Origin of the sequence: Luteimonas sp. gir (assembly GCF_037198055.1) — a bacterium.
GTDB classification, from domain to species: Bacteria; Pseudomonadota; Gammaproteobacteria; order Xanthomonadales; family Xanthomonadaceae; genus Luteimonas; species Luteimonas citri_A.
Genome location: NZ_JBBAXQ010000001.1, coordinates 54,113 through 111,027 on the forward strand (window position 1 = coordinate 54,113; position 56,915 = coordinate 111,027).

Sequence of the window (56,915 nt, forward strand, 5' to 3'; positions counted from 1 at the left end):
GAACGACCTGATGGGCGACGTCCTGGAGTTCACCAAGGAAGCACTGTGGCTGGTGCTGCTGCTGTCCGGACCACCGGTCGCGGCTGCGGCGCTGATCGGCCTGGTGGTCGCGTTCCTGCAGGCGGCCACGCAGTTGCAGGAGCAGACGTTCCCCTACGCGCTGAAATTCCTGACCGTGGTCATCATGCTGTTTGTGACCGGATCGCTGATCGGCGGCACGCTGTATGTGTTCGCCGACCGCATCTTCCTCGACTTCCCCGGCCTCGTCCGGCGCTGATGTTCGACTTCGCGCAGAACCCGCTGCTGGCGCTCGCGCTGACGCTGCCGCGCGTGGCGGGGGCGTTTTTGATGCTGCCGCTGCTGACCACCGAAACGGTGCCGGCGATGGTGCGCAACAGCTTCATGGTCAGTCTGGCGATCGTGGCAATCCCGATCGCGCTGGCTGGGGCGCCGCCGATCGAGGCCGCCGGCACCGCGCACTGGTCGGCGATCGTGCTCAAGGAAACCTTCATCGGCATCTCGATCGGGTTCTGCTACGGCATCGTGTTCTGGGCGATCAGCTCGGCCGGCGTGATCATCGACACCCAGGTGGGCATGTCGATGGCGCAGATCTTCGATCCGATCCAGGGCCACCAGACCTCGCTGCATGGCGAGTTCCTGTCGCAGCTCTCGTCGTGGCTGTTCATGGCCAGCGGCGCATTCCTGGTGTTCCTGGACCTGCTGATGACCAGCTACACGGTGTGGCCGGTCATGAGTTTCTTCCCCGACATCCGGCTCAGCGGCATGGCCTTGTTCGTCGGGCAGTTCAGTTATCTGATGACCGCGATGCTGCTGCTCGCAGCCCCGGCGATGGTGATCCTGCTGGTCATCGACCTGTCGTTCGGCCTGGTCAACCGCTACGCGCCGCAGCTCAACGTGTTCGCGCTGACGATGCCGATCAAGGCCTGGCTGGCGACGGCGATCATCCTGCTGATGCTCGGCGTGTTCGTCGAGATCGTGATGCGCCGGCTGGTCGACAACAGCGGACTGGTGAACGCCTTGAAGAGCGCATTCGGCGGCTAGCCGTTCGCCTTCATGGCGCATCGCGCCACGTAGGCGTCGGCTGTGTCTCCGCCGCCGTTCCGCGCGAGCGCTTGAAGCCGCATTGATTTGCGCGTGTGTTGATTCTTTCGTTGGGTCTTTTGGGAGCTCTGGGATTGGCTGAGGCCGCGACGATTGGCTTCAGCTGTGGCTGTGGCTATGGCTGTGGCTGTGGCTTCCAGCCTTTGACGTTCGAGCCGTAAAGCGAGCCGAGCACCGGAGCCTGACGTGGCCGAAGAGCAGCCCATGTCTGAGCGCAGCGAGTTTGGGCTGCGTGCCGCGTCAGGCGAGGAGCGCAGGGGACCGATGCGGCTTCATCGCATCGGATCGCGTCCGGCGAAGGGACTTTTTGGTTCCTTTTTGGTCCTTCAAAAAGGAACTCGCACGCGTAGCGGGCGAAAGCCGTGCACTTGCGTTGTTCGCTTTCCCTCGGCAACAGAATCGAATGCGAAGAACAGAGCTTCCGCGCCGTTCGCGCGGCTTACTTTTGTCTTGTCAAAAGTAAGCAAAACCGCCGTCGCCGGACGCGATCTGCCGCATAAAGCTGCGGCAGGCCCCTGCGCTTCTCGGACGACGGGGCACGCAGCCCAAACTCGCTGCGCTCAGACATGGGCTGCTCGTCGGCCCCGCCGCCCTGCGATGCTCGGCTCGCTTTACGGCTCGAACATCAAATGCGCAAAGCAACGGCAACGGCAACGGCAACGGCAACGGCAACGGCAACGGCAACGAGCGTAGCCCTTTCGCGCCACTCCGAACCCCGCCAGACACGATATCCCTATCCGATCCGCAATTTTGCAGCAGTCACGCCGCGCGCACGCCACAACGCTCGAAATCAGATCCCGTCAGCGCATCGGATCGCGCGGATCCTCGAACCGCTGAAGGATCGAGGGGTCGTCGGCCAGCGGCGGTGCGGGCGCCGGCTCGGCCGCCAGGCCGATCTCCTCGCGCATGTCCTCGGGCGGCACGAACTCGGGCGGCTCGGGGCGCGCTTCGCCCGCGCGCATGCCCTCGGCCCAGTACAGCACCTGGGCGACGGCCTCGAAGAATTCGTTGCCGATGTAGTCGTCAATCTCCACACGCGCATTGAGGCCGCGTGCCAAGGGCACGTTCTGCAGGATCGGCACGCCCGATTCCTCGGCCACACGCCGGATCTCCTCGGCCATGTGCCCCTCGCCCTTGGCCACGACCAGCGGCAGGTCGTCGGTGCCCTGTTCGTACTGCAGGGCGACGGCGATGTGGGTGGGATTGGTCACGACAACGCTCGATCCACGGACAGCATTGAGCATGTTCTGCTGCGACCATTCCTGGTGCAACTGCTTGCGCCGCTGCTTGACGTACGGGTCGCCCTCGTTCTCCTTGACCTCCTGCTTGATGTCGCGCCGGCTCATGCGCAGCTTCTTGATGTAGGAGAACTTCTGGTACGAGGCATCGACCGCGGAGACGAAGAAGAACACGAAGATCGTCCAGATGCCGATCCACTTGAGCGCATGCCAGATCGCGCTGCCGATCGCGGCGGGTTGAGCGAACGGCAGGTTCAGCAGGCTGGGGATCATGCCCCAGAGCACGAAACCGCCGATGGCGATCAGCGCCACGCTCTTGAATATCGACTTGATCAGCTCGATGAGATTGTCCATCGAGAACATCTTCTTGATGCCGCTGACCGGGTTCATCTTCGACAGATCGGGCGTGACCTTCTTCATCGAGGCCACCGGCCCGACCTGCAGGAACTCCACCAGCAGCCCCAGCAGCACGGCCATCAACAGCAGCGGCAGAGTCATCGACAGGAACACCTGCGCAGCCAACGGCACGACGGTGCGCAGCGCGATGTCGAAGGGCTGATTCAAGACCTCGAGCGCTTGCTCGAACAGTCCGCGCACGCGACGGAACATGAAGCCCATCAACAGCCAGCCGCCGACCAGCCAGCCCATCACCAGCACGGTGCTGGTCAGTTCCCGGCTTTTGCTGACATTGCCTTCCTTGCGGGCGTCCTTGAGCTTCTTGCTGGTAGGCTGTTCGGTCTTGTCGGCGCCTTCGTTCTGCTCTGCCATGCGGGCCTGCACCGGCGCATCACGGGGATCTGGAGGCTAGCACGCAGCGCGCAGGCATCGCGCGGTGCGCGGAGAACAAGAACGCCGGGGGCCGGCCATCATGCATTCATGTTGAGATGGCCAGCCGCCGGCCAGGGCGCGCCCCCCTAGGGCCAGCCCGAGATAGCCCGCATGTGGCACCGGCGTTACAGTCGCGCCATCGTCGCCACGAGCGGCCTCCACGGATCCCAGCGGACACGGCATGAGCGGTATCTCCTCCAACACCGGCTTCACCGCCGCCAGCCTCGAACGGCTGGGCAGCCAGGTCGCATTCGACGACCTGCGCCAGCCCGATGGCAGCGGGCTCGTCGGTCTGGGCGAGGCCGACGGCGCGCTGGCCGCCCGCGGTCCGCAGGCCGATCCGGGTGAGGACATGCTCAATGCGGTCGCATGGGACGATGTCCCGGCCGGATCGCGGCTGTTCGCCGGCGACCGCGCGTTCGAAGGCCGACTCGCCGGCCTGGACCTGGCCGCTGCCGCCGATCACGGCACCGACGCGATCCTCGACGCCCTCGGCTAGGGCGACGCACGCACGACGCGCTAGAGTGCCGTCGTCCTTGTTGGCTGTCCTTCGATGAACGCCGTGCCCTCCGCGCAATCCCTGCGTGCCGCCGCCGACCGCCTGGTGTCGGCACTGGCTGCGCATTCCGATCCCGAGTACCGATTGACCGTCCTCAAGCGACTGGCACGGCGCCTGGGCGAGGACCGCTATCCGCTGTTCCTGCGCCTGCTGCAGGTGGTCGCCGAGAGCGACGACGCCCACGCGCAACGCCTGGTCGCCGACACCTTCGGCACCGCGCTGCGTCGCATGGACCTGCCCGGCGGCGCGCTGAGTTCGTGGGGCGCGACCCGCCTGCCCGACGCCAGCGGTCCGGTCGCGGCCAGCGCGTTCTCCGGCCAGTTCTTCGGCGGTACACCGCGCCGCCTGCTCGGGCCGGTGGAGTACCTGACGGTCTGGCATCTGCAGCGGACCCAGCGCACCGCATTGTCGGCGCAGACCTTCCGCAAGAGCCTGGCGCGGATGATCGCGCTGCTCAACCGCAGCGAGGATGCCCGCACGCTGTATCCGCAGAAGCTTGCCGCCGATGCCCAGAACGAACTGGAAGGCGCCTACACCCGCGCCACGCGCGAGCGGCTGGCCGCGATCGCCGCGGCCTGGCGCGCCGGGCGCACGCCCGACGAGATCGCCCAGGCCGCGCTCGATGCCGCGGCCGCTGACACCCCGCGCGGCTGGGTCACGCACGATCTGTGAGCGCGGCCCGGGCGGCTCACTTGTCGTGAGCGACCCGGCCATTGCAGGATGGTCGGCCAGAGGGGGCCGAGGAGAATCGCCGGATGCACGCGCACGCGCCGACCCGCCGCCGGCCCCGCCGGCGCCCGCATCGTGCCTGCACGGCGCTGTTGCCGCTGCTGCTGTGGCTGGGCGGCTGCGACCGGCCCGCGCCCGAGACCGCAGCGACGCCGACCGGCGGCGCGACCCCGGTCGAGGCGGTCACGGTCCTGACCACACACCTGCGCGGCGGGGATCTGGCCGCGTTTGCGCGCGATGCGCTGCCGGCCGATCTGGCGCCGGCGCTGGAGCAAGCCTGGCGCGAGGACCGCACCCGATGGCCACTGTCGGAGCTGCCGCTGTCGGGTCAGATTCCTGCGGCGCTGGCCGCGCTGCACGCGGCGGACGCCGAACGCGCGCTGCTGGCGACCTTCGATCGGCAGTTCGCCGGCGCCGACGGCGAGCTGCGCTCGACGGCGCGGGCCCTGGCCGTGTTCGCGACCCAGTATCTGACCCAGTCGCCAGGGTTCAGCGACGACGAACGCCAGCACTACACCCAACTCGTGGCTGCCACCGGCGAGTGGGCGGCCCGCGCGCCATTGGCCGACCGCGCCCTCGCCCAGCAGACCGTCGAGGCACTGACCGCGGCGGTCCGGCGCAGCGCCCTCGACGGCGACGCTGCCCTCGGCCGGGCCGGCATGGCGGCCGGGCTGCGCCGCCTGTCGCCGGTGTTCGAGGTCGCCAAGCAGCAATTGCGCGCCTATGGCCTGGATCTGGATGCGAGCTTCGACAGCGTCACGCCAACGCTGGCCTCGCAGACCGGCGACCAGGCGCGGGTGCGGCTGCGCTACCTGCTCGATGGCCGTTCGATCGATGCCGAGATCGGCGTCGAACGCGTGGCCGGGCGCTGGTACGTGTCCGACTTCCTGCGCCACGCCCGCACCGCGGCCACGCCCCCGCCGGGCCCCTGACGCCCGCCGCGCGGAGCCGCTTGGGCATAATGCCGCCGATGCCCGACCAACCGACCTTCCCCTTTCCCGACGACGCGCGCCCCCGGCGCGACGGCGATGACGCCGCCCCGGTACCCGCCGCCGCGCTGCCGGAACCCACCGCGGCACCGGCCGATGCAGGCGCTCGCGCCGCGCACGAGGCTCCGCAGGCGGATGCTGCGAGCCCGGCGCCGGCCGCCGATGCGCCCCCTGCCGCCGACGCGCGTACGCCCCTGGTGGCGCGCCCTGCGGCCACGCCCCGCCGCGCCGCACGCCGGCCATGGTGGGCCGGTCTGCTCGACCGGCTCCTGCGCCCCTGGATCGGGCTGAAGGTCGAACCCCAGGCCCCGGAGACGCTGGTCGACCACCGCCCGGTCTGTTACGTGCTCGAGGACTACGGCCTGTCGAACGCGCTGATCCTCGAGCGCGCCTGCCGCGACGCCGGCCTGCCGTCGCCGCTGCAGCCGCTACCCGGCGATCCGCTGGGGCGCAAGCGCGCCTACGTCGCGCTGTCGCGGCGCAACGCCGGCAGTGCGCTGGCGCTGGCGGCCGGCAAGCCGCCATCGAAATCGACGCATTCCGAATCGCTCTCGCGCCTGCTCGAGGCGCACCGGCTCGATCCCACGCTCGACGTGCAGGTGGTGCCGGTCTCGATTTTCGTCGGTCGCTCGCCCGACAAGGCCAACGGCTGGTTCTCGGTGCTGTTCTCGGAGAACTGGACGATCGTCGGGCGTTTCCGTCGCTTGCTGTCGATCCTGCTCAACGGCCGCGACACGCTGGTGCGCTTCGCCGAGCCGGTCGCAGTGCGGCCGCTGCTCGACGAGGACCTGGGCGCCGAACGCACGGTGCGCAAGCTCTCGCGCGTGCTGCGCACGCACTTCAACCGCATGCGCGAGGCCATCATCGGCCCCGATCTGTCGACCCGCCGGCTGCTGGTCGACAAGGTGCTCGCCGCGCCGTCGGTCAAGGACGCGATCGCCGACCAGGCGCGACGCGACAACAGCCGGCCGGAGGATGCCTGGAAGAAGGCGCACGCCTACGCCTACGAGATCGCCGCCGACTACTCGCACCCGCTGGTGCGTTCGGCCAGCTTCCTGCTGACTACGGTGTGGAACCGGATCTTCCGCGGCGTGCTGGTCCACCACCTGGACCGCTTCAAGGAAGCCGCGCCCGGGCACGAGATCGTCTACGTGCCCAGCCACCGCAGCCACATGGACTACCTGCTGCTGTCGTACCTGCTCTACGGCCGCGGCATCGTGCCGCCGCACATCTTCGCCGGCGTCAATCTCAACCTGCCGGTGATCGGCACACTGCTGCGCAAGGGCGGCGCGTTCTTCGCCCGGCGCAGCTTCCGCGGCAATGCGCTGTATTCGGCGGTGTTCTCCGAGTACATGGCGCAGCTGGTCGGCGGCGGCTATTCGATCGAGTACTTCATCGAGGGCGGTCGCTCGCGCACCGGCCGGCTGCTGCCGCCCAAGGGCGGCGCGCTGGCGATGACCCTGCGCGCCTATCTGCGCGAGCCGCGCAAGCCGGTGCTGTTCCAGCCGGTGTACATCGGCTACGAAAAGCTGATGGAGGGCAGCAGCTACCTCGACGAGCTGTCGGGCAAGGCCAAGAAGAAGGAATCGATCTGGCGCTTGCTGTGGGGCATTCCGCAGGTGCTGCGCAGCAACTACGGCCAGGTGGTGGTGAACTTCGGCGAGCCGATCCACCTCAATGCGGTGCTCGCCGAACTGGCGCCCGACTGGGACGGCCGCGCCGTGCCCGAGGACGCCAAGCCGGCGTGGCTTGCGAGCACGATCGACGTGCTGGCCCAGCGCATCCACGTCAACATCAACCGCGCCGCCGACGTCAATCCGATCAATCTGCTCTCGCTCGCGCTGCTGTCCACGCCCAAGCATGCGATGGGCGAAGCCGACCTGCTGGCGCAGATCGCGCTGTCCAAGCAGCTGCTCGACGACGTGCCGTATTCGGACCGGGTCACGCTGACGCCGCACACCCCGGCGGAGATCGTCGCCCACGGCGAGGAGATCGGCGTGCTCGAACGCGTCGCCCACCCGCTGGGCGATGTGCTGCGGGTCGGCGACGACGAGCAGGCGGTGCTGCTGACCTACTTCCGCAACAACGTGCTGCACCTGTACACCGCCTCGGCATGGATCGCCTGCTGCTTCCTGCACAACCGCCGCATGAGCCGGCATACGCTGCTGCGCCTGGGGCGCACGATGTATCCGTTCCTGCAGGCCGAGCTGTTCCTGCCCTGGACCGAGGATGCCTTCGCCGACCGGATCGAGCGCACCTTGGCCACCTTCGTGCGCGAAGGACTGCTCGAACCGCTCGCCGACGACCATGACGGCGATCCGGTCTACGCCCGCAACGCCGGACAGAGCGACGAGGTGTTCCGGCTGCGTGCGCTCAGCCACCCGCTGCAGCAGGCATTCGAGCGCTACTACATCGCGATCTCGGTGCTGGCCAAGAACGGTCCGGGCACGCTGGGCGCCGGCGAACTCGAGGGCCTGTGCCAGTTGGCCGCGCAGCGCCTGTCGCTGCTCTACGCGCCGGCCGCACCGGAGTTCTTCGACAAATCGCTGTTCCGCGGCTTCATCCAGAAGCTGCGCGAACTGGGCCTCGTCCGGCTCGACGGCAACAGCAAGCTGGTGTTCGACGAGCGTCTGACCGCACTGGCCAAGGACGCGAAGGTGATCCTGGGCCGCGAGCTGCGGCATTCGATCGAGAAAGTCAGCCCCGAAGCCGTGCGCGCCGAACCGGCACCGCCGGCCGCCGCAGTCGATTAAGGCGATCGCGCCGCGGTCCGGTCGACGGGCGCGGCGTCGCTGCGGTGTGCGGCCCGTACGGCGTCGATCATCGCATCGCTATCGGCGATCAAGCCCGGCTTGTCCAACTTGATCGCGATCGCGCGGCTGCGCTGCGCAGCATCCAGCGCCTCGTTGGGGCGCTGCCGCTTCAGCAGCCAACGTGCCTGCATTGCCAGCACGCTGTGCAACACGCCATCGGCGAACATCGTGCCGGTTGCGGCCGCATCGCGTTCCAGGCCGGTCAATGCCGCGAGCGTGTCCGTATCGTTCTCGCCATAGCGCACCAGAAATCCGCATTCGGCCAAGCGGACCATCATCGCGTCCTGGCTGTCGGGCCCGAACTGGCGCGCGGCGTCGCGCTTGCCCAGCACCAGCTGACGCGCCGCCTCGGCCTTGCGACCCGTGGTGGCGAGCAGCATCGCATAGCCACCACGGTGATGCGCCGAGACATCGCCGTGCGCCGCGACACTGCTTGCGATCGCAGCCCCGAGCGTATCGCGCGCCCGGATCAGGTCGGGATCGTCGGCGCCGTCACCGGCCCGCGCCCAAAGGTGGCTGGCCATCAGGAAGCGCGCCTCGAGCGTGAACTCCTGATCCGGCCCATAGTGCCGCTGGTAGATACGCAGCGCGCGTCCGGTCCGCTCGAACGCGCGGGGCATGTCGCGCGCATACGCGGCCAGATGCCCTTGGGCCATGTACGCGCGCGCGACAGCGGGATGGTCCGCCCCCAGCGCCTCGGCCAGAATGCGCTCGGCCTGGTCCGCGGTCTCGCTTGCGCCGGCCAGATCGGCGTTGAGGATCTGGATGAAGGCGAGTTCGGCCAAGGCCATTCCGGTCTGCGGATGGCGCTCGCCCAGGGTCGCGCGCCGCCGCTCGATCAGTTGGTTCGCCAGCGCCAGCGCGCGTTGCTCGCGCCCAGGCTGGCGCGACGCGCGCACGGTGCGGATCAAGGATTCGCGGGCGTCATCGGCCAGGATAGGGGCCGTGTCGTCGGTCAGTGCGATCGCACGCAGCAGGTCGGCCTCCGATTCCTGCATCCGCATGCGCCAACGCAGCCAGATTCCGCGCTGGGTCAGCAACTGCGCAGTGATGTTGTCGGCCACCGCCGGCGGCAGGCGCCCCGCTTCGCCGATCGCCTGATCGAGCGTCGCGAACGCGGCCTGCGAGCGACCCTGTCCCGACTCGGCCACCGCGCGCTGCGCGAGCAGCCGCAGGTGGGCGAGCCGGTGCTGATCGGTCAGCCGGACCGGCAACCGCGCCAGGCCCACCGCGACGGTCGCTTCGGCTTGGGCATGCTGCGCCTGGAGATTCTGGAGATGGGCCAGCGTCGCAAGGTTGAAGGCAGCGGCAAGAGGATTCCCCGAATCGATCAGCGATTCGGCTTCGCGCGCCAACCGCTCCGCCCGCCGGTAATCGCCGGCCACGGCCCAACTGCGCGCAAGCACCGACAATCCCCGCGCCCGCATGCCGGCTGCATCGGCGCCTCCGGTCTGGCGGCGTAACCCCGACTCGAGAGAGGCCAACAATGTCGACCGGGCTGGTGGCAAATCTCCCAGTTCGGACGTCGCGGCCGTGCCCAGCATGGACTCGAAGAACCGGTCGGCCTGGCTGGCAATCGCCGCCTCCCGACTTGCGCGCCACAGATGTCCGCCAAGCAGGCCGACGATCACCATCGCCATGGCGGCGCCTGCCGGCACCAGAACCCGTTTCAGGCGCGACGCAGGGACTGGTGCAACGCGCCGCAACCAGGCCGTCAGCGCGTCGGTCAGCGCCTCGACACTTGCAAATCGCTGCTCAGGGCGGGTGGCGACAGCGCGCAGCACGATGGTATCGAGGGAGCCACGCAACTGCCTGACCAGCGCGGCAGCCGATGAGGCGCCGCGCGCGCGGACGGCCGACGCATCGAGTGCGGCCGCCCATGACGACGGCGCCTGCGGGGTCCCCGATGCCAGCGGCGTGGCGCAGGGGCCGTCGCCCGCCAGCAGTCGGCACAGCAGCACACCGAGTGCATAGACGTCCACGCGCACATCCCTCGACCCATTCGCCAGTACCTCGGGAGCGGTGTAGCCACTGGTCATCGCCAGCCGCTGCGTCGGCGCGAGCGCGTCGGACGCCATCAGTACCGACAGCCCGAAGTCCAGCAGCCGTGGACGGCCTTGGTGGGTCACCAACAGGTTCGACGGCTTGATGTCCTGGTGGACGATGCCGCGCTGATGGGCATAGGCGACCTGGTCACAGGCTTCGACGAACAATGTGACCCGCTCGCGGATCGACAATGCCCTGGCATCGCACCATTGGTCGATCGCGAGCCCGTCGATCAGTTGCATGGCATACCAGGGGCGACCGGCTTCGTCCACGCCGCCGTCCAGCAACGGCACGATGTCGGGATGGGTCAGACCCGCCAACACGTTGCGTTCGGCGAGAAAGGCGTCCACCAGGTCCGCCGAGAGCAGATCGTCGCGGATGCACTTGAGCGCAGCGACCTGCCGCAGTTGCGCATCCCAGCGCTGCGCACGATAGACCGTGCCCATGCCCCCCCGCCCCAAGACGCCGGTGATCTCCCACGCGCCGATTCTGGTCCCGATACGCGGATCGCTTTCGGGTCGCGGACCCTGGATGTCCAACAGCGCCGATATCTCGGGAAACGGGGCGTCAACGATGACGTGCTCACTGCGATCAGCCTCGAGCAGGGCCAACAGCGCGGCATGCAACGCGGGGTCGGACACCGCCAGTCGGGCAAGCTTTCTCGCCCGCCACCAACGCGGCAACCGCACATAGACGTCGAACAGATCGAGCGCCCGCCGTTGGGTCCCAGGCTCGCAAGGCAACGGTGTCTCGATGGCGGATCTCCTTGATGCGTCCCCCCCGATGGCGGGATCGACTAGCATGCATCGCCCGTGATCGGCAGTCAGGATGGAAAGCGAATCCGACCTCATAGACGCGACAATGCCCCGCTCCCCGGCACGCCCGGAGACGGCCGCGATGCGCAACGATGATGCGCTCGATCCGGCGATCGCCCGCCTGCTTGCCGACGCCAGCCACGGAGACGCCACCGCCTGGGACGGGATCTACCGCCTGCTTTACGATGATCTGCATCGTATCGCCAGATCGGAGATCCGTCGGCTGGCAATCGCCACCCATTCGCCGACCTCGCTGATCAGCGAGTCCTGGCTCAAGTTCGCACGCACGCGTATTCCGGCCGCGTCGCGTGGGCACCTGGTCGCATTGCTCGCACGGGCGATGCGATTTGTGCTGGTCGACCAGGCACGGCGGGGCACAGCGGCCAAGCGTGGACGCGACGTGCTGGTCAGCGCCCCCGCCGACGCACACCAGACGCCGCACGATGCGCTGAAACTCGAGCAGTTGTTGAGCATCCACAACGCCCTGCAGTCGCTCGAGGCGCTCGACCCACGTCTGGCTCGGGTGGTGGAACTGCGCTACTTCGGCGGGCTGGGCGAGGCGGAGATCGCGTCGCTGTCCGGGCTGACCGTGCGTACCGTCCGACGCGACTGGCGCAAAGCGCGTGCCTTTCTGCAGGCGCAACTCAATCCGGACGAGGCCGCGTCCCCGCACGCCAGCCCACCGCGCGACCGTACGTAAGACGCGAAATGCACTGTTCGGCGACGGCATGTCCTGTTTCGTCGGCTTTCCACGAGGTGTTTGACAGAGGACGGCGTGCGCGGCCTGGCGCGCGCATGTCCCGCAATCCGATGTCCGACTCCTCCAGCAAGCAGGCATGCCCACCCAACCACCACACCACACGCTGGCCCGGGGCACCCCGGCCGCCCAGGACGACGCGCCCACCTGGCGCGTCATCGCTGCCCGGATCGGTCCCGATGCGGCCGGGCGCTTCGAGCGCGTCGGCGACGGACTGCGTCTGCATTTCGACGACGGCAGCGTTCTGACGATTCGACACATGTTCCCCATGGATGCAGCTTTGCCGAGCGATCCTGCGCCGCCACCCGACCGTCCGGTCCGCCCGGACGCAGCGCGTCGGTCCACGGGCGACGCCGGCCCGGCGCCCCGTCATGCGCAGCCGGGTTCGCACACATCGTCGGCGGCCGGCTGCAATACCGGTACCTGGCGACTCGATGGGCATGGCTGGCAGCTCGTCTCGCCCAGCGGACGCACCGTCGACCTCACGCTCGCCGAACGGCGATTTCTGGCTCGCCTGGCCGAGTGCGCCGGACAGCCGGTGGCGCGAGCACTCCTGATCCATTGTCTGGTCGATGATGCCGACACGTTCGACTCGCATCGCCTGGATGTGCTGGTCTATCGATTGCGGCGCAAATGCAGCCGGGATGCCGGCGCCGAGCTGCCACTGCGCACGGTGCGCGGATTGGGCTACATGCTGACCTGGTGAGTCGCCCGCCCGCCGCGCGCCGCCGATGGACGCCTGCGGCCTGCCCTGTGGCAAGTCAGGCCGGTTCGTCGGGGATCAGCGACGATTCGAGCTGTGCGATCGCATCGCGCAGCGCCAGTTTTCGCTTCTTCAGCCGCTTGAGCATGACCTCGTCATGCAGCGGATCGTGCTGCAGCCGGTCGATCAACGCGTCGAGTTCGCGATGCTCGCCGCGCAACGCGACAAGGCGCTGGGCGGGGGACTCGTCGGCACGCTCGAAAGCCATGGCGGTGAGCTTACCCGAGCGGTCGCGGCTCCGCTTGGCGCCTGCGCCCGGCCCTGCAAGAATGCGGGTCGCGCCAGTCGGGGGGTGGCGCGTCGCCCATCGTCGATCCGCGGCGCCTCCGGCCGCGTCCGCTTTGGGAAAGACACGATGCGAATCCAAGCAAGCTCTCTGTCGATCGCCTGCGCCGCGCTGCTCGCCGCCTGCGCCACCTCCGCCAGCGCCGAGTCCAAGTACGACGGCTACCTGTGCTGCAACCTGCGCAGCGACGGCAGTTGGATCAGCGACAGCAACTATGCCGAGAACGGCAAACGTGTGATCCCGGCCGGCACCCCGGCCAGTGTCACCGGCCACGGCCGCTACCGCGTCAACGTCCGGATCGACGGCCAACGCCAGTCGATCGGCAACGACTACAGCCGCGACCTGGATCTGGACACCTTTGCACGCCGCTACGTCGTGACCGAGGACCCGGCGGCGAAGATCGCGAGCTGGCCGGCCAAGGTGCAGGAGGCGGTGCGCCGCGCCAAGATCACCCCGGGCATGACCCGTGAGCAGGTCATCACCTCGCTCGGCTACCCGATCAGCAGCGAGAACCCCGACCTCGAGGCGCCGCTGTGGCGCTACTGGCTCAGCAGCTTCGCCGAGTTCCAGGTGCTGTTCGACGGCTCGGGCCGCGTGCGCGACATCAGCACCGACGCCAACACCCGCAACCTGGTCTGGGTGCCCTGACGCTGCGGCCGGCGCCCGTCGCACACGGGCGCCCGCCTCACAGCGGATGCAGGCGCAGCCCGTCCGCATCCAGCCGCAGGCCGATGTCGAGCCCGATCGCCTCGAGCAGGTCGGCATCGTGGGAGACGACGAGCAGCGCACCGGGCCAGGCGCGCAGCAGCGCGACCAGCGCATCGACGCTGGCCGGATCGAGGTGACTGGCCGGCTCGTCGAGCAGCAACAACGGTGCGGCCGGCCCGACCCACGCCGCCGCGGCAATCGCCACGCGCATCCGCTCGCCGCCCGAAAGCGTGCGCATCGGCCGCTCCACGTGGTCGCGGCCCAGCCCCAGCAATGCGAGCCGGGTCGCGATCGTCGCACGCGTCTCGTCGGGCATCGCCGCCTGCAGCCAGTCCAGTGCCCCGGTCTCGTCCGGCAGGCCGTCGAGGTGCTGGTCGAGTGTCTGCGCCGGCACCAGCGCCCGGGCCGAGCCGCTGGCCAGCCCAGCCTGGCCGAGCAGCGCGCGCAGCAGGGTGGTCTTGCCGCTGCCGTTGCGACCGGTGAGCCCGATCCGGACCGGCCCGCTCGCCTGCCAGTCGAGTGCGGCGACCGGCTGGACGCAAGTCGGATGCGCCTGCGCGAAGGCCAGCACCTGCCGGCCCGGCGGCAAGGTGACGGCCGTCTGCACGAACTGCGGCGCAGCCGGAGCATCGAACGCATCGAAGGCCGCGCGCACCGCCTGATCTCCCGCATCGAGGCGCTGCGCGAGCGCGATCCGGCGACGGCCCTGCCCGCGCTCGGCACTGTCGGCGAGGCGATCGAGCAGCAGCGGCGACTGGTTGGCGTCGCGGCCGGCGCGGCGGCCGCGGGCCTGTTGTCGTTCCAGGCGCTGGCGCTCGCGCGCGACCGCCTGCTGGGTCCGCGTGCGCTCAAGCCGCGCCTGCTGCAACGCCGCCTCGCCCTGGCGCAGGCGCTCTGCCCGCACTGCGCGCCAGCTCGCCAGGCCGCCATCGACCCGATAGAGCGCGCCGGCACGCAGCTCGAACAGCCGCGGCATCGCATGCAGCCAGGCCGGATCGTGACTTGCCACCAGCACTGCGCCGCCGCGACGCGCGAACACGTCATGCCAATACCTCGAGGCCTCGGTATCGAGGAAGGTGCTCGGCTCGTCCAGCAGCAGGATCGGCGCGGGCGAATGCGCGATCGCCAGCAGGCGCAGTTGCTGGCGCTCGCCGCCCGACAGCCGCGCCGGATCCCCGTCCAGGCCGACGCCGACCAGTCCCAGGGCATCCAGGCGCGCACGCCAGGTCGTCTCCAGCGTCCAGTCCTCGCCGACCAGGACCACATCCTCGGCGCTGCCGGCGCCGGCCAGCAGCCGGCGCAGCGCATCCAGGCGCGGGCCGTCGCCGAGCAGGTCGATCACCCGCGCCGGCCACCTCGCCGGCACCTGCGGCAGCCAGGCCAGGTCCGCGGTGCGGTGCACCCGGCCGCCCTCGGTGGAGCGGTCGCCGGCGAGTTGCCGCAGCAGGGTGGACTTGCCGCTGCCGTTGTCGCCGACCAGCGCGCTCGGCCCGGCGGGCAGGCGCAGGTCGAGACCGGCGTAGAGCACCCGCCCGTCGGCGAGCGTCGCCGTCAGGTTGCGGGCATGCAGAAGATCGGAAGGGGCGGCGTCCGACGGGACACCACCGGCCGGGGCGAGGCCCGGGGACGGAACGAAGGACATGACGTGACCTGTGCGCAGACTCGAATGGCGTCCTCGTGCGGAGGACGGCGGCTCGGATGTCGGCTCAGTGCTTCACGTCTGCGGGTCTCCAAGGGCGGCGCAACGGGCGCCGGCGGTCGGCCGCAGTATAAGGCGCGCCTGCCCGCAGCACGCGGCACGCGCGCTGAACGCAGGTCGCAGCCGCGCAGGCCGGCGCCGTTAGACTATGGGCGATGAGCACCGTCCTGCCCCTGCCAGACCCCCTGCCCCGCACGCTCGACCCGCGCCGCGCCGCGCACGAGACCCAGAAGCTGGCCAAGCGCCTGCGTCACCAGGTGGGGCGCGCGATCGCCGACTTCGGCATGATCGAGGACGGCGACAAGGTGATGGTCTGCCTGTCGGGCGGCAAGGACAGCTACACGCTGCTCAACATCCTGCTGCAGTTGCAGGCCAAGGCGCCGGTGTCGTTCTCAATCACCGCGGTCAACTTGGACCAGAAGCAGCCCGGTTTTCCCGAGCACATCCTGCCCGACTACCTGCGCACGCTCGGCGTGGATTACCACATCATCGAGCAGGACACCTATTCGGTCGTCTCGCGGGTCGTGCCCGAAGGCAAGACGATGTGCTCGCTGTGTTCGCGGCTGCGCCGAGGCGCGCTGTACACCTACGCCGAGGCCAACGGCTTCACCAAGATCGCGCTGGGCCACCACCGCGACGACCTGGTGGCCACGTTCTTCCTCAACCTGTTCTTCCACGCCAAGCTCAGCGGCATGCCGCCCAAGCTGCGCAGCGACGACGGCAAGCACGTGGTGATCCGCCCGCTGGCCTACGTTGCCGAGGCCGACATCGTCGCCTATGCCGACGCCAAGGCCTTCCCGATCATCCCGTGCAACCTGTGCGGCTCGCAGGAGAACCTGCAGCGCAAGCAGGTCGGGCTGATGATGGCGCAGTGGGAGAAGGCGCATCCCGGCCGCATCGAAACGATCGCGCGCGCGCTGGGCGACATCCGCCCCTCGCAGCTCAGCGATCCGAAGCTGTTCGACTTCCTGTCGCTGGGCAGCCGCAGCGCGGCCTTGCCCGACGCGCACGACTGGCTGGCCGGCGCACCACACGACGCCCGCGACTGAGCCGCGCCGCCGCCGCGTCCGGTGACGTGGCGGCGGTCCGCACACGCGCGAGGACGGGCGCTCCGGCTTTCTGCTTTTTCGATCCCCCATCCCCAATCACGGCCCTTCGATGTTCTTCAAGAATCTGACCCTGTTCCGCTTCCCCACCTCCGTCGACGTTTCCGAACTGGAGACCCAGGTCGGCGAGTTCCGCCTGCGCGATGTCGGCCCGCTGGAAATGTCCACGCACGGCTTCGTGCCGGCGCTGGGTCGCGAGGCCGACGCACTGACCCACCGCATGGAAGACGGCATCTGGCTGGCCGTCGGTGGCCAGGAGAAGATCCTGCCCGGCGCGGTGGTCAACGAATTCCTGGCCGTGCGCATCGAGGAGTACGAGGAGAAGAACGCACGCAAGCCCGGCGGCAAGATGCGCAAGCAGATGAAGGACGACATCCTCCAGGAGTTGCTGCCGCGTGCGTTCGTGCGCCCGGTGCGCTCGGATGCGTTGATCGACCTGGAGCTGGGCGTGATCGCGGTCAACACCTCCAGCCGCAAGAGCGCCGAGAACGTGGTCAGCCAGGTGCGCACCGCGATGGGCAGCTTCCCGGCGCTGCCGCTCAATGCCGAGACCTCGCCGCGCGCAGTGATGACCGGCTGGATCGCCGGCGAGCCGCTGCCCGACGGCCTGGCGCTGGGCGAGGAATGCGAGCTCAAGGATCCGTCCGACCAGGGCGCGATCGTCAAATGCCAGCGCCAGGATCTGCAGTGCGAGGAGATCACCCGCCATCTCGACGCCGGCAAGCAGGTGACCAAGCTGGCGCTCACGCTCGACGATCAGATCGAGTTCGTACTCGGCGAGGACCTCATCGTGCGCAAGTTCAAGCTGCTCGACGGCGCGCTCGACACGCTTGAACACACCGACGCCGACGATCGCCAGGCCGAACTCGATGCGCGCTTTGCGCTGATGCGCGGTGAGTTCAAGCGTCTGTTCAAGGTGCTCGAGGGCGCGTTCAAGCTGTCGAAGGTGGAATGAGCGCAGGCGCGCGCCGCGCGCGCCTTACACTTCACGCATGCCGCCGTCCTCGCGCTTGACCTCGTCGCCCCCCGCCGCCGTGTCGGTGCGGCGCGACACGCTCGAGGTCTGGCTCGACGATGGCCGCCGGATCGAGGTGCTGCGCATGCGCGATCCGCGCGCGCGTCGCATGCGCCTGAGCGTCAGCGAGCGGGGCGCGCGCCTGACGTTGCCGCTGCGCGCCAGTCTGGCGGCCGGCGAGGCCTTCGTGCAGCAGCACCGTGACTGGCTCGCCGCGCAGTTGGCCGAACACGGCCAGGCGCCGCCGCTGCGCCGCGACCTGACCACGCACCTGCCGCTGCGCGGCGCGCTGCTGGCGGTGGATTGGCAACCCGGCCGCTTCGCCCATGTGCGGGCGGACGATGCGCACCTGGTGTTCGTCGCGCCCACACAGGCCGGCCCGGCGGCGCTGCAGCGCGCGTTGCGCGAGTTCTACGAAGCCCAGGCACGCGCCGATGTCGCGCGCTGGCTGCCCGGCTACCTGCCGGGCCTGCCGCGCACGCCGTCGCGGATCCGGATCCGGCCGATGTCCTCGCAGTGGGGCTCGCTGGCGCCCGACGGCACACTCGCGCTCGATCTGGCGCTGGTGCTCGGCGCGCCGTCGGCATTCGAGTACGTGCTGGTACACGAGCTCTGCCACCTGGTGCATGCCGACCATTCGCGCGCGTTCTGGCGCGAGGTCGAGGCGCGTTGTCCCGACTGGCGCCGAGCACGCGACTACTTCCGCAGCGAAGGACGCCGGCTCAAGGGCACGCTGCATGCGCTGCTGACGGGCTGAGCGCCGGCCGGCGTACGCACCGCGGCGGACTCAACGCCGGAGAAAATCCCCGATCGCCGCGGCGACCGCGTCGGGCTGCTCCATGTGCAGGTGGTGCCCGCCCGGGAGCACGACCAGGTCGCCATCGGGCAGCAGGCGCGCGCGGCGGCTGCGGTCGGGTTCGGGCAGGTAGTCCTGCGGCGGATCGGCGTAGATCACCCGGGTCGGGCACTCGATGCCGGCCACAAGCGCATCGACCTGGCCGGGCGTCATGCGCACCGCGGTCGGCACGGTCAGCCGCGGGTCGCTGCACCACACGTAGCCGCCGTCCACCGTCTGCACGCCGCGCTCCACCAGCCGGCGTGCCGAGCCTTCCGACAGCGCATTGACGCGCATGCGCGCACGCACCGGCGCGTCGAGATCGGGGAACACCCGCAAGGGCCGCTCGCCCAGACCGCGTGACGAAGTCACCGCGTCGCGCAACCGCACCACGGTGTTGGCCTCGGTCTCGGGCAGGGCCCCGAGCGCTTCGATCGCGACCAGCCGCTCGATCCGCGCAGGACACGCAGCGGCCACCAGGCTGGCGATGCCCGCGCCCATCGAATGGCCCAGCAGTGCGAAGCGATCCCATTGCAGCGCATCGGCGATGTCGAGGACCTGGTGCACCGCGCCGACGAAGGTGTAGTCGGTGCCCTTGGGCATGTGCACGCTGCGGCCGTGCCCGGGCAGGTCGGGCGCGACCAGATCGAGCCCGTCCAGATGCGCGGCCAGCGGCCCGAAGCTTGCGGCGTTGTCGAGCCAGCCGTGCAGCGCCAGCACCCGACGCGCACCCGGCGTGCCGAAGCGCAGGCCGCGTACGGTGCCGATGCCGATCTCCAGTGCGAAGTCCGCGCCGCTCATGCCCAGGCGTCCAGTTCGCGGCGCAGCAGCGTCACCATCGCATCGGCATGCGCGGGCGCGTCGTTGAGGCAGGGGATGTAGCGCAGCCGTGTCCCGCCATTGGCGACGAACAGCTCGGCGTTCTGCATCGCGATCTCCTCGAGCGTCTCCAGGCAATCGGCCGGAAAGCCCGGACACAGCACATCGACCTCACGCACCCCCGCCTTGGCCATCGCCACCAGGGTCGCGTCAGTCGCCGGCTGCAGCCATTTGCCGGCGCCAAAGCGCGACTGGTAGGCCATGCGACAGTCGCCGGCATCGTCGCCGAGTGCGTCCACCAGACCGCGGAATGTCGCCTCGCAGCGCTCGGCATAGGGATCGCCCTGGTCGACGATGCGTTGCGGAATGCCATGGAACGAACACAGCAACACCTCGCCGCGGCCGTGCGCCTGGCGATGCGCGTGCACCGAAGCCGCCAGCGCCTGCAACCAAGCCGGCTCGCGGGCGTAGTCTTCGATCATGCGGACCTCGACCCCATCGATCGGGGTCTCGGCGATCCGGTCGGCGACCGAGGCGGTGGTCGTCGTCGAGTACTGCGGATACAGCGGCAGCACCAGAATCCGGCGGATGCCTTCGGCGGCCAGCGCGCGCATCGTCTGCGCCAGCGCCGGGCGGCCATAGCGCATCGCATGGACCACGCGCAGTTCGGGCATGCGCGCATCGACCGCCTCGGCCAGCCGACGCGTGTACACCGCCAGCGGCGAGCCGCCCTCGAGCCAGATCTCGGCGTACTTGTGCGCGACCTTCGGCGAGCGCCGCGGCAGGATCACCCGGCGCAGCAACGGCAACCACAGCCAGCGCGGCAGACGCACCACCCGCGGATCGGACAGAAATTCGTCCAGATACGCGCGCACCGCATCGGCGGTGGGCGCATCGGGCGTGCCGAGATTGACGATCAACACGGCGGTGGCGGCCGGCGCGGCGTCTGAGGAAAGCGGATGAGCGGACATCCGCATAGGATGGCAGGCCGGCCGCTGCAATGCAGCCGACGCGCACGTCGCACGGCGACCGGCCGAACTCACGCACGATTCATGCCGTCGTCACTAGCCTGAATCGGCCGCTCCGCGCCGCGTTGCGCCGTTGCCCCTTCTTTAGTCTCCGGAGCTCTCCATGCGCCTGTCCCCGCGTCGTTCCCTGCTGGTTGCCGGTCTCGCCGTCGCACTGGTTGCCGGTCCCGCCTTCGCCGGTCCACAGGAAGAGGCGCGCGCGCGCAATGCGGTGCGCGTGCTCAACGAAATCCAGGCGATCCCGGAGTCCGGCATTCCGGACAAGCTGCTCGACGAGGCCCGCGCGATCATCGTGATCCCCGACACCGTCAAGGCCGGGCTGGTCATCGGCGGTCGCCGTGGCCACGGCCTGCTGTCGGTGCGAACCGCCGACGGCACCTGGTCCAACCCGGCCTTCGTCAAGCTCACCGGCGGCAGCATCGGCCTGCAGGCGGGCGTGCAGTCCTCGGACGTGGTGCTGGTGTTTCGCAACGAACGCAGCCTCGAATCGATCGTCAACGGCAAGTTCACCCTCGGCGCCGATGCCGGGGTCGCCGCCGGCCCGGTGGGCCGCAATGCGGCGGCATTGACCGACGGCCAGCTCAAGGCCGAGATCTGGTCGTGGTCTCGCGCGCGCGGGCTGTTCGCCGGCGTCGCGCTCGATGGCGCGGTGCTCTCGATCGACGATGAGGCCAATGTCGCGGTCTACGGCAACACCACCACGCCGCGCGCGATCCTCGAGAACCGACCCGGCCAGGCGCCATCGGGGCCGATCGTCGATTTCCGCGACCGCCTGGAAGAGGCCAGCGCCACCGCGCGCGTGGCCCGTGGTGGCGCCGCGGTCGCCCCGCGCGCCGCGCAGCCGGCGCCGCCGATCCAGGGCGTGCCCGAAGCGACCACCGTACCGGTGCAGTCCTACGACCCGGCTCCGCAGCCGTTCGAGACCGTCAACGATCAGCCCGCCCAGGTCGAACAGCTGCCGTAAGCGAGCTTGCCCCTGCGACAAAAACGCGCGTGAGGCCGGCGAGCGCGGTCGGTGCGCTATCCTAGCCGTCCACTCGAATCAGACTGGTCCCGCCATGGGCAGTTTCAGCATCTGGCATTGGCTCATCGTCCTGCTCGTCGTGCTGCTGGTGTTCGGCACCAAGCGGCTGCGCGGCGCCGGGCGCGACCTTGGCGAGGCGGTCAAGGGCTTCAAGAAGGGCATGCACGACGACGACGTGCCGCCCGAGCGTCTCGACGACCGTTCGCGCGAGTCGGAGTCGGCCGCCGAGCGCGCACGACGCGAAGACCATACCCCGCGCTGATCGCGCGGGTCGACGTTCTCCACGATGTTCGGCTTCAGTTCCGGCGAGCTGATGATCATCGCGCTGGTCGCGCTGATCGTGCTCGGCCCGGAGCGATTGCCCAAGGCCGCGCGTTTTGCCGGGCTGTGGGTGCGCCGCGCGCGCACCCAGTGGCATTCGGTCAAGGCCGAGCTGGAACGCGAACTCGAGGCCGAGGAACTCAAGCGCAGCGTCCAGGACGCGCAGCGGTCGATCGCGGATGTTGGCACCCAGTTGCGCGATGCCCAGAGCAAGGTGCGCGACGAGTTCGACGCCGTGCGTCGCGGCGCCGCGGAACTCGCCGACGAGGCCCGCCGTGTGCCGGGCACCCCGGCCCAGACCGAGGCGCAGATCGCGTCATCGCCCGCCGACGAGCCCGAGATGCCTGCCCTGCCACCGGGCGCGATCGCAGCCGACCCGACCGCGCCCCCACGCGTCCCCCAGGAGGCCGGCGATGGCACGGCACGCTGACGACGACGCTGGCGAGGGCAGCCTGGTCGATCATCTGATCGAGCTGCGCATGCGGCTGATGCGCGGCCTGGCCGGTACCGGTCTGGTGCTGGTGGCCTTGCTGCCGTTCGCCAATCGCCTGTACGGGCTGCTGGCCCAGCCGCTGCTCGACAAACTGCCCGAAGGCGCGCATCTGATCGCGGTCGAGGTCGCCTCGCCGTTTTTCGCGCCGCTCAAACTCGCCTTCTTCACCGCGCTGGTGGTGACCATGCCCTGGCTGCTGTACCAGGCCTGGGCGTTCGTCGCGCCGGGCCTGTACAAGCGCGAGAAGCGCCTGGCGCTGCCGCTGCTGGCCTCGGCGGTCGGGCTGTTCTACATCGGCTGCGCGTTCGCCTTCTTCTTCGTGCTGCCGTCGGTGTTCCGGTTCCTGACCCTGGTCACCCCCGATGGCGTGGCGATGATGACCGACATCAACGCCTACCTGAACTTCGTGCTGGTGATCTTCCTGGCGTTCGGTCTGAGCTTCGAGCTGCCGGTGGCGCTGGTGATCCTGGTGCTGCTGGGCTGGGTGACCACCGACCAATTGCGCGAGGCGCGCGGCTACGCAGTGGTCGGCGTGTTCGTGCTGGCGGCGGTGATCACGCCCCCCGACGTGGTGTCCCAGCTGATGCTGGCCGTGCCGATGTGCCTGCTCTACGAGGCCGGCATCATCGCGGCGCGGTTGCTGGCGCCCAAGCCCGGCCCCCTGCAAGACCGCGCATGAGTGTGGGCGCGCCGACGTCGCTGCCGCGCCGCTATGCGGCCTGGTCGCTGGACGCGGCCGCGATCGCCGTGGTCGTCGTCGCGTTGCTGCATCGCCGCCTGTGCGCGGGCCTGGCCGCCTGCGGCGAGGCGCTCGACGCATTGAGCCTGACGATGGCCGGCACGATGGCCGACGCCGCCGACCGCGGCGTCGCGCCGGCAGCGCTGGCACGGACCTGGCTCGCCGACCCCGCGCTGCACGCCGCGGTCGGCCAGTTGTCGGTCGCGGTCAGCGCCTGGCTGCTGCCGCCGATGCTGGCATTCGCGCTGCTCGCGCTGATCTGGTTCGCGGGGTTCGAGGGCTCGCGCTGGCAGGCGACCCCGGGCAAGCGCCTGCTGGGCCTGCGCGTGGTCGACGACGACGGCCTGCCGCCCAGTCCCGTGCGCGCGGCGCTGCGTCAGGCCGCGGGCCTGCTGTCGTGGGCCAGCCTCAACATCGGCCACGCACTGGCCGGACTCGCCCCGCGCCACCAGGCACTGCACGACCGCATTGCCGGCACCCACGTGGTACGCGTCGATGCACGGCCGATGCCCCTGCCCGTGCGACTGTGGCTGGCGCTGCAGTTGCCGGCCTGCTTCCTGCTGCTGGCCTGGCTGATGCATGCCGTCGACCGCAGCGTGACCGCCGCGCTGGACACGACGCTGGGGCTGTAGGCCCCCGCCTGGCTACAGCTCGATCGTCGAGCCCGGGGCCGGCCCGGTCGGCGCCGCGGCCTCGCCGCAGATGTCGCGCCACATGACGTACATCGCGCCGAACATCACCACGTACAGCACCAGCAGCAGCACCAGGTACATCGGCAGCACCAGGAACGCGCCCAGCGCCGGATGCAGCAGCGTGGCAACGATCGTCACCAGCGACGCCACCACGCCGAACACCAGGAGCAGCGCAAAACCGCCAGCCATCGCCAGCGCCGCGATCACCAGCACCGGCAGCACGTTCTTGAGCGTGGCCAGCACGCCGTCGCCGAACGCCGCGAACACGCTGCGCCCGCCGAGCGCGACCTGGCCCAGTCCGATCGCATAGACCGTCGCATAGAACATGCCAAACAGCAGGCCCAGCGCCATCAACGGGCCGATCCCCGCGGGCGGCATCGGCAACTCGGGCGGTGCCGACGGCGACGTCTGGCTGGCGCCTACCTCCTGGGTGATCGTCACGACCTCCAGGTACCACTCCGGCACGCCGTCTCCGAACAGACTGACCAGCGCGTAGAACGTGGCGATGTACAGCGCGCCCATCAACAGGCCGAACCCGACCAGGCGCCCGGCGCCGACCGAGAACACCGAGAACAGGTCGCCCGGTCGTGCCGGCCGGCCCTGCTCGACCGCATCGATGACCCGCAACACGCCGCCGATCAGCAGTGGGTAGACCAGGATCGAAACCAGCGACATGGCGCCGATCACCATCAGTTGCGACTGCGCGTCGAGCCCGAACGCGAGCTGCAGCACCAGCTGCAACACGCTGGGCAGCAGCGCCAGCAGCGACACGATGGCCACCGCGCCGTACACCGCCCGGGGATTGCCGCGACCGACGTTGACCGCCTGCACCAGCCACTGCCAGCCATGGCCCGCTCCCACGCTCCGAATCGTCATCCCGCTGCTTCCCGTTTCCGCACATGGCGTCATGCCACGAGGCCGGTCATCGTACTGCAGTGCCGATGCACACGGCGCGCAGGCCGCGCGCAGCCGCGTGCGCGCGATCGGCGCGCGGCAGACAGGGCCGTTACCCGGCCTTCGGCCTGGACGTCCGGCCGCAAGCGGCCGCGAAACGTCGCAGTACCGTGCGCGCATGTGGCGCGGCCCGTACTGCGGTCAGCATCGCCGCAGGATCGGCGGCCTCCTCGCGCAACGGCTGCGCCCGGGCGCGGATGTAACCGCGCATGTGCGTGGCGCTGAACTCGGGATGGAACTGCAGACCCCAGACACGCTCGCCCCAGCGGAAGGCGTGGTGCGGCTCGAGCGCCGAGCGGGCAAGCGGCACCGCGCCGGCGGGCAGCGCCAGCGCGCTCTGCAGATGCGTGGCCTGCGCGGCGAACCGCGGCGGCAGCCCGCGGAACAGCGGATCGTCGCTGGCGGCCGCCAGCGTCTCGATCTCCACCGTGCCCATCTCGCGCCCGTGGGGATTGGCGCCGACCTCGCCACCGAGCGCATGGGCGATCAGCTGGTGGCCATAGCAGATGCCCAGCAGCGGCATGCCCGCTTGCGCGGCATCGCGCAGCCAGTCCGCACTGCGCTCGCTCCAGTCGGCGCGGTCGGTGACCATCGCGCCCGAGCCGGTGACGATCGCCGCCTGCACCGCATCGATCGGCGGCAACGCCGCGCCGCCCTCGACATCGACGACCGCGACCTGGTCGCGCGCCAGCCCGGCGGCCACCCGGATCCAGTGCGCGAAGCCGCCGTAGCGGCGCATCGACGGGACCGGCCGTCCGGTTTGCAGGATCAGGATGGGGAGATCGGAAGCCATCGTGGGGTCGGCGCGTGGATGAAACCGCAAGCGTAGCGACTCGACGCTGAAACACGCACCCAATGGCTCGCACGTTGATCTCTCCTCCCCTGCCCGCGGGAGAGCGACTCGAGGCTGAAACGCGCACCCAATGCCCCCAAGTTGCGCCGAGATCTCACCTCCCCAGCCCGCGGCGGAGGTCGGCGCGCAACGCGCCGGGTGGGGGCGCGCCGGCGCGCCTACTCGCGTGGCGGCAGCACCGTCATCACTTCCTCGACCGTCGTCAGCCCCTGCGCGACCTTCTCCGCGCCGGCCATGCGTAATGTGCGCAGGCCATCGCCGACCGCGGCATGGGCGAAGCCGGCCAGGGACATCGCCGGCTGGATCAGTGCCCGCAGCGCCGGCGTCACCGGCATCAGCTCATAGAGGCCGATGCGTCCCAGATAGCCGGTGTTGCGGCACTCCAGGCAGCCAACCGGACCGCAGGCTTGTGCCGGCGGTGGCGGGCCCTCGGGGCCGACCAGCGCGCGCCAGCCTTCCGGGTCGACCGCGCGCGCGGTCCGGCAATGCGGGCACAGCGTGCGCACCAGGCGCTGGGCGAGTACCCCGTTGAGGGTGGAGGCGATCAGATAGTGCGGCAGACCCAGGTCGAGCAGCCGCGTCACCGCCGACGGCGCGTCGTTGGTATGTAGCGTGGAGACCACCAGGTGGCCGGTCAGCGCGGCCTGCACCGCCATCTGCGCGGTGTCGAGATCGCGGATCTCGCCGATCATGATGATGTCCGGGTCCTGGCGCAGCAGGGTGCGCACGCCCTGGGCGAAGGTCAGATCGATCGCGGCGTGCACCTGCATCTGGTTGAGCTCGACGGCGACCATTTCGATCGGATCCTCGACCGTGCACACGTTGACGTCGGGCGTGGCCAGCGCACGCAGGGTCGAATACAGCGTCGTCGTCTTGCCCGAGCCGGTGGGCCCGGTGACCAGCACGATGCCGTGTGGACGCTGCACCAGGTCGTTCCAGGCCGTGGCCTCGCCATCGTCGAAGCCCAGCTGCGCGATCGTCTTGAATGCGGTGTCGGGATCGAAGATGCGCATCACGCACTTCTCGCCGAAGGCGGTCGGCATCGTCGACAGGCGCATCTCCACCTCGCGCCCGCCCGGCGAGCGGGTCTTGATGCGACCGTCCTGCGGCCGCCGGCGCTCGGCCAGGTCCATGCGTCCGAGCACCTTGATGCGGCTGACCGCCGCGGTCATCACTGGCGGCGGCATTTCGAACACCTTGTGCAGCACGCCGTCGATGCGGAAGCGCACGCGGCCGACGTCGCGGCGCGGCTCCAGATGGATGTCCGAGGCGCGCTGCTCGTAGGCGTACTGCAGCAGCCAGTCGACGATGTGCACGATGTGCTGGTCGTCGGCGTTGACGTCGCCTGAGCGGCCCAGTTCGACCAGTTGTTCGAACGACGGCGCAGTGCCGCCACCGTCGCGCAGGTCGCGCGCGCCGCGCACCGAGCGCGTGACGCCGAAGAACTCCATCGTGTAGCGATGCAGGTCGAGCGGATTGGCGACGACCAGGTCGATGTCCCGGCGCAGCAGACGTTGCAGATCGGGCAGCCAGTCGAGCGCCAGCGGTTCGCTGGTCGCGATGCGCGCGTGCTGGGGCGTGACCTCGACCGGCAGGATGCGGTGCCGGCGGGCATAGGCGTGGGAGACCAGATCGGTCACATCGGCCACGACAATCTTGGTCGGGTCGATGCGCAGATAGGCGTGCCCGGTGCGCTGCGCCAGCCATTGCGTCAACGCTTCCAGGCCCAGCTCGCGCCCGGGGCGCAGCGCGGACGGCAGCTTGAGATTGGCCAACAGCACCAGCGGATGCACCGCCTCCAGGCCGCGGGTCGCGCGCCCACCCACGCGCGCGCGCTCGGCGTCGGCCGGTGCCAGCAGGCCGTCGGCGACCAGCGCGGCGACGACCGGCTCGAACGTCAACCGCCCCGGCGGCAGCCGCGCGACGGGCGCGCCGGCCTCCTGGCCTGCGGGCGACGGCGGCATCCGGGGTTCGTTCAAGCCTGTTCCCTCCGTGGCCGCGGCCGCCTGGCGCGGCGGGCGGCATGGCGTGGACCGCTATACTAGCGCGCCGCCGCCACGCCCCACTCCGATGACCGGACCGACGTTCCAGGAGCTGATCCTCACGCTCAACGCCTATTGGGCCCGTCAGGGCTGCGTGCTGATCCAGCCGCTGGACCTGGAGGTCGGCGCGGGCACCTTCCATCCGGCGACGTTCCTGCAGGCGCTCGGCCCCGAGCCGTGGAACGCGGCCTACGTGCAGCCCTGCCGTCGCCCCACCGACGGCCGCTACGGCGACAATCCCAACCGTCTGCAGCGCTATTACCAATACCAGGTCGCGCTCAAGCCCAATCCCGACAACATCGTCGAGCTGTACTTCGGCTCGCTGCGCGAGCTGGGCATCGACCCGCAGGTGCACGACCTGCGGCTGGTCGAGGACAACTGGGAATCGCCGACCCTCGGCGCCTGGGGGCTGGGCTGGGAAGTCTGGCTCAACGGCATGGAGGTGACCCAGTTCACCTATTTCCAGCAGGCCGGCGGGCTGGAATGCCGTCCGGTGCTGGGCGAGATCACCTACGGCCTCGAGCGGCTGTGCATGTATCTGCAGAACGTCGACAACGTGTTCGACATCGTCTGGACCCATGGCCCCGACGGCACGCCGGTCACCTACCGCGACGTCTACCACCAGAACGAAGTCGAGCAGAGCACCTACAACTTCGAGCACGCCGACGTCGCCGAGCTGTTCCATCGCTTCGACCACTGCGAGGCCGAGGCGCTCAAGCTCGTCGAGCTCGGGCTGCCGCTGCCGGCCTACGAGCAGGTCTGCAAGGCCAGCCACAGTTTCAATCTGCTCGACGCGCGCCGCGCGATCAGCGTCACCGAACGCCAGCGCTACATCCTGCGCGTGCGCACACTGGCCCAGGCGGTCGCCAAGGCCTATTACGCGCAACGCGAGAAGCTCGGCTTCCCGCGGCTCAAGCGCGACGCCGCGCTTGCCGACGCCGCAGTTTGAATCTGCCCGGATCTGCTGCGCACCAAGACGTTCCATGATCCGCCCTCCGGCGGTCGACACGGCCCTCCCCCGCACCGCGGGCACGGCGGGCGAAGAGAGAAAGGGTCCTTCCGCATGACCGACACCAAGCCCCTGCTGATCGAACTGGGCACCGAAGAACTGCCGGTCAAGGCCTTGCCCGGCCTGGCCCAGGCGTTCTTTGACGGCGTGATCGCGGCGCTCGACAAGCGCGGCATCAACGTGGTCCGCGGCGATGCGAAGCCGCTGTACACGCCGCGGCGCCTGGCGGTGCTGCTGCCCGGCGTCGCCGCCGAACAGCCCGAACAGCGCGGCGAGGTGCTGGGGCCGTATCTCAACATCGCGCTCGATGCCGACGGCCAGCCGACGAAGGCGCTGCAAGGCTTCGCAGCCAAGGCCGGGGTCGACTGGACCCAATTGGAGAAGACCACCGACGCCAAGGGCGAGCGCTTCGTGCACCGCACCGCGACCGCCGGTGCGACCACCGCCGCGCTGCTGCCCGACATATTGCGCGAGGCGATCGCGGCGATGCCGATCCCCAAGCCCATGCGCTGGGGCGCCCACGCCCACGCGTTCGCACGCCCGGTGCACTGGCTGGTCGCGCTGCACGGCGATGCGGTCGTGGAGGCCGACCTGTTCGGCGCACGCGCCGGCCGCGACAGCCGCGGCCACCGCTTCATGCACGATGCGCCGGTGACCATCGCCGCGCCCGGCGACTACATCGAGGCGCTGCGCGCAGCCTCGGTGCTGGTCGATCCCGATGCCCGACGCCAGGCGATCGCGGACGCGGTCGACGCTGCGGCGCGCGCGGTCGACGGCCAGGCGCGCATCGAGACCGACAATCTCGAGCAGGTGAACTGCCTGGTCGAATGGCCGAGTGCGGTGGCCTGCACGTTCGAGGCCGAATTCCTGGCGGTGCCCCAGGAAGCGCTGATCGCGACGATGGAGGCGAACCAGAAGTTCTTCCCGGTGCTGCGCGACGGCCGGCTGACCGAGCATTTCATCGGCATCGCCAATATCGTCTCCAAGGATCCGGCCGAGGTCGCCAAGGGCTACGAGCGCGTGATCCGTCCGCGCTTCGCCGATGCCAAGTTCTTCTTCGATGAGGATCTCAAGCAGGGCCTGTCGGCGATGAACGAGGGCCTGCGCACGGTGACCTACCAGGCCAAGCTCGGCAGCATCGCCGACAAGGTGGCGCGGGTGGCCGCGCTGGCGCAGGCGATCGCGCCGCAGGTCGGCGTCGATGCCGGCCTGGCGCAACGCGCTGCACAGTTGTCCAAGGCCGACCTGCAATCGCGGATGGTCGGCGAATTCCCCGAGCTGCAGGGCATCGCCGGTCGCTACTACGCCCAGCACGACCCGGCGCTGGCCGGCTTGTCCGAAGACGACCGCAGCGCGCTGGCCAACGCACTCGACGAGGCCTGGCAGCCGCGCTTTGCCGGCGACGACATCGCGCTCTCGGCGCTGGGCAAGGTGCTGGCGATCGCCGAGCGCCTGGACACGCTGGCCGGCGGCTTCGCAGCAGGCCTCAAGCCGACCGGCAACAAGGACCCGTTCGCGTTGCGCCGCAACGCGCTTGGGCTGGCACGCACGCTGATCGAGAGCGGGTTCGATCTGGATCTCAATGTCCTGCTGCGACGGGCTGCCGAGGAAATCCAACGTGCGGCGGTCTCGCTGGAAGCAACGCGTGCGATGGACAAACTCAAGTCGCTCGAAGCACAAGGCATCGCGACCAAGTCTGCCAGCGTCGCGGGCCTGGTCGAGTCGACCGAGGCCTTGGCCGACGAGCTCTATGACTTCCTGCTCGAACGCCTGAAGAGCTACTACGCCGACCGCGGCGTGCCGGCCGCGCACCTAGCCGCGGTCGCCGCGCTGCGCCCGGCCTCGTTGTACGACCTCGACCGCCGCATCGATGCGATCGGGACATTCGCGCAATTGCCTGAAGCCGCCGCGCTGGCCGCGGCCGACAAGCGCATCCGCAACATCCTGCGCAAGGCCGACGATGTGATTCCCGGCGCAGTGGACGCGGCGCTGTTGCGCGAGCCGGCAGAAGCCGCGCTGGCCGAAGCGGTCGCGGCCGCGCACGGCGAGACTGGACCCGCCCTGGCCCAGGGCGACTACGTCGCCGTGCTGACGCGGCTGGCGCGGCTGCGTCCGCAGGTCGATGCGTTCTTCGACGCGGTGATGGTGAACGCCGACGACCCGGCGCTGCGCGGCAACCGCCTGGCGCTGTTGCAAGGGCTGGCCGACCGGCTGGGCAGCGTCGCGGCGATCGGCCATCTGTCGGCCTGAGCACTGCACGAACAGGGTCGCGCCGTTAATCGACTCTTGACGCGCACCGGGTATCCTCGCCCGATGCCCCGCCTCCCGTTGTGCCTCGCCGCCGTCGTCTTCGTCTTCTCGTCGGCCGCGGCGCAGGCCGCACGTGTCGATCGTGTCGATATCTCCGGCCTCGATGAGGAAATGACCGAGAACGTGCGCGTCTCGCTGGCGCTGCACGATGCGATCGGCAAGGACGTGTCCGGACGGCGCATGGCGTATCTGATCCGCGAGGCCGAGTCGCAGACGCGCAAGGCGCTCGAGCCCTTCGGCTACTACTCGCCGACGATCGACGTGCAGCGCGAGCGCAAGGACGATGTCTTCTCGGTGCGCATCGTCGTCGATCTGGGCCAGCCGGTGCGTGTGCGCAATCGCGATATCGCGATCATCGGCCCCGGCGGTCAGGACCGATACCTGGCGCGCGACCTGGCGAGCTTCGTGCCCGGCGAAGGCGGCGTGTTCAACCACGCCGACTACGACGGCAGCCGCAACCGGCTCAGCCGCCGCCTCAGCGAGCGCGGCTATTTCGACGCCGAGTTCGCCTCGCGCCGGGTCGAGATCACCCGCGCCGACCACGCCGCCGACATCGACCTGGTGTGGACCAGCGGCGAGCGCTACAACATGGGCCCGACGACCTTCAAGCAGTCGCCCGAACCCGTCGTCAACGACGAACTGCTCGAACGGCTGGTCTACTGGGACGAAGGCAGCTACTACCATCAGGGCCGCCTCGACCGCCTGCGCACCTCGCTCTCGCGGCTCGACTATTTCTCCACGATCGACATCGAGCCCAAGGTCGAGGACGCCAACGCCGAGCGCGAGGTGCCGATCGAGGTGTCGCTGACGCCCGCCAAGCGCAGCATCTACACCTCCGGCTTGAGCTATGGCACCGACAGCGGAGCGGGCATCCGGCTCGGCGTCGAGCGCCGCTACGTCAACATGCGCGGTCATAAGGCGCTGGCGCAGCTCGACTATGCGCAGCGTCGCAAGACGTTGACGCTGCAGTACCGCATCCCCGCCTTCGCCTGGCTCGACGGCTGGTACACCGCCAGCCTGCAGGCCGCCGACGAGCAGACCGACTACATCGACTCGCGCCGCGTCGAACTGGTCGGCAGCCGCAGCGGCCAGTACAACGACCGTCTGAACCTGGTCGCCTCGCTGCACGTGCTGCGCGAGCGCTGGGCGTACGCGCCCGAGGAAGACCCCGACGCCCCGGCCGATCCGGACGACGAATTCGCCGGTGCGCTGTACCGCTACGCCACGTTCGCCTACCCCTCGCTGCGCGCCGAGTACATCGACGTCGACGACCGGCTGTTCCCGACCGCGGGCATCGGCGGTTCGGTGATGCTGCGCGGGGGCGTCGAGGGCGCGGCGTCCGATGCGACGTTCACCCAGCTGCATGCGCGCGCGAGCTGGTTCCGCGGCATCGGCGAATCGAGCCGGCTGATCGTGCGCGGCGAGCTCGGCCACACTTTCACCAACGCGCTGGTCGCGATGCCGCCGAGCCTGCGCTTCTACGCCGGTGGTGACCGCAGCATCCGCGGTTACGACTGGCGCGAGGTCGGCCCACGCATTCCCGCGCGCGACGGCCGCAAGGCCTATGCGCTGGGCGCCAAGAACGTGGTTACCGCCAGCGTCGAGTTCGAGCGCTACTTCACCGAAACGATCGGCGCGGCGGTGTTCGTCGACAGCGGCGACGCGTTCGACGGCACTTCGCCGAACTGGCGCACCGGCGTGGGCATCGGCGCGCGTTACAAGTCGCCGGTCGGCCCGCTCAAGCTCGACATCGGCCGCGGCCTCGACAATCCCGATTCGGCATTCACGATCGGCCTGAGCATCGGCGCGGAGTTCTAGAGATGGCTTTCCGGCGCGACCGTCTGCCCGACGACCTGACCCCCGAAGCGCGCGAGGCGCGCATCGCCGAACTGCGCCAGCGCCGCAAGGCCCGCAGACGCAAGCTGGCGATCCGCAGCGCGATCGGCGTCGCCGTACTGGCGGTGCTGGCCATCGGCCTGGTGTGGTGGCTGCTGACCACGTTCGGCGGACGCGACTTCCTGCTGCACCAGATCGCATCGCGCCTGCCGGCGGGCACCGAACTGACCTGGCGCGCGGCCGAGGGCCCCGCGTCGGGGCCACTGACGATGTACGACGTGCGCTACGTGCAGCGCAGCTGTCCGGACGTCGAGGAACAGCCGGTGCCCTACGGGCAGTGCGACGAGCCGCGGGTGCTGACCTTCGCCGCCGCACGCGTGACCATCGACCCGGCGCTGATGCCGCTGGTCGGCCGGCGCCTGCGTCTGGATGTGCTCGATATCGACCAGGCGGTGCTGGAACTGCCGGCGCCGGTCGACACACCGTTCGAGTTGCCGCGCTGGCCCGATTCGCTGCCGCGCATCGACCTGCCGCTGTCGCTGCAGGCCGACACCATCCGCGTCGACGGCTTCCGGGTCACGCGCATGGGCGAGCCGATGATCGACGTGCGCACGCTGCGCGGCGGGCTCGATGCGCAGCAGGGCGAACTGCGGCTGACCGGGATCGTCGTCGACAGCGACCGTGGCCGGTTCACCGCAGACGGGGTCTACGCACCGGACGACGACTACCGGATGGACCTGACCGCCAGCGCGCTGATGCCGGCACCGCCCGGACGCACGCGGCCGCGCATCGGCTTGGTCGCGCGCGGCGATCTGGCGCATCTGGACGTCGCAGTGATCGGCCACGCACCGGCGCCGCTGCGCGCACTGATCACGCTGCGCGGTCGCGACGATCCGGGCTGGGCATTGCGCGCCGACACCACGCGGCTCGACCCGTCGCTGCTGGTCGGCAACGGCGAGCCGGGCACGCCGCTGGCCTTCGACCTGCGCGCCGACGGCACCGGCGGCGCGGCCACGCTGCAGGGCAAGCTCGCCATCGGCGAGCCCGACGCAGCACCGCTGGCCGTGGTGCTGCAGCCCTCCAAGCTGCGGCTCGAGGACCAGCGCCTGGACGTCGAACAGCTGGTCGTCGACACCTTCGACGGGCGGGTGACGCTGCGCGGCCATGCCGATGTCGCCGAGCCCGGCGATGTGCGGTTCCGCTTCGCGGTCAATGCCCGCGGCGTGCAGTTCGGGGCCGACCCCGCCAGCGCCGATCCGGCGCCGCCGATCGTCGCCGATGCGGACCTCGGCATCGCCGGCAGCACCGCGGCATGGGCGGCGATCGGCAAGGCGGGCATCGAACGCGAGGGCCTGCGCGCACGCGTCGATTTCGACGGCCGCGGCGACGCACAGCGCATGCGTCTGCACACCGCGCACGTCGAGATGCCGACCGGCACGCTCGATGCGACCGGCGATGTGGCCTGGGCTCCGGCACTGCAATGGGACATCGCCGCGACCCTGGCCGGTTTCGATCCGGGTTACTTCGCCCGCAACTGGAAGGGCGCGGTGAACGGACGCCTGGCCACGACCGGCAGCACCCGCGACGACGGCGGCCTGGACGTGGCCGTCGAGGCCGACCAACTCGGCGGTACGCTGCGCGCACGGCGGCTCGACGGCCGCGCGACATTCGCGATGCATGGGCCGGCCCGCGACGCCGGCGAGGCCGGACGCAGCGATTTCGAGGGCGAGGTCGCACTGACGCTCGGCGGCAGCCGCGTCGATGCGCGCGCCAAGGTCGCCGACACCCTGGACATCGACGCCAAGCTGGCACCGTTGCAACTGGCCGACTTCCTGCCCCAGGGCGGCGGTACGCTGCAGGGCACGCTGCGGGTCACCGGTGCGCGCACGGCGCCCGACATCGCGGCCGACCTCACCGGCACCGCGCTGCGTTTCGGCGACTACGCCGCGGCCAGCGCACGGATCGACGGCCGCCTGCCGTGGCGCAGCGATGCCGGCACGCTGGAAGTCTCAGCCAGCGGCGTGCAGGCCGGTGTCGCCCTGGACACGGTGCAGTTGTCGGCGCGCGGCGCGATCACCGCGTTGCAGCTGCAGGCCGACGCGCGTGGCGAGATCGGCGCGCTGGCGCTGTCGGGCGAGGCCTCCCAGCGCAACGGTGGCTGGCAGGGCACCCTGGCCACGCTGCGCTTGGCACCGACGACGGGCGCGAGCTGGGCGTTGCAGGGCCCGGCGAAGTTCGCTCAGACCGGTGCGCGCATCACGTTGTCGGAAAGTTGCTTTGCCTCCAGCGGCGGCGGCTCGCTGTGCGCCAGCGCGGACTGGCCGCGCCAGGGCGTGAGCGTGCGCGGCGAGCGGCTGCCACTCGCACTCGCGACGCCCTACCTGCCCGAGCAGGATGGCGGGCAGGCATTCGTGCTGCGCGGCGAGATCGCGCTCGAAGGGCGCGCCCGCCCGGTGGGTAACGGCTTTGCCGGCAGCGCCAGCGTGCGCTCAGCCAGCGGCGGCGTGCGCACGTCCGAGCGCGCGCGCAATGACGTGATCACCTACGACAATCTCGCGCTCGACGCCGAGTTCGACGCCAACCGGCTCAGCGCGCGCCTGACGACGACGCTCAACGAGGTCGGCCGCGTGCAGGCGCAGGTCACCAATGGCTGGGATGCGTATTCGCCGCTGTCGGGCTCGCTGGTCGCCAACGTCGAAGACCTGACCTTCGTCGAGCTGTTCTCGCCCGACATCGTCGAGCCCAAGGGCCGCCTGACCGCCGACATCCGGCTGGGCGGCACCCGTGCGCAGCCAACGATCGGCGGCCAGGCGCGGCTGAGCGATTTCACGACCGAGATCCCGTCGCTGGCGATCGCGCTCGAAGAAGGCAATGTCGGCCTCGATGCGCTGCCCGACGGCACCGCCCGCATCCACGGCAATGTGCGCTCGGGCAAGGGCACGCTCGACATCGACGGCCGGCTGGACTGGCAAGGCGAGGCGACGCCGCTGGAGCTCAACCTGCGCGGGACCGATGTGCTGGCCGCCGACACCAGCGACATGCACATCATCGCCTCCCCCGACATCACCGTGCGCTATGCGGCGCAGCAACCGCTCAACGTCACCGGCAAGGTCTTCGTCGATGTCGCGTTGCTGGATCTCGAACGCCTGAGCGAAGGCGTGTCGGCCTCGCCCGACGTGGTCGTGCTCGACCCGATCGATCCCGACGACAGCGGCACCGCCTCGTCGCTGGCGCTGGATCTGACGGTGGGCGTGGGCGAGAACGTCGGTCTGCGCGGCTTCGGCTTCGATGGCCGCATGCGCGGCGAGCTGCGCGTGCGCGCCGTGCCGGGCCGCGAGATGACCGGCAATGGACGCCTGTCGGTCGATGGCCGCTACAAGGCCTACGGACAGGAATTGAAGGTGACCCGCGGCAATCTGGTCTTCAACAACAGTCCGGTGGCCGACCCGGTGCTCGATGTACGCGCCGAGCGCCGCATCGATGCCGAGGACATCACCGCCGGTATCGACGTCAGCGGCCGCGCCTCCGCGCCGCAGGTCAACGTCTGGACCGATCCGTCCAGCGACGATTCCCAGGCGCTGTCGTACCTGGTGCTGGGCCGCTCGGCCTCCAGCCTGACCAGTGCCGAGGGCCAACAGCTCGACGCCGCCGCCACCGCGCTCAACGCCGGCGGCGACCTGATCGCCGGCCAACTCGGCAGCAAGATCGGACTCGACAATGCCGGCATCAGTCAGTCGCGCGCGCTCGGCGGCAGCGTGCTGGGCGTCGGCAAGCAGCTGTCGCCGCGGCTGTACGTCGGCTTCGGCGTGTCGCTGCTGGGCACCGGCCAGGTGCTGACGCTCAAGTACCTGCTCAGCCGGGGCTTCGATGTCGAGATCGAATCGAGCACGCTGGAAAACCGCGGCTCGGTGAACTGGCGGCACGAGCGGTAAGCGCGACGGTCCTCCCCCACCCGGCGCGCTGCGCGCGCCGACCTCCCCCGCGCGCGGGGGAGGTGTTCTCGCGCGACGAGGGCTTTTAGCTCCTTCCCCGTAGAGCGGGGGAAGGTTGGGATGGGGGCCGCTTTGCCGCGACGAACCCCTGCCCCACCCGGCGCGTTGCGCGCCGACCTCCGCTGCGCGCGAGGAGATGCGTCCGGGCGAGGCGGAACAGGCAGGCGCGGTGCCGACCTCCCCGCGCGCGGAAGTTGCTTGGTCGAGCGTCGCCGCCTGCGCGTCAGCGCACGAGCCGCGCGCCCTGCAGTTGCGGCGCACCGTCGATGACGTCGGTCCAGACCACATAAGCCTGGCCACCGAGCACCTGCAACTGCGGGAAGCCGGTCGCACGCCCACGCCCCTGCAGACGGGCGAGTTCGATGCGCTCGTATTCGGTCGAAAGGTCCGGGCTGCGGCGCGAGAGCCACAGCGACTGGCCGCCAGCGTCGTCCTCGCGCAGCCACACCGCCCAGGCCTGGGCCTGATCGAGGGCGACGGCGACGCGCCCCTGCACCGCCGGACCGCTGTCGAGCACCACCGGGTCGGCGAAGGCATCGCCGGCATCGTCGCTGCGCGCCAGCTGCACGCGCGGCGTGTCGCCGGCGGCGGTGTACCAGCCCACCAGCACCGCATCACCCTGCGCCGCGACCGCCGGGCCGTTCACCGGGCAGGCGGGCATCGTCCAGTCATCGGCATGCACCCGTGCTGGCGTGCGCCAGGCGCCGTTCTCCAGGCGCGTCAGCATGACATCGCGGACTTCGGCCTCGGTGCGGCCGCGATAGACGACCACCGGGCCGCGTCCGGTGACGGCGGCCGCGGTCTGGCAGCAATCGCAGACGCGGGCATCGATCTCGTGCTCGACCGTGCGTTGCAGATTGGCGTCGAACACCGCCGCGCGCAGGGTCATCGGTGCGCCCTCGTGCGCGGCGTGGTCGCCGTCGGCGGCGTCGGCGTGACCGCCGCCGGTGTTGCGGCCATCGAGCCAGGCCAGGCCGAGACCACCGCCCTGCGCCCACATCGACACGAAGCCGTGCTCGGTGGCAGTGCCGTCATCGTGCGCGGGGATTGGCGCGCTCCAGTTGGCCCCGCCGTCGCGCGAGCGCGCGAGCACCACGTCGTAGGCGTACGGCGCGTCGCCGCGCTTCTGCAACCAGTGCGCCCACAGCGCGCCGTCGGGCGTGGGCAGCACGTGCGGAGTGTCGGCCCAGTTGACGAACATGCGGTTGCCGATCGCGATCGTGGTCGGCGCATTGCGCCAGCGCTGCGCGGACGGGTCGAAGCGCGAGTACTGGAATGCATGACGGCGCCCCTGCCGCGAATTGATCCAGCTCAGCACCAGCAAGCCGTCGGGCCCGGCGACGAGGTCGGGCGCGCTCGAGCCGGGCCCAGTGGCCGGCAACGGCCAGTCCAGGCGCTGGCTCGGCGCATCGATCGGGGTGTGGGCGGTGGGCGCGGCCGGGGTCGGATCCTGACCGCCGCATCCGGCGAACGCGAGCGCGAGCAGGCTGGAAAGGACGATGCGCGGAGCGCGGAGCGGACGGGACATGCGCAGCCTCGGCGTGAGAACGTGTTCAGTGCGCAAGGGTACTCTTTGGCCGTGTTCGCCGCCGTCGCCATCCGATGACCGTCATCGTCGCCCGCTACACCGATCCGCTCGAGGCGCAGCTCGTCTGCGGCCGCCTGCAGGCCGAGGGCATCGACGCCTTCGTCGGCGACGCGCACATGGCGCTGGCGAACTGGGAATGGCGACTGGCGATCGGCGGGGTCAAGGTGCACGTGCCCGATGCCGAGCTGGCGCGGGCCCGCGCGATCGTCGCCGAGCTCGATGCCGGCGCGTACACGCTTTCCGACCAGGACACGCCGATGCCGGCGCCGGTGCCGGTCGATCGCGAGAGCTGGTCGAGCCGTCTGGCCTGGGTGGCGCTGGTGGTGTTCCAGCTGCCGCTGCCCTGGCGCCGGCGCCGCCGGTAGCGGGCGGGACCTGCGCGCGGCGGCCTTGTCAACGGGTTCCGCTGCCGCGACCCGGGGGCCACAATCCGCCCGCGGCGCCGCTGCCGCGACAGCTTTCGGAACCGATGTACCAGCCCGACGCCGCCCTTTCCCGCAGAATCGCCGAGACCATCGCCGCCGAGATCGGCGCCCAGCCCGCCCAGGCGATCAGCGCGATCGCGCTGCTCGACGAGGGCGCGACCGTGCCGTTCATCGCGCGCTACCGCAAGGAAGTCACTGGCGGGCTGGACGACACCCAGTTGCGCAATCTCGAGGTCCGCCTGGGCTACCTGCGCGAACTCGAGGAGCGGCGCGCCGCGATCCTGGCGAGCATTGACGAGCAAGGCAAGCTCACGCCCGAATTGCGTGGCGACATCGAGGCCGCCGACAGCAAGGCGCGGCTCGAGGACCTGTACCTGCCCTACAAGCCCAAGCGCCGCACGCGCGCACAGATCGCCCGCGAGGCCGGGCTCGAGCCGCTGGCCGATGGCCTGCTGGCCGATCCCACGCAAGTCCCCGAGGACGTCGCCGCCGGGTTCGTGGATGCCGACAAGGGCGTGGCCGACGTCAAGGCCGCGCTCGAAGGCGCACGCGCCATCCTGATCGAGCGCTGGGGCGAGGACGCGGCGCTGATCGGCGAGCTGCGCACCTGGCTCGACGCGAATGGCGTGATCCGGGCGAAGGTCGTCGAAGGCAAGGAAGCGGCCGGCGAGAAGTTCCGCGACTACTTCGACCATGCCGAGCCGCTGGCGAAGATTCCCTCGCACCGCCTGCTGGCGCTGCTGCGCGGCCGCCGCGAGGAATTCCTGACGCTCGAACTCGACCCGGGCACCGATGCCGAGCAGGGCAACGCCTATGCCGAGGGCCGCATCGCGCTGCACGCCGGCATCGCCGAGCGCGGCCGCCCGGCCGACGCCTGGCTGCGCAATGCCTGCCGCCTGGCCTGGCGCGCGAAGATCCACCTGCACCTGATGATCGACCTGCTGGGCAAGGCACGCGAGAAGGCCGAGGGCGAGGCGATCGAGGTCTTCGGCGATAACCTCAAGGATCTGCTGCTGGCCGCGCCGGCCGGTCCCAAGACCGTGCTCGGGCTCGACCCGGGCATCCGCACCGGCTGCAAGATCGCGGTGGTCGATGCGACCGGCAAGCTGGTCGCCACCGAAACCATCTACCCGCACGAGCCGCGCCGACAGTGGGACCAGTCGCTGCACGTGCTGCAGGCGCTGTGCGCACGGCACGGCGTGCAGCTGGTCGCGATCGGCAACGGCACCGCCTCGCGCGAGACCGACCGCCTGGTCGCCGACCTGATCAAGCGCGCGCCGGAACTGAAACTGCAGAAGATCGTCGTCAGCGAGGCCGGCGCGTCGGTGTATTCGGCCTCGGAGACCGCCGCGCGCGAGTTCCCGCAACTCGATGTGTCGCTGCGCGGCGCGGTGTCGATCGCGCGGCGTTTGCAGGACCCGCTGGCCGAGCTGGTGAAGATCGAGCCCAAGGCGATCGGCGTGGGCCAGTACCAGCATGACGTCGACCAGTATCGGCTGGCGCGCGCGCTCGACGCCAAGGTCGAGGACTGCGTCAACGCGGTCGGGGTATTCGTCAACACCGCGTCCAGCGCGCTGCTGGCGCGCGTGTCGGGGCTGTCGGCCGGGGTGGCCGAGAACATCGTCGTGCATCGCGACGCCAACGGGCCGTTCAAGCGCCGCCGCGACCTGCTCAAGGTCCCGCGTCTGGGCGAGAAGACATTCGAGCAGTGCGCCGGCTTTCTGCGCATCGCCGATGGCGATGAACCGCTCGATGCCTCGTCGGTGCACCCCGAGGCCTATCCGGTGGTCGAACGCATCGTCGCGGCCACCGGCCGCCCGATCGCCTCGCTGATCGGCGACGGCAGCTTCGTGCGCGGGCTCAAGCCGGCGCAGTTCACCGACGCGCGCTTCGGCGAGCCCACGGTGCGCGACATCCTCAAGGAGCTGGAGAAGCCCGGTCGCGACCCGCGTCCGGAGTTCAAGGCCGCGCAGTTCGCCGAGGGCGTCGAAGACATCAAGGACCTGCGCGAGGGCATGATTCTCGAAGGCGTGGTCAGCAATGTCGCCGCGTTCGGCGCATTCGTCGACATCGGCGTGCACCAGGACGGCCTGGTGCACATCTCGGCGCTGTCGGACACCTTCGTCAAGGATCCGCGCGATGTGGTCAAGGCCGGCGACATCGTCAAGGTCAAGGTGCTGGAGGTCGACGTGGCGCGCAAGCGCATCGCACTGACCCGGCGCCTGGACGATACGCCCGCACCGCGCGAGGCGCGCAGCCCGCGTGACGCTGCGCCGCGCGATCCGCGCGGGCCCGGCCGCGGCGGCCGCCCGGGCGGCGGTGCGCCCAAGCCGAGTGCACCGCCGGCCAACAACGCGCTCGCCGACGCCTTCGCACGCGCCCGCCGTAGCTGAGCCCACCTGCGCTGGTCGCGTGCCGGACAAGCACGCGGCCGGCGTCGCGTCATTGCGTCCGATCAAGGCCAGCCCCCGGATCGCCGCCCAAGATGCTCTGCAACCAGAGGGATGCGGGGCGCGGACGATGTCGGTAGTGGTATGGCGGGACGAGCTGGACACGGGCATCGATGTCATCGATGGCCAGCACCGGCGGATCGTCGACATGATCAATCAGCTCGAGCTCGCGCGGCACGGGCACTCGCGCGAAGCCGTCAGCGAGGTGCTCGACGAGCTGGTCGACTACACGCTCTCGCATTTCGCGTTCGAAGAGGCGCTGATGGAGGAAGCGGGCTATGCGTTCTGCGCCGCCCATCGCCGTGTCCACGAACTGTTTGCGCGCCGCGTCCAGGAGTATCGGCTGCGCTTCCAGGCCGGCGAGGACATGCTCGATGAGCTGCGCGCGATGCTCGTGCGCTGGTTGTTCAACCATATCCGCAGCGACGACAAGGCGTACTCGCCGACCGTCAAGCAGCATCTCAACGGTTTCGCCAGTACCCACGAGAACGGCGGCTGGCTGCGTCGCACCCTGTTGCGCTTCTTCCGCTGAAGCAAACGCCAGCGCAGCGCTCACGCACGTGCGACAACGCCGGACTCAGGCGGCGGTTGCCGCGCGCAGGGCCTCGCGGCAGCGCCGGCTGCACGGCACCACGGTGCCGTCGTCGAGATGGAGCCGCGCATCGCCGCTGTCGAGCGGCTCGATCGAGGCGATGCACGCGACGTTCACCAGATGGCTGCGGTGCACGCGCACAAACCGCGCCGGATCGAGCCGGGCCTGCAGGTCGGCCAGGGTGCTGCGCAAGGGATACACCTTGCCGCGCACGTGCAGGTCGGCGTAATTGCCCGAGGCCTGCACCCATTCGATGTCGCTGGCCGCAACCAGGAACTCGCGGCCGAGCTTGCGCACCAGGAAGCGCTCGGGCCGCTCCACCGGCTCCACCGGGGCGGCGCCGTCGTCGGGCGCGGCGAGCAGCGAGGCCTCACCCTGCAGGCGCCTGAGTAGCAGCCGGTAGCCGTGCAGCAGCACCACGATGCCCAGGAACGTGCGCACGTCCTTGAGGTACTCGTAGAGATAGGCGTCGTCGAAGCGGTACTGGGCGCCGTGCAGCGCGTAGACCGCCTTGCGGATGCCGACCATCAGGCCCACGTGCAGCAGCGACCAGACCACGCTCGCCAGCGCGTACAGCGGCAACCGCCGCCACCAGGTGTCCAGGTGCACCGGCCAGCGCGCAGTGAACCAGACCGTGGCCGGGACCAGGGCCAGCAGCGCCAGCGCGCTGCCCGCCTCCCAGCTCACCACCTCCCATTGCGCGCTCCCAAGACCGGCGCGCTGCACGTCGATCCAGACGGTCGCGCTGTTGCCCACCGCCGACAGCAGGCAGGTGATCAGCCAGTAGCCGACCTCGAGCGGGCGGCGGATGGCCAGATAGCGTTCGGCCGCGGACGGCGCATCGGACGGGCGTGGGGACATCGCGGCATTGTAGGCAGCCGGCCCGCGGGCGCGGGCTGCGCCGCCCCGCGGGGCCATCCGTTCGTCCCCGGAGGCGGTCGCCTCGGCCCTTGCCGTGCCGGCGGCGGGCCCCTGAGGCCGACGATGACGCTCCCTTCCCATGCGCAGCTCCCATGTCCCGACGCCACGACATCGACGCCCTGCGGGTGATCGCCTTCGGCCTGTTGATCCTCTACCACGTGGGCATGGTCTACGTGGTCGACTGGGGCTTCCACATCAAGAGCCCGACCCTGCTGTCCTGGGTCGAATGGCCGATGGTCGCGATCAACCGCTGGCGCATGTCGCTGCTGTTTTTGATCTCCGGGCTGGCGCTCGGCCTGGTGCTGGCCCGACGGCCGGCCGGTGCGCTGGCGGCGCGCCGCAGCTGGCGCCTGCTGCTGCCGCTGGCCTTTGGCATCGTCGCGATCGTGCCGGTCCAGGCCTACTGCGAGGCGCGCATGTTGGGCACGATCGATTCCGGCTACGGCGCCTTCCTGCTGCGCTACCTGCAGTTCCGGCCCTGGCCGGCCGGCACGTTCACCGGCGCCGAGTACGGCTTCACCTGGAACCACCTGTGGTACCTGCCCTACCTGTGGGCGTACACGCTGGCCGTACTCGCGATGCGGCCGCTGCTGGGGCGGCTCGGCGGCAGCCAGCTGCGCGACTGGCTGACCACGCGTGGGCACTGGCTGCTGTGGCTACTGCCGCCGGCCTGGTACTTGTTCGCACTGGTGACGCTCGCCCCACGTTTTCCATCGACACACGCCCTGGTCGACGACTGGTTCAACCACGCCGGCTACTTCGTGGCTTTCGCCTTCGGCGTGCTGATCGCGGGCAGCGACGTGGTGTGGGCCCGGCTGCGGGCGGGACGTTGGCCGCTGCTCGCGCTGGCGCTGGCCACCGGCGGCGTCCATGTGGGCCTGCGCGCGATGGGCCATCTGATCGACGCCGGCACGCTGTCGCCTGCGCCGTTCCTCGCGGTGATGCCCGAAGCCGGCTGGCAGGGCGTGTCGATCGTGGCGCTGTCGGTCTACTGGTGGACCGCCCTGCTCGCGCTACTGGCCTGGGGCGCCCATGCGCTCGACCGGCCGTGGCCGGGCCTGGCTTACGCCAGCGAGGCGGTGTACCCGTGGTACATCCTGCACCAGAGCCTGATCGTGCTGGCCGCGTACTGGTTGATCCCGTTGGGGCTGGGCCCGGTGTGGGAACCGCTGGGGGTGCTGGCGATCACCGTGGCCGGCTGCGTGCTCATCCACGAACTGCTGATCCGGCGCGTGCGCTGGCTGCGACCGCTGTTCGGGCTGGCGGGAGACAGCGGCCGGCGCGCATCGCCGGCCGCATCCCCCGCCGTGGCTCAGAAGTCCACGCCCAGCCGCGCGTAGACGAAACGGCCGGGCAGGTCGTAGGTCGAGGCGTCGTAGCCGTTGAGGCTGCAGCTCAGGCACACCGGCGGCGTCTTGCCGGTGAGGTTGTTGACGCCGATGCTGACCCGGGTGCCTTCGAGCCAGGCGGTGCTGCGCCAGGACAGTTGCAGGTCGTGGTAGGTGGTCGCGCCAAGCGCGTTGCGGTCGTTGGCGCTGTCGGGGCAGATCGCAAAGCCGATCGCACCGCCGCACGACTCGACCAGCCGGTCGATGTAGCGCATGGTCCAGGCCAGCGACCACGGCCCGCGCGTCCAGTCGGTGACCAGGGTGCCGGTCCACTCGGGGATCGCGCTGTTGTTGACCTCGACGCCGGGCCGCCGCGGCTCGGCCTCGCCCGACTCGTTGACCAGTTCGTAGCGGCCGACCCAGGTCGCCTTCGCATCGAAGCGCAGGCGGCCCCAGTCGTGCTCGGGCAGCGTCCAGGCGGCGGTGAAATCCCAGCCGTCGGTCTTGATCGTGCCGAGGTTGGCGAGGATGTCGTCGAAACGGACGATCTGGCCGCGCTCGCTGCGGTCGTACGAGGTGCAGGCCAGCGGATCGCGGGTGGCGATGCAGCGCTCGAGGATCGCCTGCGCGTCCGGCGCCTGGATCGCGCCGTCGATGTGGTGGCGGTAGAAGGTCACGCCCAGGTCCAGGCGATCCGACCACGTCACCCCGTCGGCGAACGACGGGCTCCAGACCGCGCCGACCATCAGGCTGCGGCTGTGCTCGGGCTCGAGGTCGGCATTGCCCGAGGTCACCACCGAGATCTGCGAGTTGGTCTGCTCGTAGCCCGCCGGCACGCCATCGGCGGCGCAGGCCGGCGACGAGGAGGCAGCGCCCGAGCACGGATCGACGAGCGTCGCGTCGAAGCGGCTGAGCGTGCCGTAGAGCTCGCCGATCGACGGCGCGCGGAAGCCCTCGGCATAGCTCATGCGCAACAGAAATTCGTCGGCCGGTTGCCAGCGCAGGCCGACCTTGCCGGTGGTCTCGCCACCGAAGGTCGAATAGTCCGAATAGCGTCCGGCGATGCTCAGATCGAGGCTGTCGCCGAACCACGAGTCACGCAGCAGCGGCACGTTGAACTCGGCGTAGGCCTCGTTGACGTCGTAGTCGCCAGAGGTCGCGCCCGAGGGCACGCCGTTGTACTCGCCCGCGATCGTGATCGGATCGGGCGTGTAGCTGCCCTCGTAACGACGATGCTCCAGACCGGCCGCGAACGACAGCGCGCCGGCCGGCAACTGCACCAGATCGCCGGTGACGTTGGCCGAGGCCAGGGTCAGCGTGTTGCGGCTGGCGTCGCGCACCACCGGCTGGATGAAGGCGAGCATCTCCTGGGTGATCGTGCCCGGCCCGCCGAAGATGTTCAGCGGCACGCAGCCGGCGATCGCCGCGCACGCGTCGGGGTCGCCCAGGGCTTCGTTGATGCGGCGCACGTTGTAGCTGCCGGTGTTGACCTGCTCGGCGCGGCTCTGGCTGCGGACGAGGTTGAGGTCCCAGTTCCAGGTCCGATCGCCGACGCCGAAAATGCCTTCCAGGCCTGCGGCGACATACCAGGTCTTGACGTCCTGGGTGTAGCGGCGTGGCCCGCCCTCGACTGGCCGCCGGCCAAGCAGGAACAGGTTGGCGTCCTCGCCCACCGTGGTCAGGTCGAAGCCGAACGGGTTGTAGGGGTTGCGCGCGGAGATCGTCAGCCGCTGCTCGGCCCAGGGGTTGTAGACGCCGGCATCGGTGCCGAGGAAGAACGGCTCGGGCGCGGCCTGGTTGGCCGAGGTGCGCGTGTTGTAGAGCACGCGGGTATAGCCCGACAGCTGCGGGCTGAACTCGAAGCGCACCTGGCCGAATACCGACTTGCGCTCCGACGGGGTCAGCAGCAGGTTGTTGGGCGCGAAGTTGTAGCGGTCGGCAGTGCCGAAGCAGTGGAAGTCGTCGGTCCGCGTGCAGCCGGTCTGGCTGGGGTCGTAGACCGGCGAGGTCGCGCCGTCGTTGGGGGTGAGGTCGAAATCCTCACCGGTGTTGGGATCGCGGAACACGAAGCGGCCCGACGGCGTGGCCGAACTGCCGTTGGCCAACCCCGTGCCCGGCACCGGCACGCTGGCGTTGTCGAACTTGGTCGAGGCGATCTGCCGCTGCTTGTAGTACGACGCGCCGAAGAACCATTGGGCGCGTTCGCTGTGCCCGCCCCAGCCCAGGTCCGCGCCCCAGGTCGCGCCGCCCAGGTCGTCGTACTCGCCGTAGTGCAGGTCGAGGCTGCCGCCGTCGGCATCGCGACGGGTGATGATGTTGACCACACCGGCAATCGCATCGGAGCCGTAAATCGACGAGGCGCCGTCCTCGAGCACTTCGATGCGCTCGATCAGCGACAGCGGGATGGTGTTGAGGTCGACGGCCGAGCCGACGCCGGAAGCCGAGGACTCGTTGACCCAGCGGATGCCGTCGACCAGCACCAGCACGCGCTTGGCGCCCAGGTGCCGCAGGTCGACCGTTGCGGCGCCGGCGCCGACGCCGCCGCCATCGGGCGGAAAGCCGAAGTTGCCGCTGGAATTGAACTTGGTGTTGAGCGCGGCGCCGCTGGCAGTGAGGTTCTGCACGATGTCGGCAACGGAGGTGAACCCGCTGCGCTGGATGTCCTCGCGCGTGAGCACCTGGACCGGAACCGCGGTCTCCATCTCCGCCTTGCGGATGCGGGTGCCGGTGACCTGGACGGTGTCGAGCGTGCGCGCCTGCGGCGCGGGGGCCGGGGGCTGCTGGGCGGCGGCGGTGAGCGGAAGGACGACGAGCAGGGACGACGAGACGGCTGCGGCCAGGCAGTGGCGGCGGATCGGCATCATGCGGACTCCTGTGGCGAGGGTCGCCGGCCTCCTGCCGGCGGATTCGTTGTAACGAATCGTTAACCTGGCCGCACCTGGGGTTTGCCCCAGGTTGATCCGCCCGCCTCGTTGTGAAGCGGTTGGATGTCGGTTCTAGCCGCAACCCGGGTCGCGGACCGCGTCGGCCAGCGACGGCAGCGCGGCGCCGGTGTCGGCGCTCGCACGGATCGCGGCATCGGCCGCGTCCATGTCGAAGCCCTGCGCGGCGATCCAGTCCGCGCTGTAGTAGCTGTGCGCGTAGCGCTCGCCGCCATCGCACAGGATGGTGACGATCGCGCCGGTGCGGCCGGCCGCGCGCATGGTCTGCGCGACCCGCAACACGCCGACGAAGTTGGTGCCGGTCGAGCCACCGACGCGCCGGCCCAGGCGCGCGTTGACGTAGCGCATGCCCGCCAGGCTCAGCGCATCGGGAACGCGGACCATCGCATCGACGCAGCCGGGAATGAAGCTGGGCTCGGCGCGCGGTCGGCCGATGCCTTCGATGCGCGAGGGCGGGGTCGGCGCGAGGTCCTCGGGCGCCGGCTCGCGGCGCAGGCTGCGCGCGTAGTGGTCGAAGAACGCCGAGTATTCGGGATCGGCGCACAGCACCCGGGTGTCGAAACCGCGATAGCGCGCATAACGCCCGATCGTCGCGCTGGTGCCGCCGGTGCCGGCACTGCAGACGATCCACGCCGGGACCGGATGCACTTCCTGCGCCATCTGCTTGAAGATCGACTCGGCGATATTGTTGTTGGCCCGCCAGTCGGTCGCGCGCTCGGCGTAGGTGAACTGGTCCATGAAATGCCCGCCGCACTCGCGCGCCAGCTGCGTGGAGGCCGCGGCGATGTCGCAGGCGTTCTTCACCAGATGACAGCGCCCGCCCTGGAACTCGATCGCGGCGATCTTCTCCGGCGATGTCGAGGCCGGCATCACCGCGACGAACGGCAGGCCGAGCAACCGCGCGAAGTAGGCCTCCGACACAGCGGTCGAGCCGCTGGAGGCCTCGACCACCGTGCTGCCCGCGCGCAGCCAGCCGTTGGCCAGCGCGTAGAGGAACAGCGACCGCGCCAGCCGGTGCTTCAGGCTGCCGGTCGGATGGCTGGACTCGTCCTTGAAGTAGACGTCGATGCCGGGGAAGCCCGGCAGGTCGAGCGGGATCAGGTGGGTGTCGGCCGAACGGTTGAAGTCAGCCTCGATCTTGCGGATGGCCTGCGCCACCCAGTCGCGGTTGGGCATGGGGCACTCGAACGAACTTCGGGACGCCGCGCGTTGCGGCGCGACGACAGCTTAAGCCCTGGCAGGTCCGGCGGCGTACGCGACCGGCCCGGCACCTGGAGTCGCGAGCGCGGCGTTCATCCCAGACGCCGGCGCACGATGCGATCGAACACCGCGACGGCGAGCGGCAGCAGCGCATCGTCGAAACGGAACGTCGGGTGGTGGCACATGGCGCTGTCCATGCCCAGGAACAGGTAGGCGCCGGGCCACTGTTGCAGCATGTACGAAAAATCGTCGGAAAAGGGGTAGGCGCGCAGATCGGTGCTGACGTTCTCCGCGCCGAGCACGTCGCCGATCGCCTCGGCCGCCAGCGCGGCCTGCGCGGGTGCGTTGACGCACGGCGGGCACGAATGCGGGATCTCCAGCCGGATCGTGCAGCCCGAGATCTGCGCATGCCCCTCGCACAGCGCGCGCAGGCGAGCGAGCAGCGCCTCGTGCACGTCCGTCGACAGCGAGCGGATCGTCCCGCTGAGCGAGGCGGTCGAGGGAATGATGTTGTGGGTCGTGCCGGCCTGCAGCGAACCGACGTTGATCAGCGCCGCTTCCATCGGGTCGATGTGGCGGCCGACGATCGCGCCGATGTCCACCGCCAGGCGGGCGGCCACCTGCAGCGGATCGTTCGCACGGTGGGGCGCGGCCGCGTGACCGCCGATGCCTTCGATCGCGATCTCGAACACCGCCAGCGACTGCAGCGTGGCGCCGGCGCGCACGCTGGCCCGGCCGGACGGGAGCGCGGGCATGTTGTGGAAGGCGTAGACCTCGTCGCAGGGGAACCGATCGAACAACCCGTCCTCGATCATCCGGATCGCGCCGCGCCCGCCCTCCTCGGCCGGCTGGAAGATCAACACCACGCGCCCGCTGGCCGGCGGATGCGCGACCAGGTATTGGGCTGTGCCCAACAGCGCCGACGTGTGCCCATCGTGGCCGCAGGTGTGGGCCACGCCCGGGCGCTGCGAGCGGAACGGCAGGTCGCTGTCCTCGTCCATCGGCAGCGCGTCCATATCCGCGCGCAGACCGATCGACAGGCCCGGCGCGCCGCTGTCGATCACCGCGACCACGCCCGTGCCGCCCAGGCCGGTATGCACCTCCAGTCCCAGGCCACGCAGGGTCTCGATGACCAGCGCCGAGGTGCGCTCCTCCTCGAAGCCCAGCTCCGGCCAAGCGTGGATTGCCTGGCGCCAGTCGGTCATCGTCGGCGCCAGCGCGCGGATCGATTCGGGCACGCAGGGGGAAGACACGGTCATCGCAACACTCCATCGGCGGCACAGCGCGCCGGTTCGAAATCCAGGGGGAGGCGGGCGCCGTCGGCGCGGCGGCTCACCACAGCAACAGGCTGGCGCCGATGCAGTACATGAAGACCGCGAACACCCGCTTGAGCGCCGGCCCACTGATCGCATGCGCCAATCGCGTGCCCAGCGGCGCGACCAGCACCGAGGCCAGCGCGATGCCGATCGCGGCCGGCAGATAGACATAGCCCCAGGCCATCGACGGCAGCACATCGCCAGGCGCCTGCAGCGCATAGCCCGACGCGCTGGCCAGGCCGATGAACACGCCGCAGGCCGCCGACGTGCCGACCGCACGTACCGGCTGCACGCCGCGCCAGACCAGCAGCGGCACGGTCATGCTGCCGCCGCCGATACCCACCAGCGACGAGGCGATGCCGATGCCGATGCCGGCACCGGTCATGCCCGCGCCGGTCGGCACGACCGCCGCCCCGGTGTCGGGTGGCGAGCGCGACAGCAGCATCTGGGTGCCGGCGATCGCGCAGTAGGCGATCACGCCGTACTTGAGCACTTCGCCGTCGAGCCCGATGGCCAGCCGCGCGCCCAACCAGCCGCCGAGCAGCATGCCGGGCACCAGCCAGGCGACCGACGGCCACAACACACTGCCGCGGCGATGGTGCGCGCGGGCCGACGACACGCCGGTCAGCACGATGCTTGCCAGCGAAGTCGCGAGCGCGGCATGCATCGCGGCGTCCTTCGGGATGCCGTAGACCGGCAGCAGCCAGACCAGCGCGGTCACCAGCACCAGGCCGCCGCCGATCCCGAGCAGGCCGGCCAGGATCCCGGCGACCGCGCCCAGGACCGGGAACAGCAGCATCGACAGGCTCACGACCGGCCACCTGCGACTGCGGGCAACGGCAGCACGGCGCTCACTTGAGCTCGATCTTGATCGCCGCCGCCGCGTCGCGTGCGGCCGCCCGCGCGGCCTCGACATCCTCGCCACGCGCCAGGGTCACGCCGACCCGGCGCTGGCCCGCGACCGATGGCTTGCCGAACAGGCGCAGCGCGCTGTGCGGCGCCTGCAGCGCGACCTCGATCCCCGAGAACGCGGGCACACCGTGGCCTTGGGCCAGCAGCGCGCAGGACGCGCCGGGTCCGGTGAGCAGCACGGTATCGTCGGCATCGACCGGGATCGGCAGGCCGAGGATCGCGCGCGCATGCAATGCGAACTCGCTCAGATCCTGCGAGGCCAGCGTGACCAGGCCGGTGTCGTGCGGACGCGGCGAGACCTCGCTGAACCAGACCTCGTCGCCGCGCACGAACAGTTCGACGCCGAATACGCCGCGCCCGCCCAGGTCGTCGGTGACCGCACGCGCGATCTCGCGGGCCCGCGCCAACGCGCGCGGCGACATCGCCTGCGGCTGCCAGCTCTCGCGGTAGTCGCCGGCGATCTGCACATGGCCGATCGGCGCACAGAACGCGGTGCCACCGGCATGGCGCACGGTCAGCAGCGTGATCTCGTACTCGAAGTCGACGAAGCCCTCGACGATGCAACGCCCAGCGCCCGCGCGGCCGCCGGTCTGCGCGTAGTCCCAGGCCGCATCGACATCGGCCTCCGTGCGCACCGTGCTCTGGCCCTTGCCCGACGACGACATCACCGGCTTGACCACGCACGGCAGGCCGATCGCCGCGATCGCCTCGCGGTACTGCGCATGGGTGTCGACGAAGCGGTACGGCGAGGTCGGCAGGCCGAGCGTCTCGGCCGCGAGCCGGCGGATGCCCTCGCGGTCCATCGTCAGCCGGGTCGCGCGCGCGGTCGGCACGACCTGCAGCCCGGCTTCGCGCTCGAGCGCAACCAGGGTGTCGGTGTGGATCGCCTCGATCTCGGGCACGACCAGATGCGGACGCTCGGCGGCGATCAGCGCGCGCAGCGCGGCCGGATCGAGCATGTCGAGCACATGGCTGCGATGCGCGACCTGCATCGCCGGCGCATCGGCGTAGCGATCGGCGGCGATCACTTCGACGCCGAAGCGCTGCAGCTCGATCGCGACCTCCTTGCCGAGTTCCCCCGAGCCGAGCAGCAGCACGCGGATGGCGGACGGGGACAGCGGCGTACCGAGGGAGGTCATGGACTAGGTCGTCCCAGAAGCATCGGAAGGGACCGGCATTGTAGTCGCCACGCTTGCGGAGGGCGGCCGCACGAGCGCCGACCGCGCCGCACCCCAAGAAAAAAAGACCCCGCCGAGGCGGGGTCTTTTCGTCAAGCGAAGCCGCTGCGATCAGAAGCGGTACTGCGCCGACACACCGAACAGGTTGGCGTTGCCGTCGAAGTCGCCGTAGACGCGCGCGCCGCCACTGGTGGTGTCGATCCGCGGATTGCGCGGCTCGATCCGGGTGTAGGCCAGGTTCACGTCGAACGCGTCGTTGAGCTTCCAGGTCGCACCGACCGAATAGAACATGCGGTTGGCATCGGGCAGGCGCGGAGTGCGGTGCTCGATGCTGGTCGGCGTCTCGTCGTAGGCCACGCCGCCGCGGAGCGTCCAGGCGTCGTTGACCTGGAATTCGGCGCCCAGCGCGTAGTAGTCGCTGTCCTTCCAGTCGAACGGTTCGACCGAATCCGGATCCGGGTTCTCGAACTGGATGCGGACCTCGCGCAGCGATTCCCAGCCCGTGCGGGCGTAGGTCGCGGCCAGCATGAAACCGTCGGTGACCTGCCAGGTCGCGCCGACGTTGAGGATCGACGGCGTGGTCAGCTCGGCGCGGGCATTGCCGTCGACGAACAGCGGACGAGTCATCGGGCTGGCATTGAAGACCGCACGCGCATTGTCGGGCACGGTCCAGTCGACGGTGCCGCTAAGCTCATAGTCGATTTCCGAGCGGTAGCTCACACCGATCGACACCGCGTCGGTCGGGCGGAAATGCGCGCCGATCAGCCAACCGAAGCCATTGTCGTCACCCTGCACCTCGGCGGTGCCATCAGCGCCCTGCGGGGTCGCAAACGGCAGCGGGCGGGTTGCGGGATTGGAGAACAGCAGCGCGCCGAAATCAACACCCTTCGACAGCGTGACGTCCGCGCGCGAAGCGATGACGCCCAGGCCGACCGAGAAGCGATCGGTCAGATCGACCGCGCCCGACAGCGTCAGGTCGACGATCTTCACTTCCGAGGTCAGCGCCGCGTAGCGGCCGACCCAACCCGGGTCGTACTCGGTCTTCAGGCCGAACGGTGCGCTGACCATCGCGCCCAGCGCGGTACCGTTGTCGAACTTGTGCACGACCGACAGCGCCGGCACCGGGGTCACGTCGCCAGCGTTGCCGCCGTTGCTGCCGGACATCGGACGGCCGAGTGCGTCGGTGCCGGTGCCCTTGAACTCATAGTTGAGGTCGACGGCGGTGACATCGACCTGCATGGTCGTGCCCTCGAACTGGGTCATCACCGCCGGGTTGTTGGTGACCACCGAGCTGTCGCCGGTCTTGGCGGCGGTGCCGGCAAATGCGGCGCCCATCGACTTGACGCTGTTTTCCTTGAGCTGGAAGCCGGCGGCGTGGGCCTGGCCTGCGAATGCCAGGGCGCCGGCGATGCCGAGTGCCAACGCGGTGCATTGAATGATGCGGGGGTGGGTCGCCATGGTCGCCTCTCTCTCGAAGGTGTACTTGATGGTCCGGGCCTGGTTCGCAGAACGCGACCGTAAAGGCCTGGCCTGTGATGTCCGTTCGCCCTCGGAAAACCCCTCCCGACGCGCTCGGCGGGCGCACTATACCGTACCTCCCCGTCCGGAACCGTGCTGCATTGCGGCATGCCCGGAGGCCGTCGCGGCGCGCTTTACCCGGGCCTGCCGCCCCCTCGACAATGCGTGCGCCCATGTTCGTCTCGATCCCCAACCGTCGCGCCAAAGCCCCGCTGCGCTGGGCTGTGCCGATGCTGTTTGTGCTGTTATGGGTGACGTTCCTGTGGGCGAGCACGCGCTCGGCCAACGAGCACTACGCCCTGCTGCTGGACTGGGGTGCCCTGTACGGCGAGCCGGTCGGCACCGACGGTGTCCTGGTCAACTGGCTCGACCCCGGCCCCTGGCTGCGCCTGGTCACGGCGTTGTTCCTGCATGCCGACTGGGCCCACCTGCTGGGCAACCTGGTGTTCTTGCTGATCTTCGGCCTGCCGGCCGAGCGGCTGATGGGCGCCTGGCGGTTGCTGGTGCTGTTCGTGCTGGGCGGGGCGGTGGCGAACCTGGCTGCGGTACTGGCGATCGGCGCGCCGGACCGGTTGATCATCGGCGCCAGTGGCGCGGTGTCCTCGCTGATCGGCGCGTACCTGGCCCTGTTCCCGCGCGCACGGCTGGGCGTGGTCGTGCCGCTGGGCCTGTTCCTGGAGTTCGTCCGCGCGCCGGCCTCGCTGTTGATCGGGGTGTGGGCCCTGCTGCAGGTGTTCTTCGCCTACATCGGCCCGGCCTTCGGCGCCGTGGCCTGGGCCGCGCATCTGGCCGGGTTTCTGGTCGGCGTGGCCTTCGCGCTGGTCTCGCGCCACGCGATCGGCCAGCGGCTGCGGCGGCTCAAGGGCTACTGAAGCCTGCGTTGGGGACTCAGGATGGGCATGCACGGGCCGGCCATGGCATCGCCCATCCCAAGCCCGACTCTTATACTTTGGCCATGACCGCCAAGACGCTCTACAAGATCACCTTCCTCACCCACGGCAAGGTCTACGAGCTGTACGCGCAGCGCGTGGAGAGCGGGCGGCTGTGGGGCTTTGTCGAAGTCTCGGACCTGGTGTTCGATGTGCACGACGGCCTGGTCGTCGATCCGACCGAAGAACGGCTGCAGGCCGAATTCGGCCACACCCGCACGCTGCATCTGCCGATGCAGAGCGTGCTGCGGGTCGAGGAAGTCGAGAAGAAAGGGCAGTCGGCGATCCGCGATGCGACCTCGGGCGAGAAGGTCGTCACGCCGTTCCCGCTGCCTGCCAAGCCGCGCTGAGCGGGCCGCGCAACACGGCGCGCTACACTTGCCGGCCGCGGCCACGCCGCCATCGCACGCATGCTGCGATGCTGCCCGACGGACGCTCCCATCACCCAGGCACCCGCCCAAGGCAACGATGACGACACCTCAGGAACTGCTGCAGACCCACGGCCCGCGCGAATCGATGGAGTACGACGTGGTCGTCGTTGGCGCCGGCCCTGGTGGCCTGTCGACCGCGATCCGGCTCAAGCAACTGGCCACCGAGGCCGGGCGCGAGGTGTCGGTCTGCGTGCTGGAGAAAGGCTCCGAGCCCGGTGCGCACATCCTGTCGGGCGCGATCGTCGACCCGCGCGCACTGACCGAACTGATTCCCGACTGGCAGGCCAAGGGCGCGCCGCTCAAGCAGGCGGTCACGCGCGATGCGTTTCTGTTCCTGGACGAGACCGGCGCGAAGGCCACGCCGGATTTTCTGCTGCCCGACTGCTTCAAGAATCACGGTAATTACATCGTCAGCCTCGGCGCGGTCACGCGCTGGTTGGCGACGCAGGCCGAAGCCCTGGGCGTGGAGATCTTCCCCGGCTTCGCCGCGGCCGAAGTGCTCTACACCGACGAGGGTGCAGTGCGCGGCGTGGCAACGGGCAACCTGGGCATCGGCAAGGACGGCCAGCCGACCGCCGAGTTCCAGCTCGGCATGGAACTGCATGCCAAGTACACGATCTTCGCCGAAGGTTCGCGCGGGCAACTGGGTCGCGAGCTGATCGCGCGCTTCGCGCTCGACGACGGCCGCGACCCGCAGAGCTATGGCCTGGGCATCAAGGAGCTGTGGCAGGTCGATCCGGCCAAGCATGAGCCGGGCCTGGTGGTGCACACCGCCGGCTGGCCGTTGACCGACGACACCTACGGCGGCTCGTTCGTCTACCACGCCGAGGATGGCAAGGTCGCGATCGGCCTGGTCGTCGGTCTGGACTACCGCAACCCGTGGCTGAGTCCATTCGAGGAATTCCAGCGCTTCAAGACGCATCCGGAGATCCGCAAGTACTTGGAGGGCGGCAAGCGCATCGGCTACGGCGCCCGCTCGATCACCGCCGGCGGCCTGCTGTCGATCCCCAAGCTGGTGTTCCCAGGCGGCGCATTCGTCGGCTGCGAGGCCGGCACGCTCAACGCCAGCCGGATCAAGGGCAGCCATGCGGCGATCAAGACCGGCATGCTCGCCGCCGAGGCGGCGTTTGCGGCGCTGGGCGAGGGCCGCGGCGGCGACGAGCTGGCCGCCTATCCGGCCGCGTTCGAATCGAGCTGGCTGCATGCCGAACTCGCGCAGTCCAAGAACTTCAAGCAGTGGTTCAAGAAGGGCCGCACGACCGCGACGCTGATGACCGGTGTCGAGCAATGGCTGCTGCCCAAGCTCGGCATCCGCACGCCGCCCTGGACGCTGCACCGCGACCGCCCCGACCACGCCTGCCTGGAGCCGGCCGCGCAGCACGCGAAGATCGCCTATCCCAAGCCCGATGGCGTGCTGACGTTCGACCGCCTGAGCTCGGTGTACCTGTCGAGCACCAATCACGACGAGGACCAGCCCGCGCATCTCACGCTCAAGGATCCGCGCGTGCCGGTGGATGTGAACCTGGCGACCTATGGCGGGCCGGAGGCGCGCTATTGCCCGGCGGCGGTCTACGAGTTCGTCGAAGGGCCCGACGGCCCGCGGTTGCAGATCAACGCGCAGAACTGCGTGCACTGCAAGACCTGCGACATCAAGGACCCGACCCAGAACATCGTCTGGGTCGCCCCGCAAGGCGGCGGCGGTCCGAACTACGCGGGGATGTGAGCCTGTGCGGCTTGCGGCGATGCTGCGCTGCCGCGACGGAACGCCGCAGGCATTTTCGCCGACCTGGCCGTATACTCGCCCACAGCTGTGGTCCGCGGACCATGTCGCCAAAGCCAAGGGTGCTTCGTGCGCAACTACGATCTCGAATTCCTCAAGCGCTTCTCGATGGTGCTGGTGTTTCTGACCATCGTCACACTGGGCCTGATTGCTGGCGCCTGGTTCCTGCATCGTTCGGTGCCGACCGAAGTTCCGCCCAATGTCGCCCAGCGCACCGAGGCGCGTATCGCGCCGGTGGGCGCGGTCTACGCCGGCGCCACCGGTGCCGCCGCGCAGGCAGCCGCATCGGCCGCTGCGGCTGCGGCCGCGACCTCGCAGGCCGCCTACGGCGGCACGCTCGAAGGCTCGGTGATCTACGAGAACCTGTGCGCGGGCTGCCACACCTCCGGCGCCGGCGGCGCGCCGACGCTTGACCACGCCCACTGGGATGCGCGCATCGCCCAGGGCAAGGACACGCTGTACAAGCATTCGATCGAAGGCTTCACCGGCGCGTCCGGCGTGATGCCCGCACGCGGCGGCAACCCGGCGTTGACCGACGAGCAGATGCATGCCGTGGTCGACTGGATGGTCGACAACCTGAAGTAAGCCCTGTCGGGCATGCGCCCCACCTGGACGCCGCCTTCGGGCGGCGTCGTCGTGTCAGGCCCTCGAGGCCGATGGAGAGTCCCCATGCGCCGTCCCCCTCATGCCCGTCTGCTGTCAGGCCTGCTCGTCTGTGCCTGGATCGCCATCGGCCCGGTCACTTCGTATGCGGCGCCGCCGGTCGTCTTCGTCGACGCCCACGTCGCCGCGCCGCGCACAGTCACGCTGGGGGGGCGGGTCACCGGTGCCTTCGCCGACAGTCTCGGTGGCTGGTTCCTGCAGACCGACGAGTCCGAACGCGACCTGCCACCGGCGGTATTCGTGGACGCACGCGGGCACGAAGACGCACCGGCCGCAGGCGCGCATGTGCGGGTCGCCGGCGCCCTGACGAACGTCGATGGGC

At 70.0% G+C, this 56,915-nt stretch carries 48 protein-coding genes (2 of these 48 running past the window's edge); 31 read left to right on the top strand and 17 right to left on the bottom strand.

Annotation, left to right across the window (positions count from 1 at the left end; genetic code table 11):
• The 3 genes in view from WAF18_RS00300 to sctT are tightly spaced (each overlapping or abutting the next) and all read left to right on the top strand, a layout consistent with a single transcriptional unit that may run on beyond the window.
• Positions 1-11, top strand: the final stretch of a protein-coding gene (locus tag WAF18_RS00300) for an EscR/YscR/HrcR family type III secretion system export apparatus protein (protein WP_337243333.1). Its footprint begins 970 nt before the window's first position; the window shows 11 of its 981 coding nt (coding positions 971-981); its start codon lies beyond the left edge, outside the window; its stop codon occupies positions 9-11.
• Positions 11-277: a type III secretion system export apparatus subunit SctS gene (sctS, locus tag WAF18_RS00305; RefSeq protein WP_047136761.1), complete on the top strand. Its 267-nt coding sequence runs from the start codon at positions 11-13 to the stop codon at positions 275-277. Before WAF18_RS00300 ends, sctS begins: the two co-directional genes overlap by 1 nt.
• Positions 277-1,062, top strand: a complete 786-nt coding sequence (sctT, locus tag WAF18_RS00310; protein WP_183425281.1) for a type III secretion system export apparatus subunit SctT — start codon at positions 277-279, stop codon at positions 1,060-1,062. The genes sctS and sctT overlap by 1 nt, the downstream gene beginning before the upstream one ends.
• An 860-nt stretch (positions 1,063-1,922) precedes the next feature.
• Here sctT and sctU read toward each other — a convergent pair.
• Positions 1,923-3,128 (bottom strand): type III secretion system export apparatus subunit SctU, encoded by a 1,206-nt coding sequence (gene sctU, locus WAF18_RS00315; protein WP_337243334.1) that lies wholly within the window; start codon positions 3,126-3,128, stop codon positions 1,923-1,925.
• 241 nt (positions 3,129-3,369) lie between these two features.
• On the opposite strand from sctU, the gene WAF18_RS00320 reads away from it, so the two are divergent.
• From WAF18_RS00320 to plsB, 4 genes are all read left to right on the top strand, one after another.
• A complete protein-coding gene (locus WAF18_RS00320; protein WP_183425279.1) occupies positions 3,370-3,687 on the top strand; it encodes a hypothetical protein in 318 nt (105 codons plus the stop codon).
• A 54-nt stretch (positions 3,688-3,741) separates the two neighbouring features.
• Positions 3,742-4,419, top strand: a complete 678-nt coding sequence (locus WAF18_RS00325) for a hypothetical protein (RefSeq protein ID WP_183425278.1) — start codon at positions 3,742-3,744, stop codon at positions 4,417-4,419.
• Positions 4,420-4,502: 83 nt separating this feature from the next.
• A complete protein-coding gene (locus tag WAF18_RS00330) occupies positions 4,503-5,408 on the top strand; it encodes a hypothetical protein (RefSeq protein WP_337243335.1) in 906 nt (301 codons plus the stop codon).
• A 29-nt stretch (positions 5,409-5,437) separates the two neighbouring features.
• Entirely contained in the window at positions 5,438-8,218 is a 2,781-nt protein-coding gene (gene plsB / locus WAF18_RS00335) for a glycerol-3-phosphate 1-O-acyltransferase PlsB (RefSeq protein WP_337243336.1), read from the top strand.
• Here plsB and WAF18_RS00340 read toward each other — a convergent pair.
• Complete coding sequence (locus WAF18_RS00340; RefSeq protein ID WP_337243337.1) at positions 8,215-11,067, bottom strand: protein kinase; 2,853 nt, start codon at positions 11,065-11,067, stop codon at positions 8,215-8,217. The genes plsB and WAF18_RS00340 overlap by 4 nt on opposite strands.
• A gap of 154 nt (positions 11,068-11,221) precedes the next feature.
• Between WAF18_RS00340 and WAF18_RS00345 the strand changes: the two genes are divergently transcribed.
• Both WAF18_RS00345 and WAF18_RS00350 read left to right on the top strand, forming a co-directional pair.
• Positions 11,222-11,839 carry an ECF-type sigma factor gene (locus WAF18_RS00345; protein WP_337243338.1) on the top strand — a complete coding sequence of 206 codons (618 nt, stop codon included), beginning with the start codon at positions 11,222-11,224 and terminating at the stop codon, positions 11,837-11,839.
• Between the two features lie 136 nt (positions 11,840-11,975).
• On the top strand, positions 11,976-12,602 hold the full coding sequence (locus WAF18_RS00350) for a helix-turn-helix domain-containing protein (RefSeq protein WP_337243339.1): 627 nt from the start codon (positions 11,976-11,978) through the stop codon (positions 12,600-12,602).
• Between the two features lie 55 nt (positions 12,603-12,657).
• Here WAF18_RS00350 and WAF18_RS00355 read toward each other — a convergent pair whose 3' ends face one another.
• Entirely contained in the window at positions 12,658-12,867 is a 210-nt protein-coding gene (locus WAF18_RS00355; protein WP_183425272.1) for a YdcH family protein, read from the bottom strand.
• Between the two features lie 147 nt (positions 12,868-13,014).
• On the opposite strand from WAF18_RS00355, the gene WAF18_RS00360 reads away from it, so the two are divergent.
• On the top strand, positions 13,015-13,593 hold the full coding sequence (locus WAF18_RS00360; RefSeq protein WP_337243340.1) for a hypothetical protein: 579 nt from the start codon (positions 13,015-13,017) through the stop codon (positions 13,591-13,593).
• A 37-nt stretch (positions 13,594-13,630) separates the two neighbouring features.
• Here WAF18_RS00360 and WAF18_RS00365 read toward each other — a convergent pair whose 3' ends face one another.
• Entirely contained in the window at positions 13,631-15,295 is a 1,665-nt protein-coding gene (locus WAF18_RS00365) for an ATP-binding cassette domain-containing protein (protein ID WP_337243341.1), read from the bottom strand.
• Between the two features lie 212 nt (positions 15,296-15,507).
• Between WAF18_RS00365 and ttcA the strand changes: the two genes are divergently transcribed.
• From ttcA to WAF18_RS00380, 3 genes are all read left to right on the top strand, one after another.
• Complete coding sequence (gene ttcA, locus WAF18_RS00370) at positions 15,508-16,401, top strand: tRNA 2-thiocytidine(32) synthetase TtcA (RefSeq protein ID WP_337243342.1); 894 nt, start codon at positions 15,508-15,510, stop codon at positions 16,399-16,401.
• A 109-nt stretch (positions 16,402-16,510) separates the two neighbouring features.
• Entirely contained in the window at positions 16,511-17,413 is a 903-nt protein-coding gene (locus WAF18_RS00375) for a recombination-associated protein RdgC (RefSeq protein ID WP_183425268.1), read from the top strand.
• 37 nt (positions 17,414-17,450) lie between these two features.
• Positions 17,451-18,230 carry a SprT family zinc-dependent metalloprotease gene (locus WAF18_RS00380; protein ID WP_337243343.1) on the top strand — a complete coding sequence of 260 codons (780 nt, stop codon included), beginning with the start codon at positions 17,451-17,453 and terminating at the stop codon, positions 18,228-18,230.
• A gap of 30 nt (positions 18,231-18,260) precedes the next feature.
• On the opposite strand, the gene WAF18_RS00385 is transcribed toward WAF18_RS00380, so the two are convergent.
• Together WAF18_RS00385 and hemH are read right to left on the bottom strand one after the other, a co-directional pair.
• On the bottom strand, positions 18,261-19,109 hold the full coding sequence (locus WAF18_RS00385) for an alpha/beta hydrolase (protein ID WP_337243344.1): 849 nt from the start codon (positions 19,107-19,109) through the stop codon (positions 18,261-18,263).
• On the bottom strand, positions 19,106-20,098 hold the full coding sequence (gene hemH, locus WAF18_RS00390; RefSeq protein WP_337243345.1) for a ferrochelatase: 993 nt from the start codon (positions 20,096-20,098) through the stop codon (positions 19,106-19,108). The genes WAF18_RS00385 and hemH overlap by 4 nt, the downstream gene beginning before the upstream one ends.
• A 160-nt stretch (positions 20,099-20,258) precedes the next feature.
• On the opposite strand from hemH, the gene WAF18_RS00395 reads away from it, so the two are divergent.
• The 5 genes from WAF18_RS00395 (at position 20,259) to WAF18_RS00415 (ending at position 23,364) form a co-directional block, all read left to right on the top strand.
• Positions 20,259-21,119: a lipid-binding SYLF domain-containing protein gene (locus tag WAF18_RS00395; RefSeq protein WP_337243346.1), complete on the top strand. Its 861-nt coding sequence runs from the start codon at positions 20,259-20,261 to the stop codon at positions 21,117-21,119.
• A 94-nt stretch (positions 21,120-21,213) separates the two neighbouring features.
• A complete protein-coding gene (gene tatA / locus WAF18_RS00400) occupies positions 21,214-21,441 on the top strand; it encodes a Sec-independent protein translocase subunit TatA (RefSeq protein ID WP_183425263.1) in 228 nt (75 codons plus the stop codon).
• Between the two features lie 24 nt (positions 21,442-21,465).
• Entirely contained in the window at positions 21,466-21,930 is a 465-nt protein-coding gene (gene tatB, locus WAF18_RS00405; protein WP_337243347.1) for a Sec-independent protein translocase protein TatB, read from the top strand.
• On the top strand, positions 21,914-22,672 hold the full coding sequence (gene tatC, locus WAF18_RS00410) for a twin-arginine translocase subunit TatC (RefSeq protein ID WP_337243348.1): 759 nt from the start codon (positions 21,914-21,916) through the stop codon (positions 22,670-22,672). The genes tatB and tatC overlap by 17 nt, the downstream gene beginning before the upstream one ends.
• Positions 22,669-23,364 carry an RDD family protein gene (locus WAF18_RS00415; protein ID WP_337243349.1) on the top strand — a complete coding sequence of 232 codons (696 nt, stop codon included), beginning with the start codon at positions 22,669-22,671 and terminating at the stop codon, positions 23,362-23,364. The genes tatC and WAF18_RS00415 overlap by 4 nt, the downstream gene beginning before the upstream one ends.
• A 12-nt stretch (positions 23,365-23,376) precedes the next feature.
• Here the strand turns inward: WAF18_RS00415 and WAF18_RS00420 are convergent, their stop codons facing one another.
• From WAF18_RS00420 to WAF18_RS00430, 3 genes are all read right to left on the bottom strand, one after another.
• Complete coding sequence (locus tag WAF18_RS00420) at positions 23,377-24,285, bottom strand: hypothetical protein (protein WP_337243350.1); 909 nt, start codon at positions 24,283-24,285, stop codon at positions 23,377-23,379.
• A gap of 145 nt (positions 24,286-24,430) precedes the next feature.
• On the bottom strand, positions 24,431-25,171 hold the full coding sequence (locus tag WAF18_RS00425; RefSeq protein WP_337243351.1) for a glutamine amidotransferase: 741 nt from the start codon (positions 25,169-25,171) through the stop codon (positions 24,431-24,433).
• Between the two features lie 218 nt (positions 25,172-25,389).
• A complete protein-coding gene (locus WAF18_RS00430; RefSeq protein ID WP_337243929.1) occupies positions 25,390-27,195 on the bottom strand; it encodes a GspE/PulE family protein in 1,806 nt (601 codons plus the stop codon).
• Between the two features lie 106 nt (positions 27,196-27,301).
• On the opposite strand from WAF18_RS00430, the gene glyQ reads away from it, so the two are divergent.
• From glyQ to WAF18_RS00450, 4 genes are all read left to right on the top strand, one after another.
• The gene (gene glyQ, locus WAF18_RS00435; RefSeq protein WP_337243352.1) at positions 27,302-28,222 is read left to right on the top strand and encodes a glycine--tRNA ligase subunit alpha; all 921 of its coding nucleotides are present in this window, start codon (positions 27,302-27,304) and stop codon (positions 28,220-28,222) included.
• A 114-nt stretch (positions 28,223-28,336) separates the two neighbouring features.
• Positions 28,337-30,532, top strand: coding sequence for a glycine--tRNA ligase subunit beta (glyS, locus tag WAF18_RS00440; RefSeq protein WP_337243353.1), 2,196 nt, complete (start codon positions 28,337-28,339; stop codon positions 30,530-30,532).
• Between the two features lie 63 nt (positions 30,533-30,595).
• The gene (locus tag WAF18_RS00445) at positions 30,596-32,410 is read left to right on the top strand and encodes an autotransporter assembly complex family protein (RefSeq protein WP_337243354.1); all 1,815 of its coding nucleotides are present in this window, start codon (positions 30,596-30,598) and stop codon (positions 32,408-32,410) included.
• A 2-nt stretch (positions 32,411-32,412) separates the two neighbouring features.
• The gene (locus tag WAF18_RS00450; RefSeq protein WP_337243355.1) at positions 32,413-36,360 is read left to right on the top strand and encodes a translocation/assembly module TamB domain-containing protein; all 3,948 of its coding nucleotides are present in this window, start codon (positions 32,413-32,415) and stop codon (positions 36,358-36,360) included.
• A 283-nt stretch (positions 36,361-36,643) separates the two neighbouring features.
• Here WAF18_RS00450 and WAF18_RS00455 read toward each other — a convergent pair whose 3' ends face one another.
• Positions 36,644-37,948, bottom strand: coding sequence for a sialidase family protein (locus tag WAF18_RS00455; RefSeq protein WP_337243356.1), 1,305 nt, complete (start codon positions 37,946-37,948; stop codon positions 36,644-36,646).
• 74 nt (positions 37,949-38,022) lie between these two features.
• On the opposite strand from WAF18_RS00455, the gene WAF18_RS00460 reads away from it, so the two are divergent.
• The 3 genes from WAF18_RS00460 to WAF18_RS00470 all read left to right on the top strand — a co-directional run bounded on the left by WAF18_RS00460 (position 38,023) and on the right by WAF18_RS00470 (position 41,415).
• Complete coding sequence (locus WAF18_RS00460) at positions 38,023-38,373, top strand: DUF2007 domain-containing protein (protein ID WP_337243357.1); 351 nt, start codon at positions 38,023-38,025, stop codon at positions 38,371-38,373.
• Positions 38,374-38,477: 104 nt separating this feature from the next.
• Positions 38,478-40,826, top strand: a complete 2,349-nt coding sequence (locus tag WAF18_RS00465) for a Tex family protein (protein ID WP_337243358.1) — start codon at positions 38,478-38,480, stop codon at positions 40,824-40,826.
• A 127-nt stretch (positions 40,827-40,953) separates the two neighbouring features.
• Positions 40,954-41,415, top strand: a complete 462-nt coding sequence (locus WAF18_RS00470) for a bacteriohemerythrin (protein WP_183425250.1) — start codon at positions 40,954-40,956, stop codon at positions 41,413-41,415.
• Between the two features lie 45 nt (positions 41,416-41,460).
• Here the strand turns inward: WAF18_RS00470 and WAF18_RS00475 are convergent, their stop codons facing one another.
• Positions 41,461-42,336, bottom strand: a complete 876-nt coding sequence (locus WAF18_RS00475; protein WP_337243359.1) for a LytTR family DNA-binding domain-containing protein — start codon at positions 42,334-42,336, stop codon at positions 41,461-41,463.
• Between the two features lie 152 nt (positions 42,337-42,488).
• On the opposite strand from WAF18_RS00475, the gene WAF18_RS00480 reads away from it, so the two are divergent.
• A complete protein-coding gene (locus WAF18_RS00480) occupies positions 42,489-43,736 on the top strand; it encodes an acyltransferase family protein (protein WP_337243360.1) in 1,248 nt (415 codons plus the stop codon).
• On the opposite strand, the gene WAF18_RS00485 is transcribed toward WAF18_RS00480, so the two are convergent.
• The 6 genes from WAF18_RS00485 to WAF18_RS00510 form a co-directional block, all read right to left on the bottom strand.
• Complete coding sequence (locus WAF18_RS00485) at positions 43,709-46,588, bottom strand: TonB-dependent receptor (RefSeq protein WP_337243361.1); 2,880 nt, start codon at positions 46,586-46,588, stop codon at positions 43,709-43,711. The genes WAF18_RS00480 and WAF18_RS00485 overlap by 28 nt on opposite strands.
• A gap of 132 nt (positions 46,589-46,720) precedes the next feature.
• Complete coding sequence (locus tag WAF18_RS00490; protein ID WP_337243362.1) at positions 46,721-47,842, bottom strand: PLP-dependent cysteine synthase family protein; 1,122 nt, start codon at positions 47,840-47,842, stop codon at positions 46,721-46,723.
• Between the two features lie 116 nt (positions 47,843-47,958).
• On the bottom strand, positions 47,959-49,125 hold the full coding sequence (locus WAF18_RS00495; RefSeq protein ID WP_337243363.1) for an amidohydrolase: 1,167 nt from the start codon (positions 49,123-49,125) through the stop codon (positions 47,959-47,961).
• A 73-nt stretch (positions 49,126-49,198) separates the two neighbouring features.
• Positions 49,199-49,993 carry a sulfite exporter TauE/SafE family protein gene (locus WAF18_RS00500; protein WP_337243364.1) on the bottom strand — a complete coding sequence of 265 codons (795 nt, stop codon included), beginning with the start codon at positions 49,991-49,993 and terminating at the stop codon, positions 49,199-49,201.
• 40 nt (positions 49,994-50,033) lie between these two features.
• The gene (gene purT, locus WAF18_RS00505; RefSeq protein ID WP_337243365.1) at positions 50,034-51,233 is read right to left on the bottom strand and encodes a formate-dependent phosphoribosylglycinamide formyltransferase; all 1,200 of its coding nucleotides are present in this window, start codon (positions 51,231-51,233) and stop codon (positions 50,034-50,036) included.
• A gap of 150 nt (positions 51,234-51,383) precedes the next feature.
• Positions 51,384-52,730 (bottom strand): outer membrane protein transport protein, encoded by a 1,347-nt coding sequence (locus WAF18_RS00510; RefSeq protein ID WP_337243366.1) that lies wholly within the window; start codon positions 52,728-52,730, stop codon positions 51,384-51,386.
• Between the two features lie 233 nt (positions 52,731-52,963).
• On the opposite strand from WAF18_RS00510, the gene WAF18_RS00515 reads away from it, so the two are divergent.
• From WAF18_RS00515 to WAF18_RS00535, 5 genes are all read left to right on the top strand, one after another.
• The gene (locus WAF18_RS00515) at positions 52,964-53,662 is read left to right on the top strand and encodes a rhomboid family intramembrane serine protease (RefSeq protein ID WP_183425242.1); all 699 of its coding nucleotides are present in this window, start codon (positions 52,964-52,966) and stop codon (positions 53,660-53,662) included.
• 83 nt (positions 53,663-53,745) lie between these two features.
• Positions 53,746-54,069, top strand: coding sequence for a DUF1820 family protein (locus WAF18_RS00520; protein WP_183425241.1), 324 nt, complete (start codon positions 53,746-53,748; stop codon positions 54,067-54,069).
• 118 nt (positions 54,070-54,187) lie between these two features.
• Complete coding sequence (locus WAF18_RS00525; protein ID WP_337243367.1) at positions 54,188-55,873, top strand: electron transfer flavoprotein-ubiquinone oxidoreductase; 1,686 nt, start codon at positions 54,188-54,190, stop codon at positions 55,871-55,873.
• 126 nt (positions 55,874-55,999) lie between these two features.
• Positions 56,000-56,515, top strand: a complete 516-nt coding sequence (locus tag WAF18_RS00530) for a c-type cytochrome (protein ID WP_337243368.1) — start codon at positions 56,000-56,002, stop codon at positions 56,513-56,515.
• 84 nt (positions 56,516-56,599) lie between these two features.
• Positions 56,600-56,915 carry the 5' portion of an ExeM/NucH family extracellular endonuclease gene (locus tag WAF18_RS00535; RefSeq protein ID WP_337243369.1) on the top strand. Its footprint extends 1,397 nt past the window's final position, so the window shows 316 of its 1,713 coding nt (coding positions 1-316); its start codon is at positions 56,600-56,602; the stop codon falls past the right edge of the window.

Excerpts from the sequence above, each read along its gene's own strand:
- sctS (WP_047136761.1), top strand. The coding sequence starts at position 11 with ATGGGCGACGTCCTGGAGTTCACCAAGGAAGCACTGTGGCTGGTGCTG.
- sctT (WP_183425281.1), top strand. The coding sequence starts at position 277 with ATGTTCGACTTCGCGCAGAACCCGCTGCTGGCGCTCGCGCTGACGCTG.
- sctU (WP_337243334.1), bottom strand. The coding sequence starts at position 3,128 with ATGGCAGAGCAGAACGAAGGCGCCGACAAGACCGAACAGCCTACCAGC.
- WAF18_RS00320 (WP_183425279.1), top strand. The coding sequence starts at position 3,370 with ATGAGCGGTATCTCCTCCAACACCGGCTTCACCGCCGCCAGCCTCGAA.
- WAF18_RS00325 (WP_183425278.1), top strand. The coding sequence starts at position 3,742 with ATGAACGCCGTGCCCTCCGCGCAATCCCTGCGTGCCGCCGCCGACCGC.
- WAF18_RS00330 (WP_337243335.1), top strand. The coding sequence starts at position 4,503 with ATGCACGCGCACGCGCCGACCCGCCGCCGGCCCCGCCGGCGCCCGCAT.
- plsB (WP_337243336.1), top strand. The coding sequence starts at position 5,438 with ATGCCGCCGATGCCCGACCAACCGACCTTCCCCTTTCCCGACGACGCG.
- WAF18_RS00345 (WP_337243338.1), top strand. The coding sequence starts at position 11,222 with ATGCGCAACGATGATGCGCTCGATCCGGCGATCGCCCGCCTGCTTGCC.
- WAF18_RS00350 (WP_337243339.1), top strand. The coding sequence starts at position 11,976 with ATGCCCACCCAACCACCACACCACACGCTGGCCCGGGGCACCCCGGCC.
- WAF18_RS00355 (WP_183425272.1), bottom strand. The coding sequence starts at position 12,867 with ATGGCTTTCGAGCGTGCCGACGAGTCCCCCGCCCAGCGCCTTGTCGCG.
- WAF18_RS00360 (WP_337243340.1), top strand. The coding sequence starts at position 13,015 with ATGCGAATCCAAGCAAGCTCTCTGTCGATCGCCTGCGCCGCGCTGCTC.
- WAF18_RS00365 (WP_337243341.1), bottom strand. The coding sequence starts at position 15,295 with ATGTCCTTCGTTCCGTCCCCGGGCCTCGCCCCGGCCGGTGGTGTCCCG.
- ttcA (WP_337243342.1), top strand. The coding sequence starts at position 15,508 with ATGAGCACCGTCCTGCCCCTGCCAGACCCCCTGCCCCGCACGCTCGAC.
- WAF18_RS00375 (WP_183425268.1), top strand. The coding sequence starts at position 16,511 with ATGTTCTTCAAGAATCTGACCCTGTTCCGCTTCCCCACCTCCGTCGAC.
- WAF18_RS00380 (WP_337243343.1), top strand. The coding sequence starts at position 17,451 with ATGCCGCCGTCCTCGCGCTTGACCTCGTCGCCCCCCGCCGCCGTGTCG.
- WAF18_RS00385 (WP_337243344.1), bottom strand. The coding sequence starts at position 19,109 with ATGAGCGGCGCGGACTTCGCACTGGAGATCGGCATCGGCACCGTACGC.
- hemH (WP_337243345.1), bottom strand. The coding sequence starts at position 20,098 with ATGTCCGCTCATCCGCTTTCCTCAGACGCCGCGCCGGCCGCCACCGCC.
- WAF18_RS00395 (WP_337243346.1), top strand. The coding sequence starts at position 20,259 with ATGCGCCTGTCCCCGCGTCGTTCCCTGCTGGTTGCCGGTCTCGCCGTC.
- tatA (WP_183425263.1), top strand. The coding sequence starts at position 21,214 with ATGGGCAGTTTCAGCATCTGGCATTGGCTCATCGTCCTGCTCGTCGTG.
- tatB (WP_337243347.1), top strand. The coding sequence starts at position 21,466 with ATGTTCGGCTTCAGTTCCGGCGAGCTGATGATCATCGCGCTGGTCGCG.
- tatC (WP_337243348.1), top strand. The coding sequence starts at position 21,914 with ATGGCACGGCACGCTGACGACGACGCTGGCGAGGGCAGCCTGGTCGAT.
- WAF18_RS00415 (WP_337243349.1), top strand. The coding sequence starts at position 22,669 with ATGAGTGTGGGCGCGCCGACGTCGCTGCCGCGCCGCTATGCGGCCTGG.
- WAF18_RS00425 (WP_337243351.1), bottom strand. The coding sequence starts at position 25,171 with ATGGCTTCCGATCTCCCCATCCTGATCCTGCAAACCGGACGGCCGGTC.
- WAF18_RS00430 (WP_337243929.1), bottom strand. The coding sequence starts at position 27,195 with ATGCCGCCGTCGCCCGCAGGCCAGGAGGCCGGCGCGCCCGTCGCGCGG.
- glyQ (WP_337243352.1), top strand. The coding sequence starts at position 27,302 with ATGACCGGACCGACGTTCCAGGAGCTGATCCTCACGCTCAACGCCTAT.
- glyS (WP_337243353.1), top strand. The coding sequence starts at position 28,337 with ATGACCGACACCAAGCCCCTGCTGATCGAACTGGGCACCGAAGAACTG.
- WAF18_RS00445 (WP_337243354.1), top strand. The coding sequence starts at position 30,596 with ATGCCCCGCCTCCCGTTGTGCCTCGCCGCCGTCGTCTTCGTCTTCTCG.
- WAF18_RS00450 (WP_337243355.1), top strand. The coding sequence starts at position 32,413 with ATGGCTTTCCGGCGCGACCGTCTGCCCGACGACCTGACCCCCGAAGCG.
- WAF18_RS00455 (WP_337243356.1), bottom strand. The coding sequence starts at position 37,948 with ATGTCCCGTCCGCTCCGCGCTCCGCGCATCGTCCTTTCCAGCCTGCTC.
- WAF18_RS00460 (WP_337243357.1), top strand. The coding sequence starts at position 38,023 with ATGACCGTCATCGTCGCCCGCTACACCGATCCGCTCGAGGCGCAGCTC.
- WAF18_RS00465 (WP_337243358.1), top strand. The coding sequence starts at position 38,478 with ATGTACCAGCCCGACGCCGCCCTTTCCCGCAGAATCGCCGAGACCATC.
- WAF18_RS00470 (WP_183425250.1), top strand. The coding sequence starts at position 40,954 with ATGTCGGTAGTGGTATGGCGGGACGAGCTGGACACGGGCATCGATGTC.
- WAF18_RS00475 (WP_337243359.1), bottom strand. The coding sequence starts at position 42,336 with ATGTCCCCACGCCCGTCCGATGCGCCGTCCGCGGCCGAACGCTATCTG.
- WAF18_RS00480 (WP_337243360.1), top strand. The coding sequence starts at position 42,489 with ATGTCCCGACGCCACGACATCGACGCCCTGCGGGTGATCGCCTTCGGC.
- WAF18_RS00485 (WP_337243361.1), bottom strand. The coding sequence starts at position 46,588 with ATGATGCCGATCCGCCGCCACTGCCTGGCCGCAGCCGTCTCGTCGTCC.
- WAF18_RS00490 (WP_337243362.1), bottom strand. The coding sequence starts at position 47,842 with ATGCCCAACCGCGACTGGGTGGCGCAGGCCATCCGCAAGATCGAGGCT.
- WAF18_RS00495 (WP_337243363.1), bottom strand. The coding sequence starts at position 49,125 with ATGACCGTGTCTTCCCCCTGCGTGCCCGAATCGATCCGCGCGCTGGCG.
- purT (WP_337243365.1), bottom strand. The coding sequence starts at position 51,233 with ATGACCTCCCTCGGTACGCCGCTGTCCCCGTCCGCCATCCGCGTGCTG.
- WAF18_RS00510 (WP_337243366.1), bottom strand. The coding sequence starts at position 52,730 with ATGGCGACCCACCCCCGCATCATTCAATGCACCGCGTTGGCACTCGGC.
- WAF18_RS00515 (WP_183425242.1), top strand. The coding sequence starts at position 52,964 with ATGTTCGTCTCGATCCCCAACCGTCGCGCCAAAGCCCCGCTGCGCTGG.
- WAF18_RS00520 (WP_183425241.1), top strand. The coding sequence starts at position 53,746 with ATGACCGCCAAGACGCTCTACAAGATCACCTTCCTCACCCACGGCAAG.
- WAF18_RS00525 (WP_337243367.1), top strand. The coding sequence starts at position 54,188 with ATGACGACACCTCAGGAACTGCTGCAGACCCACGGCCCGCGCGAATCG.